The 56,423-nt window shown below is 65.6% G+C and carries 55 protein-coding genes (1 of these 55 only partly in view); 14 read left to right on the forward strand and 41 right to left on the reverse strand.

The features are described 5' to 3' along the window. Position 1: 1 nt before the first annotated feature. From ACT17R_RS03335 to ACT17R_RS03415, 17 genes are all read right to left on the reverse strand, one after another. Positions 2–940: a cell division protein FtsQ/DivIB gene (locus tag ACT17R_RS03335; protein WP_444808991.1), complete on the reverse strand. Its 939-nt coding sequence runs from the start codon at positions 938–940 to the stop codon at positions 2–4. 10 nt (positions 941–950) lie between these two features. Next, positions 951–1,877, reverse strand: a complete 927-nt coding sequence (locus ACT17R_RS03340) for a D-alanine--D-alanine ligase (RefSeq protein ID WP_062900558.1) — start codon at positions 1,875–1,877, stop codon at positions 951–953. Further along, complete coding sequence (gene murB / locus ACT17R_RS03345; protein ID WP_062900559.1) at positions 1,874–2,773, reverse strand: UDP-N-acetylmuramate dehydrogenase; 900 nt, start codon at positions 2,771–2,773, stop codon at positions 1,874–1,876. The genes ACT17R_RS03340 and murB overlap by 4 nt, the downstream gene beginning before the upstream one ends. Then, positions 2,770–4,200 (reverse strand): UDP-N-acetylmuramate--L-alanine ligase, encoded by a 1,431-nt coding sequence (gene murC / locus ACT17R_RS03350; protein ID WP_186402672.1) that lies wholly within the window; start codon positions 4,198–4,200, stop codon positions 2,770–2,772. Before murC ends, murB begins: the two co-directional genes overlap by 4 nt. Continuing rightward, positions 4,200–5,378 carry an undecaprenyldiphospho-muramoylpentapeptide beta-N-acetylglucosaminyltransferase gene (murG, locus tag ACT17R_RS03355; protein WP_186402671.1) on the reverse strand — a complete coding sequence of 393 codons (1,179 nt, stop codon included), beginning with the start codon at positions 5,376–5,378 and terminating at the stop codon, positions 4,200–4,202. The genes murC and murG overlap by 1 nt, the downstream gene beginning before the upstream one ends. 10 nt (positions 5,379–5,388) lie before the next feature. Next, a complete protein-coding gene (locus ACT17R_RS03360) occupies positions 5,389–6,639 on the reverse strand; it encodes an FtsW/RodA/SpoVE family cell cycle protein (protein WP_003040034.1) in 1,251 nt (416 codons plus the stop codon). Next, a complete protein-coding gene (gene murD, locus ACT17R_RS03365; RefSeq protein ID WP_186402670.1) occupies positions 6,632–7,939 on the reverse strand; it encodes a UDP-N-acetylmuramoyl-L-alanine--D-glutamate ligase in 1,308 nt (435 codons plus the stop codon). Before murD ends, ACT17R_RS03360 begins: the two co-directional genes overlap by 8 nt. Further along, positions 7,936–9,006: a phospho-N-acetylmuramoyl-pentapeptide-transferase gene (mraY, locus tag ACT17R_RS03370; protein WP_062900564.1), complete on the reverse strand. Its 1,071-nt coding sequence runs from the start codon at positions 9,004–9,006 to the stop codon at positions 7,936–7,938. The genes murD and mraY overlap by 4 nt, the downstream gene beginning before the upstream one ends. Next, positions 9,006–10,382, reverse strand: a complete 1,377-nt coding sequence (locus tag ACT17R_RS03375) for a UDP-N-acetylmuramoyl-tripeptide--D-alanyl-D-alanine ligase (RefSeq protein WP_444808992.1) — start codon at positions 10,380–10,382, stop codon at positions 9,006–9,008. The genes mraY and ACT17R_RS03375 overlap by 1 nt, the downstream gene beginning before the upstream one ends. Beyond that, a complete protein-coding gene (locus tag ACT17R_RS03380; protein ID WP_444808993.1) occupies positions 10,379–11,818 on the reverse strand; it encodes a UDP-N-acetylmuramoyl-L-alanyl-D-glutamate--2,6-diaminopimelate ligase in 1,440 nt (479 codons plus the stop codon). Before ACT17R_RS03380 ends, ACT17R_RS03375 begins: the two co-directional genes overlap by 4 nt. Beyond that, positions 11,818–13,512, reverse strand: a complete 1,695-nt coding sequence (locus ACT17R_RS03385) for a peptidoglycan D,D-transpeptidase FtsI family protein (protein ID WP_444808994.1) — start codon at positions 13,510–13,512, stop codon at positions 11,818–11,820. The genes ACT17R_RS03380 and ACT17R_RS03385 overlap by 1 nt, the downstream gene beginning before the upstream one ends. Next, entirely contained in the window at positions 13,509–14,105 is a 597-nt protein-coding gene (locus ACT17R_RS03390) for a hypothetical protein (RefSeq protein ID WP_217372603.1), read from the reverse strand. Before ACT17R_RS03390 ends, ACT17R_RS03385 begins: the two co-directional genes overlap by 4 nt. Next, complete coding sequence (gene rsmH, locus ACT17R_RS03395; RefSeq protein ID WP_082819788.1) at positions 14,099–15,091, reverse strand: 16S rRNA (cytosine(1402)-N(4))-methyltransferase RsmH; 993 nt, start codon at positions 15,089–15,091, stop codon at positions 14,099–14,101. Before rsmH ends, ACT17R_RS03390 begins: the two co-directional genes overlap by 7 nt. Continuing rightward, on the reverse strand, positions 15,088–15,588 hold the full coding sequence (locus tag ACT17R_RS03400) for a division/cell wall cluster transcriptional repressor MraZ (protein WP_062900568.1): 501 nt from the start codon (positions 15,586–15,588) through the stop codon (positions 15,088–15,090). Before ACT17R_RS03400 ends, rsmH begins: the two co-directional genes overlap by 4 nt. Positions 15,589–15,862: 274 nt before the next feature. Beyond that, entirely contained in the window at positions 15,863–17,017 is a 1,155-nt protein-coding gene (locus tag ACT17R_RS03405) for a Gldg family protein (protein WP_444808995.1), read from the reverse strand. Then, positions 17,014–17,400 (reverse strand): hypothetical protein, encoded by a 387-nt coding sequence (locus ACT17R_RS03410; protein WP_062768711.1) that lies wholly within the window; start codon positions 17,398–17,400, stop codon positions 17,014–17,016. The genes ACT17R_RS03405 and ACT17R_RS03410 overlap by 4 nt, the downstream gene beginning before the upstream one ends. Continuing rightward, positions 17,397–18,377 carry a cysteine synthase A gene (locus ACT17R_RS03415; protein ID WP_062900570.1) on the reverse strand — a complete coding sequence of 327 codons (981 nt, stop codon included), beginning with the start codon at positions 18,375–18,377 and terminating at the stop codon, positions 17,397–17,399. The genes ACT17R_RS03410 and ACT17R_RS03415 overlap by 4 nt, the downstream gene beginning before the upstream one ends. A 195-nt stretch (positions 18,378–18,572) precedes the next feature. Here ACT17R_RS03415 and ACT17R_RS03420 point away from each other — a divergent pair, with 195 nt between their 5' ends. Further along, positions 18,573–20,645 carry a TonB-dependent receptor gene (locus ACT17R_RS03420; protein WP_217372605.1) on the forward strand — a complete coding sequence of 691 codons (2,073 nt, stop codon included), beginning with the start codon at positions 18,573–18,575 and terminating at the stop codon, positions 20,643–20,645. Positions 20,646–20,710: 65 nt separating this feature from the next. Here ACT17R_RS03420 and ACT17R_RS03425 read toward each other — a convergent pair whose 3' ends face one another. From ACT17R_RS03425 to ACT17R_RS03440, 4 genes are all read right to left on the reverse strand, one after another. Beyond that, positions 20,711–21,250: a hypothetical protein gene (locus ACT17R_RS03425; RefSeq protein ID WP_186402663.1), complete on the reverse strand. Its 540-nt coding sequence runs from the start codon at positions 21,248–21,250 to the stop codon at positions 20,711–20,713. 29 nt (positions 21,251–21,279) lie between these two features. After that, positions 21,280–22,020, reverse strand: coding sequence for a 3-oxoacyl-[acyl-carrier-protein] reductase (fabG, locus tag ACT17R_RS03430; RefSeq protein WP_003040073.1), 741 nt, complete (start codon positions 22,018–22,020; stop codon positions 21,280–21,282). Positions 22,021–22,042: 22 nt separating this feature from the next. Then, positions 22,043–22,981 (reverse strand): ACP S-malonyltransferase, encoded by a 939-nt coding sequence (gene fabD, locus ACT17R_RS03435; RefSeq protein WP_062900573.1) that lies wholly within the window; start codon positions 22,979–22,981, stop codon positions 22,043–22,045. Positions 22,982–23,106: 125 nt separating this feature from the next. Further along, positions 23,107–23,934 (reverse strand): LD-carboxypeptidase, encoded by an 828-nt coding sequence (locus tag ACT17R_RS03440; protein WP_062900574.1) that lies wholly within the window; start codon positions 23,932–23,934, stop codon positions 23,107–23,109. Positions 23,935–24,036: 102 nt separating this feature from the next. Here ACT17R_RS03440 and ACT17R_RS03445 point away from each other — a divergent pair, with 102 nt between their 5' ends. From ACT17R_RS03445 to rplI, 4 genes are all read left to right on the forward strand, one after another. After that, positions 24,037–25,425, forward strand: a complete 1,389-nt coding sequence (locus ACT17R_RS03445; protein ID WP_062900575.1) for a Mur ligase family protein — start codon at positions 24,037–24,039, stop codon at positions 25,423–25,425. Between the two features lie 158 nt (positions 25,426–25,583). Next, the gene (gene rpsF, locus ACT17R_RS03450; RefSeq protein WP_003040085.1) at positions 25,584–25,949 is read left to right on the forward strand and encodes a 30S ribosomal protein S6; all 366 of its coding nucleotides are present in this window, start codon (positions 25,584–25,586) and stop codon (positions 25,947–25,949) included. Between the two features lie 11 nt (positions 25,950–25,960). After that, the gene (gene rpsR / locus ACT17R_RS03455) at positions 25,961–26,185 is read left to right on the forward strand and encodes a 30S ribosomal protein S18 (RefSeq protein ID WP_003040094.1); all 225 of its coding nucleotides are present in this window, start codon (positions 25,961–25,963) and stop codon (positions 26,183–26,185) included. A 13-nt stretch (positions 26,186–26,198) separates the two neighbouring features. Beyond that, on the forward strand, positions 26,199–26,828 hold the full coding sequence (gene rplI / locus ACT17R_RS03460) for a 50S ribosomal protein L9 (protein ID WP_058812625.1): 630 nt from the start codon (positions 26,199–26,201) through the stop codon (positions 26,826–26,828). 173 nt (positions 26,829–27,001) lie between these two features. Here the strand turns inward: rplI and trxB are convergent, their stop codons facing one another. After that, positions 27,002–27,967, reverse strand: a complete 966-nt coding sequence (trxB, locus tag ACT17R_RS03465; protein WP_444808996.1) for a thioredoxin-disulfide reductase — start codon at positions 27,965–27,967, stop codon at positions 27,002–27,004. A 101-nt stretch (positions 27,968–28,068) separates the two neighbouring features. Here trxB and ACT17R_RS03470 point away from each other — a divergent pair, with 101 nt between their 5' ends. From ACT17R_RS03470 to ACT17R_RS03485, 4 genes are all read left to right on the forward strand, one after another. Then, entirely contained in the window at positions 28,069–28,695 is a 627-nt protein-coding gene (locus ACT17R_RS03470; RefSeq protein WP_062900577.1) for a class I SAM-dependent methyltransferase, read from the forward strand. Positions 28,696–28,759: 64 nt separating this feature from the next. Then, complete coding sequence (locus tag ACT17R_RS03475) at positions 28,760–29,230, forward strand: hypothetical protein (RefSeq protein WP_062902960.1); 471 nt, start codon at positions 28,760–28,762, stop codon at positions 29,228–29,230. 184 nt (positions 29,231–29,414) lie between these two features. Further along, the gene (locus ACT17R_RS03480; protein ID WP_186402661.1) at positions 29,415–29,660 is read left to right on the forward strand and encodes a hypothetical protein; all 246 of its coding nucleotides are present in this window, start codon (positions 29,415–29,417) and stop codon (positions 29,658–29,660) included. Positions 29,661–29,718: 58 nt separating this feature from the next. Then, positions 29,719–30,480, forward strand: a complete 762-nt coding sequence (locus ACT17R_RS03485) for an alpha/beta fold hydrolase (RefSeq protein ID WP_444808997.1) — start codon at positions 29,719–29,721, stop codon at positions 30,478–30,480. Here the strand turns inward: ACT17R_RS03485 and ACT17R_RS03490 are convergent. Both ACT17R_RS03490 and ACT17R_RS03495 read right to left on the reverse strand, forming a co-directional pair. Further along, on the reverse strand, positions 30,425–31,468 hold the full coding sequence (locus ACT17R_RS03490; protein WP_444808998.1) for an alpha/beta fold hydrolase: 1,044 nt from the start codon (positions 31,466–31,468) through the stop codon (positions 30,425–30,427). The genes ACT17R_RS03485 and ACT17R_RS03490 overlap by 56 nt on opposite strands. 49 nt (positions 31,469–31,517) lie before the next feature. Then, positions 31,518–32,906, reverse strand: a complete 1,389-nt coding sequence (locus ACT17R_RS03495) for a DEAD/DEAH box helicase (RefSeq protein WP_062768744.1) — start codon at positions 32,904–32,906, stop codon at positions 31,518–31,520. A 333-nt stretch (positions 32,907–33,239) separates the two neighbouring features. Between ACT17R_RS03495 and ACT17R_RS03500 the strand changes: the two genes are divergently transcribed. Beyond that, positions 33,240–34,712, forward strand: a complete 1,473-nt coding sequence (locus ACT17R_RS03500; RefSeq protein ID WP_444808999.1) for a glycerol kinase — start codon at positions 33,240–33,242, stop codon at positions 34,710–34,712. A gap of 34 nt (positions 34,713–34,746) precedes the next feature. Here the strand turns inward: ACT17R_RS03500 and rpmE are convergent, their stop codons facing one another. The 12 genes from rpmE to rpsB all read right to left on the reverse strand — a co-directional run bounded on the left by rpmE (position 34,747) and on the right by rpsB (position 46,104). Continuing rightward, entirely contained in the window at positions 34,747–34,974 is a 228-nt protein-coding gene (rpmE, locus tag ACT17R_RS03505) for a 50S ribosomal protein L31 (RefSeq protein WP_003040127.1), read from the reverse strand. A gap of 139 nt (positions 34,975–35,113) precedes the next feature. Then, on the reverse strand, positions 35,114–35,587 hold the full coding sequence (gene fabZ / locus ACT17R_RS03510) for a 3-hydroxyacyl-ACP dehydratase FabZ (RefSeq protein WP_186402657.1): 474 nt from the start codon (positions 35,585–35,587) through the stop codon (positions 35,114–35,116). Positions 35,588–35,593: 6 nt separating this feature from the next. After that, the gene (locus ACT17R_RS03515; protein WP_062900582.1) at positions 35,594–36,277 is read right to left on the reverse strand and encodes an OmpH family outer membrane protein; all 684 of its coding nucleotides are present in this window, start codon (positions 36,275–36,277) and stop codon (positions 35,594–35,596) included. Then, the gene (gene bamA, locus ACT17R_RS03520) at positions 36,277–38,970 is read right to left on the reverse strand and encodes an outer membrane protein assembly factor BamA (RefSeq protein WP_062900583.1); all 2,694 of its coding nucleotides are present in this window, start codon (positions 38,968–38,970) and stop codon (positions 36,277–36,279) included. Before bamA ends, ACT17R_RS03515 begins: the two co-directional genes overlap by 1 nt. Positions 38,971–39,043: 73 nt before the next feature. Then, on the reverse strand, positions 39,044–40,177 hold the full coding sequence (gene rseP / locus ACT17R_RS03525) for an RIP metalloprotease RseP (RefSeq protein ID WP_062900584.1): 1,134 nt from the start codon (positions 40,175–40,177) through the stop codon (positions 39,044–39,046). Beyond that, positions 40,170–41,330, reverse strand: a complete 1,161-nt coding sequence (locus tag ACT17R_RS03530; RefSeq protein WP_444809000.1) for a 1-deoxy-D-xylulose-5-phosphate reductoisomerase — start codon at positions 41,328–41,330, stop codon at positions 40,170–40,172. The genes rseP and ACT17R_RS03530 overlap by 8 nt, the downstream gene beginning before the upstream one ends. A gap of 1 nt (position 41,331) precedes the next feature. Next, on the reverse strand, positions 41,332–42,009 hold the full coding sequence (locus ACT17R_RS03535) for a phosphatidate cytidylyltransferase (protein WP_444809001.1): 678 nt from the start codon (positions 42,007–42,009) through the stop codon (positions 41,332–41,334). A 3-nt stretch (positions 42,010–42,012) separates the two neighbouring features. Beyond that, the gene (gene uppS / locus ACT17R_RS03540) at positions 42,013–42,699 is read right to left on the reverse strand and encodes a polyprenyl diphosphate synthase (RefSeq protein WP_082819790.1); all 687 of its coding nucleotides are present in this window, start codon (positions 42,697–42,699) and stop codon (positions 42,013–42,015) included. A gap of 122 nt (positions 42,700–42,821) precedes the next feature. After that, positions 42,822–43,376, reverse strand: coding sequence for a ribosome recycling factor (gene frr / locus ACT17R_RS03545; RefSeq protein ID WP_003040152.1), 555 nt, complete (start codon positions 43,374–43,376; stop codon positions 42,822–42,824). A gap of 23 nt (positions 43,377–43,399) precedes the next feature. Beyond that, positions 43,400–44,122, reverse strand: a complete 723-nt coding sequence (gene pyrH / locus ACT17R_RS03550; protein ID WP_186402654.1) for a UMP kinase — start codon at positions 44,120–44,122, stop codon at positions 43,400–43,402. 115 nt (positions 44,123–44,237) lie between these two features. Next, the gene (gene tsf / locus ACT17R_RS03555) at positions 44,238–45,164 is read right to left on the reverse strand and encodes a translation elongation factor Ts (protein ID WP_062900587.1); all 927 of its coding nucleotides are present in this window, start codon (positions 45,162–45,164) and stop codon (positions 44,238–44,240) included. Between the two features lie 130 nt (positions 45,165–45,294). After that, positions 45,295–46,104 (reverse strand): 30S ribosomal protein S2, encoded by an 810-nt coding sequence (rpsB, locus tag ACT17R_RS03560; RefSeq protein ID WP_003040161.1) that lies wholly within the window; start codon positions 46,102–46,104, stop codon positions 45,295–45,297. Positions 46,105–46,426: 322 nt separating this feature from the next. On the opposite strand from rpsB, the gene ACT17R_RS03565 reads away from it, so the two are divergent. After that, a complete protein-coding gene (locus ACT17R_RS03565) occupies positions 46,427–46,675 on the forward strand; it encodes a hypothetical protein (protein WP_444809002.1) in 249 nt (82 codons plus the stop codon). Here ACT17R_RS03565 and ACT17R_RS03570 read toward each other — a convergent pair. Both ACT17R_RS03570 and ACT17R_RS03575 read right to left on the reverse strand, forming a co-directional pair. After that, a complete protein-coding gene (locus ACT17R_RS03570) occupies positions 46,659–47,432 on the reverse strand; it encodes a CDP-alcohol phosphatidyltransferase family protein (RefSeq protein ID WP_062900588.1) in 774 nt (257 codons plus the stop codon). The genes ACT17R_RS03565 and ACT17R_RS03570 overlap by 17 nt on opposite strands. Beyond that, positions 47,432–48,166, reverse strand: a complete 735-nt coding sequence (locus ACT17R_RS03575) for a phosphatidylserine decarboxylase (protein ID WP_003040171.1) — start codon at positions 48,164–48,166, stop codon at positions 47,432–47,434. The genes ACT17R_RS03570 and ACT17R_RS03575 overlap by 1 nt, the downstream gene beginning before the upstream one ends. Positions 48,167–48,312: 146 nt before the next feature. On the opposite strand from ACT17R_RS03575, the gene ACT17R_RS03580 reads away from it, so the two are divergent. Both ACT17R_RS03580 and ACT17R_RS03585 read left to right on the forward strand, forming a co-directional pair. Beyond that, a complete protein-coding gene (locus ACT17R_RS03580; RefSeq protein WP_062900589.1) occupies positions 48,313–49,527 on the forward strand; it encodes an NADP-dependent isocitrate dehydrogenase in 1,215 nt (404 codons plus the stop codon). A gap of 78 nt (positions 49,528–49,605) precedes the next feature. Then, positions 49,606–51,381, forward strand: coding sequence for a cation:proton antiporter domain-containing protein (locus ACT17R_RS03585; RefSeq protein WP_186402653.1), 1,776 nt, complete (start codon positions 49,606–49,608; stop codon positions 51,379–51,381). Here the strand turns inward: ACT17R_RS03585 and ACT17R_RS03590 are convergent, their stop codons facing one another. Continuing rightward, complete coding sequence (locus ACT17R_RS03590) at positions 51,382–54,324, reverse strand: M16 family metallopeptidase (RefSeq protein WP_186402652.1); 2,943 nt, start codon at positions 54,322–54,324, stop codon at positions 51,382–51,384. Between the two features lie 85 nt (positions 54,325–54,409). Between ACT17R_RS03590 and ACT17R_RS03595 the strand changes: the two genes are divergently transcribed. After that, positions 54,410–55,270, forward strand: a complete 861-nt coding sequence (locus ACT17R_RS03595; RefSeq protein ID WP_186402651.1) for a carbon-nitrogen hydrolase family protein — start codon at positions 54,410–54,412, stop codon at positions 55,268–55,270. A 125-nt stretch (positions 55,271–55,395) separates the two neighbouring features. On the opposite strand, the gene ACT17R_RS03600 is transcribed toward ACT17R_RS03595, so the two are convergent. Next, entirely contained in the window at positions 55,396–55,731 is a 336-nt protein-coding gene (locus tag ACT17R_RS03600; RefSeq protein ID WP_202988360.1) for a hypothetical protein, read from the reverse strand. 73 nt (positions 55,732–55,804) lie between these two features. Continuing rightward, on the reverse strand, positions 55,805–56,423 hold the 3' portion of the coding sequence (locus ACT17R_RS03605) for an NUDIX hydrolase (RefSeq protein WP_186402650.1). It continues 173 nt past the right edge of the window; 619 of the gene's 792 nt are visible here — the last part of the coding sequence; the start codon falls outside the window, past its right edge; it ends in the stop codon at positions 55,805–55,807.

Genomic DNA, 56,423 nt, shown 5'->3' on the forward strand with positions numbered 1-56,423 from the left:
TCTATCCCTCGTTCGCCTGACCCGCCGACACCTCGTCGGCGGCGGCACGCGCGTCGTCGATCTTCGACGGCGCCACCTGCCCTTCGTGCGGCATGCGTAGCACGAAACGGCTGGGGTCGCGCATGTCGAAACGCAGGATGCCGCGGCCAAGGAGGCGGTTCGCCCCGTCCATGTGCGCGAATTTCGCGAGCGCCGCCTTCGCTTCGGCATCGCCTTCGGGCAGCGACAGCGTTTCGCCGCTGCGGAAGCGCAGATCCCAGCGGCGGTTGCCGACCCAGGTCGCGCCCGCGAGCAGTTCCTTGAGCGAACTGGCCTCGGCGAGCAGCGCGTCGAGATCCTGCGCGCGCCGATTGGCATTGGGGCCGATGACGAGCGGCAGGTCGGGCATGGTCGCGACCGTCACGGGTTCCAGGACGACCCCGCTGTCGTCGATCAGCGACAGTCGGCCGTCATTCTGCCAGATCGCTGCCGGGGTGCGCTCGACGATATCGACGACCAGCGTATCGGGCAGGCGGCGCGACACGCGCGCATCCTTGATCCAGCCATACTGCATCAGGTCGCGGCGCACATCGTCAAGCTCGACCGCGGCCATCGAGCGGTCCTTCTGCGCCAGCGCGATATCATAAACCTTCAGCCGGTCGATGCGATCGGCACCGACCACTTCGACCTTCTTTACCTGAAATCCGGCGCGCCCGACCGCCTGCGCCCACTCTTCGTGGATTTTCGCGGTCACACCCGTCACCTCGGCACCGAGCACCAGCACGCCCGCCAGGCCGATACCGATCGTCCAGTTGGCGACGCGCTGAAGCTGCGCCGGGCTGATCGGCAAGGCGTTGATGACCATGTTGAGGCGCGACTGCTTGACCGACCGGCGCCTTTTGGGCGCGCGCGACGGACGGCGCGGCGGCGCCTTCGCGCGTTTGATCCTGGTGCTGCTCATACTCCGCTGCTCATGCCAATGCTTCCCCCACGATGCGTTCGACGAGTTCGGCATAGTCCATGCCGATGGCGCGCGCCTGTTCCGGCACGAGGCTGAGCGGTGTCATCCCCGGCTGCGTATTGACCTCGAGCAGGAAAATGCCCGCAAGTCCATGCTCGTCGTCCCAGCGAAAATCGGAACGCGACGCGCCCTTGCAGCCGAGCAGGCGATGCGCTTCGACCGCCAGATGCTTCATCCGCTGCGCAACGTCGGCGGGGACATCGGCAGGACAGACATGTTCGGTCAGACCGTCGGTATATTTGGCGTCATAGTCGTAGAATCCCGACTTCACGCGCAGTTCGGTGACACCGAGCGCCTCATCGCCGAGTACCGCGACGGTCAGTTCGCGCCCCTTGATGAAAGGCTCGGCGAGCAGCCGATCGAACTCCTGCCACGGCCCCACAGCTTCGCGCGCAATCGGGTTGCCGTAGTTGCTGTCGTCCTTGACAATCGCGACGCCGACCGACGATCCTTCGTTGACGGGTTTCAGGACATAGGGGCGCGGCAAGGGATCGGCTGAAAACAGGCTTTCGCTGTCGACCATCGTCCCCGTCGGCATGGGAATACCATGCGGCACCAGCGCCTGTTTCGTCAATTCCTTGTCGATCGCGATCACCGACGTGACGAGCCCGCTGTGGGTGTATTTGAGGCCCATCAGGTCGAGCATGCCCTGCACGGTGCCGTCTTCGCCCGGAACGCCGTGGAGGGCGTTGAAGACGACATCGGGCCGCGCTTCGGCAAGCCGCTGCGCCACATCGCGGCCCATGTCGATGCGCGTGACCTTGTGCCCGCGGCTTTCGAGCGCGTCGGCAACGCCCTTGCCGCTCATCAGCGACACTTCGCGCTCGGCGGACCAGCCGCCCATCAGCACGGCGACATGCCACGGACCCCGGCTCACTTCGCCACTCCCACGCGCTGAATCTCCCATTGCAATTCGATGCCGCTCTTCGCCTTCACCCGGCGGCGGACTTCCTCGCCGAGCGCTTCGATGTCGGCGCTCGTCGCCGCACCGGTATTGATCAGGAAATTGGTATGCTTCTCGCTCACCTGCGCGCCACCGATGGCGAAACCGCGGCAACCGGCCTCATCGATAAGCTGCCACGCCTTGCGACCGTCGGGGTTCTTGAAGGTCGAGCCGCCGGTCTTCGAGCGCAGCGGCTGCGACGCCTCGCGGCTCGCCGAGATGCGGTCCATTTCGGCCTGGATGGCTTCGGGTTCACCCGGACGCCCGCGGAACGTCGCGCCCACGACGACCGCACCTTCGGGCAATTCGCTGTGGCGATAAGTGTAGCCCAGATCGGCAAGCGGCAAGGTCCGGCGCTCGCCCGAGCGCAAGACGATGTCGGCCTCGACCAATATGTCCTTGACCTCGCTGCCATAAGCGCCGCCGTTCATCCGCACGAAGCCGCCAACGGTGCCGGGGATCGACCGCAGGAACTCCATCCCCGCGATCCCTGCGTCGCGCGCGGTCGACGAGACGAGGATGCCCGAGGCACCGCCTCCGCAGCGCAAGCTGGTCGCGTCGACGGCTTCGACCTTAGCAAAGGCCTTGCCGAGCCGGACGACGACGCCCGGAAAGCCGCCGTCGCGAACGATGAGGTTCGAGCCAAGGCCGAGTGCCATCACCGGAATCGCGGGATCGAGGTCGCGCAGGAAACCGGCAAGATCATCGGCGTCCTTCGGCTCGAACAGCCAGTCGGCAGGACCGCCCGACTTGAACCAGACGAGCGGCGCCAGCGGCGCCTTTGCGGTTAGCTTGCCGCGGACCGCCGGAAGCGTATCGGCGGTGCTCATACCGCCTCCACCGCGCTCGCCAGCCCCGCCGCCATCTTGGTGATGTCGCCTGCGCCGAGGCAGATGATCATGTCACCCGCGCCGAGCGTTTCGGTGCGGATCGCGTCGGCGATCGTTGCAGCGAGCGCGCCGGCGTCGGCAACGGTCGATGCATGGCGATGACCGCGGTCGCGCAGCCCCTGCGCCAGCGCATCCGACGACACGCCCTCGATCGGGCTTTCGCCCGCTGCATAAACGGGCAGTGCGAGCACCATGTCCGCGTCGTTAAAGGCCTGCTGGAAATCGTCCATATGATCGCGCAGGCGGGTAAAGCGATGCGGCTGGACGACGGCAACGACGCGTCCCGCCCCGGCACCTTCGCGCGCTGCCGACAGCACGGCCCGGATCTCGACCGGATGATGGGCATAATCGTCGATCACCGTCACGATGCCGTCCCCGGCTGCAATCTCGCCGACCTTGGTGAAGCGGCGCTTGACCCCGGCAAAGCCGTTGAAGCCCGACGCGATATTTTCGTCCGACACGCCCATGTGCAGCGCGACCGCAATCGCCGCGAGCGCGTTCTGGACATTGTGGCGCCCCGACATCGGCAGGTGGATACCCTCGATCGTACGGCTATTGCCGTCGCGGTCGCGCACGACGACGTCGAAGCGATTGCCGTCGGGCCCCGGTGTCACATTGGTGCCGCGCACGTCGGCCTGCGCCGAAAAGCCATAGGTGACGATGCGGCGGTCGCGGATGCGCGGGATGATCGCCTGCACTTCGGGATGGTCGAGGCAGAGCATCGCCGCGCCATAGAAGGGCACATTTTCGATAAACTCGACGAACGCGTCCTTGATCGCGTCGAAGCTGCCATAATGATCGAGATGTTCGGGATCGATGTTGGTGACGACCGCGATCGTCCCGTCGAGGCGCAGAAAGCTGCCGTCGCTTTCATCGGCTTCGACCACCATCCAGTCCGACGCACCGAGCCGCGCGTTCGAGCCGTAATTGTTGATGATGCCGCCGTTGATGACGGTCGGGTCGATGCCGCCCGCATCGAGCAAGGCGGCGACCAGGCTGGTCGTCGTCGTCTTGCCGTGCGTGCCCGCAATCGCGACGGTGGATTTGAGGCGCATCAGCTCGGCGAGCATTTCGGCGCGGCGGACGATCGGGATGCGATGCGCGAGCGCGGCCTCGACCTCGGGGTTGCCGCGCTTCACCGCCGTCGAGGTCACAACCACGGCGACGCCATCGACGTTCGCGGCTTCGTGCCCGATCGCGACTTTGATGCCGCGTTGGCGCAGGCCCTCGACAACATAGCTGTCGGCAATGTCGCTGCCCTGCACCTGATAGCCAAGGTTGTGCATCACCTCCGCGATGCCCGACATGCCGATGCCGCCGATCCCGATGAAGTGGATGATGCCGATATCGGTCGCAACGCCGCGCATCAGTTCGCCTCCCGCCGCGCGGCGGCGACACCCGAAGCGGCGCGCTGGGTGCCGGCACCGACGCGGATGACATCCATCATCGGCGGCGCGGCAAAGCTTTCGACAAGGTCGGCAAGGTCACGGGTCGCATCGGGCAGGCCGCAGCTCGCCGCCCGGTCGGCAGCTTCTTCGAGCGCGCCGGGTTCGAGCGCCATGCGCTGGATATGCTTGGCGAGCGCAGCGGGATTGAAATCGCTCTGCTGGATCGAGATCGCGCCACCCGCCGCGACGAGATCGCCGACATTATAGGTCTGGTGATCGTCCATCGCGTGCGGATAGGGCACGAAAACCGCCGGCCTGCCGGCGCAGGCCAGCTCGGCGACGGTCGACGCCCCCGCCCGCGCTATGACGAGGTGCGCCCAGCGCAGCCGCTCGGGAAAATCGGTGATATAGGGAGCACACTCGGCCGCGACGCCAAGGGCGGCATATTTGGCGCGCACCGTTTCGATGTCAGTCTCGCGGCATTGCTGGACCACCTGCAAGCGGTCGAGCAGCGCGCGCGGGAGCATGGCGACGGCAGCGGGAACGACGTCACTCAGCACCGTGGCGCCCAGGCTGCCGCCGACGACGAGCAGACGAACGATGCCGTCCTCGGGCAGCGGCGGATAGCCGTCCTCGCGGATCGCGATAATTTCCTCGCGCACCGGATTGCCGATCAGGTGGCGCTTGTCGGCACAGGCGGGCGGGAAACGGCGGATATGATGGTAGGCGACCGCAATCGCATCGACCCGTCCCGCCATCAGCCGGTTGGTCCGGCCCAGCACGGCATTTTGTTCGTGGATGACGCTGGGCGTCTTGGTCGCGCGCGCCGCGAGCAGGCTGGGCAGCGAAGGATAGCCGCCGAAGCCGACGACCACCGCCGGGTCGAAATCGCGGATCAGGTCGATCGCCATCGCGCGCCCCTTGCGGATCGCCAGCGCCGCCTTCACCCAGCCGACGGGACCGCCCTGAACGCGGCCGGCGGGCAGAACATGCGTTTCCAGCTCGGCCGGCGCGCCCGGAATCCTGAGGCCGCGGTCGTCGCTGACCAGCGCGACGCGGTGCCCGCGCGCGATCAGTTCACCCGCCAGCGCATAAGCGGGCAGCATATGGCCGCCGGTGCCTCCGGCGGCGAGTAGATAGTGGCGCGTCGCGGTCATGGCCGGGCCGTCATTTCCTGTTCCAGTTGCGGGTCATCGATACCCGCGCCGCATAGGGGTTTCGCCGGGTCAGCGACAAGAGCAAACCCATGCCGATCGACAAGGCGATGAACGACGAACCGCCATAGCTGATAAAGGGCAAGGTCATCCCCTTTGACGGAAAGAGCTGGGTATTCACTGCCATGTTGATCGTCGCTTGCCCGCCGAACTGCGCAATCAGACCCGCGACGGCGAGAATGAGAAAGCTGTCCTCTTCGTCGAGCAGCCGCACCAGAACGCGGACGATGATCGCCAGATAAAGGACGGCGATGGCGATGCAGGCGATGATCCCGAATTCCTCGCCGATGACCGAGAAGATATAGTCGGTGTGCGCCTCGGGAAGCTGGAACTTGGCAAGTCCCGCACCCGGCCCCGTGCCGATCAGCCCGCCGGCGGTCAGCGTCGCATGCGCCTTGTCGACCTGAAAGCTGTCGCCCTCGGCGAACAGCCAGATGTTGATGCGCTGCTGCGCCACCGGGTAGAAGAAATAGGCAAGGACCAGCCCCGCGAGTCCCGTGCCCGCGAGCCCCGCCATGATCCGCATCGACAGGCCGGCGACCATGACGAGAACGAACCATGTCCCCGCGAAGATGATCGTTTGCCCCAGATCGGGCTGGCTCATCAGCAGGATCGCGATGATCCCGGTAAAAACGAAGGACAGCGGCACGACCGGCAGATTCTGATCGTGCAGCCGCAGCGACAATATCCAGGCCAATGACACCGCGAAGAAGGGCTTGAGAAATTCCGACGGCTGGAGGCGGAAGATGCCGCTGCCAATCCAGCGCTGCGCGCCGTTCACCGTCGTGCCGATCAGCGGCACCATGAACAACAGGAAGACGAAGGTGATCGTGCCATAGATGGCAAAGCGCCGCGCCTGCGGTTTGGGCAGCATCGATACCGCGAGCATGACCGGCACGCCGACCATGACCCACATGAGCTGGCGATAGAAATAATAGAGCGGATCGAGGCTGGCGGTCGCGGTCGACAGCTTCTGCGCGGCGACCGGCGATGCCGCCGCCACGGCGACGAGGCCGATGGCGATCAGCATCGACACAAGCAACAGCAATACGCGGTCGATTTCCCAGAACCACAGGCCCAGCGGCGTGCGGTCGGCGCGGCTGAGGCGCGGGCCGCGGCGCTTCGTCGTCCGCGTCGTCGCGATGACGGGCCGCTCCGTGGTCGCATCCATATTGTCCGCCCCCCCGTTCATATCGTCATCCATTCCCCAACGCCTGCACCAGTTCGCGGAAGCGATCGCCGCGCTGTTCGTAATCCTTGAACTGATCGAACGAAGCGCAGGCGGGCGACAGCAACACGATGTCGCCGGGCGTCGCAGCGGCGGCGGCGGCTGCGACCGCGGCGGCCAGATCGCCCGACCGTTCGACGGGCAGCGCGTCGCCGATCTCGGCCGCGAAAGGCTCCATCGCCTCGCCGATCAGATAGGCGCGCTTGACATGGCCGAACCAAGGACGACAGGCGGTCAGCCCGTCGCCCTTGGCCTGCCCCCCGGCAATCCAGTGGACACGCTGGTCCGGCGCCGGCGGAAATGCCGCCAGCGCCGGTGCAGCGGAAGCCGCGTTGGTCGCCTTGCTGTCGTTGAACCAGCGGACGCCAGCGACTTCGCCGACCAATTCCATACGGTGCGGGAGCGCGCGATAGCTCGCGAGTCCGCGTTCGATCTGTTCGTCGTTCAGCCCCAGCACGCGGCATACCGCGATCGCGCACACGGCATTCTGCGCATTGTGCGGACCGTGCAGCGCGGGCCAGCGCGCCTGATCGGCGGGATCGATGTCCTTCGCCGAAACGCGGTGGAGCCGGTGATTGATGCGCCCCGCGATCATCCGCGACGGGTCATCGTCGACCGCGACGATCGCGACCTGATCGCGGTGCTGGAGCGCGAACAGCCGCTCCTTCGACGCGGCATAGCCAGCGAAACCGTCATAACGGTCGAGGTGATCGGGGCTGATGTTGGTCAGCACGGCGACATCGCACGCCAGGCTGTGCGCCAGGTCGATCTGGTAGCTCGACAGTTCGAGCACATAGACGCCGTTTTCGGGGAGCGGATCGCGGGCAAGGATCGGCAGCCCGATGTTGCCGCCCATCAGCGCCGGAACGCCCGCGCTTTCCAGCACATGGGTGACAAGCGCGGTCACCGTCGATTTGCCGTTGGTGCCGGTGATGCCGACGATGCGGTGCGGCGGCAGATCAGCCGCGGCTTCGGCAAACAATTCGATATCGCCGAGGATCGACACACCGGCTTCGCGGGCATGGTCGGCGATGGGATGGCGGTTGAGCGGCACGCCCGGCGACACGACGACGCCGGCAAAGCCGACAAGGTCGATCTCCAACGGATTGCCGATGTCGGCGCCGAGCGCCATCGCGGCATCGCGCGCCGCTTCGCGCTCGTCCCACGCGGTCACCCCCGCGCCGCTGGCGATCAGCGCCTCGCAGGTCGCCAGCCCCGAGCGCGCCAGTCCCAGCACCGCATAGCGGCGACCGGCAAAGGCGCGCGCGGTGATCACCGCAGCTTGAGCGTCGCGAGTCCGGCGAGCGCGAGGACGATCGAGACGATCCAGAAACGGACGACGACGGTGGATTCGGGCCAGCCCAATTGTTCGAAATGATGGTGGATCGGCGCCATGCGGAAGATGCGTTTGCCGGTCCGTTTGTACCAGAAGACCTGGATGATCACCGACAAAGCCTCGACGACGAACAGCCCGCCGACCAGCACCAGCACCAGTTCGTGCTGCGCCGTCACCGCAATCGTCGCTAGCGCGCCGCCGAGCGCGAGGCTGCCCGTATCGCCCATGAACACCGCCGCGGGCGGCGCATTGAACCACAGAAAGGCAAGGCAGGCCCCGATGATCGCGGCGGCGAAGATTGCAAGCTCACCTGCCCCCGGCACATGGGGAATGCCCAGATAGCCCGCGAATTTCACGTTACCCGACAGATAGACGATGACGAGGAAAGCAAGGCTGGCGATCATCACCGGAAAGGTCGCGAGCCCGTCGAGCCCGTCGGTCAGGTTCACCGCATTGCCGAAACCGACGATCAGCACCATCGCGAAGACATAATAGAGCGGCCCCAGGGGAATATAGACTTCGCTGAAAAAGGGCAGATAAAGGTCGGTGCCGGTCCGCGATACGATCAGCAGCACCGCGATGCCCGCAATCACGAATTCGACGAGCAGGCGCACGCGCCCCGGAATCCCGCGATGGCTCGACTTGGTCACCTTGTCGAGATCGTCGAGAAAGCCGACCAGCGCGAACCCGCCGGTGACGAAGATGCAGGCCCAGACGAAGCGGTTGGACAAATCCATCCACAGCAGCGCCGAAATCATTAGCGAGATCAGGATCATCAGCCCGCCCATCGTCGGCGTGCCCTTTTTCGCAAAATGGCTTTGCGGTCCGTCCTCGCGGATCGGCTGCCCCTTCCCCTGCCGCATCCGCAGCATGAGGATGAAGCGCGGCCCGATCCACAGACCGATGATCAGCGCCGTCGCAACCGCGGCGCCCGAGCGGAAGCTCAGATAGCGGATGAGGTTCAGAACCCCCGGAAAGCCAAGCCATTCCGCCAGCCAATATAGCATCAATAATCCCCATTGGTCAGCGCGGTCACGACATGCGACAGTCCCACGCTGTTCGATCCCTTGACCAGCACCGTATCGCCGGGCCGGATCAAGGCCCCCAGCCGCCCTACCGCAGCCGAGTGGTCGGCCACATGCTCGAAATCGATCCGCCCCTCAAGCGCTTTGGCGAGCGGCGCCATCTCTTCGCCGACAAGCAGGGCGAACTGCACACCAGCTGCGACGAGCGGAGCGGCCAGACCGGCATGATAGGCCTCGCCGCCGTCGCCAAGCTCCTTCATCGCGCCCAGAATCGCGACCCTGCGCGCACCGGATTCGCTGCCGAGCTGGCCGATGGTTGCGGCCATCGATGCGGGATTGGCGTTATAGCTTTCGTCGATGACGAGGATCGAACCGCCCGGCACCTCGACGCGGGTGCGCGCGCCGCGACCCGCAAGACCGCCCATCTCGGCGAAGGCCAAGCCCGCGGCGGGCAGGTCACCGCCAACCGCCTTGACCGCAGCAAGCACCGCCATCGCATTGGCCACCCAATGCGCGCCGCCTTGCGCGATGGTGAAGCAGAGCAGCGCGTCCTGAACCTGTGCCGTAACGAGCGATCCCCCCTGCCCGTCGGGCAACCAGTCGACCGCGCGCACATCGGCCCCTTCGCCCAGCCCGAAGCTGACGACATGCGCCGCATGCTGTTCGGCCTTGGCGCGCAGCCGCGCGTAATGCGGGCTGTCAAAGGGAATGATTGCGGTGCCGCCCGGCTCCAGCCCCTCGAATATCTCGCCCTTCGCGTCGGCGATCGCTTCCTCGCTGTCGAAAAATTCCATGTGCGCAGGCGCGATGGTGGTCACGATGGCGACATGAGGGCGTACCATCCGCGTCAGCGCCGCCAGCTCGCCCGCATGGTTCATCCCCATTTCGAAGATGCCGAAATCGGCGGTCGAGGGCATGCGCGCCAGGCTCAAGGGCACGCCGACATGGTTGTTGTAGCTTTTGACCGAACGGTGCGCTTTGCCCGGGCGAAAGCGGTCGAGCGCCGCGAACAGCGCCTCCTTGGTCCCCGTCTTGCCCGCCGAGCCGGTGACGCCGATGATCCGCCCATGGCTGCGCGCGCGCGCCGCGGCGCCGAGCGCGTTCAACGCTGCGGCGCTGTCGGCGACGCGGATGTGCGGAAAGTCTATATCGTTTTCGCAGATGATACCCGCTGCGCCGGCGGCAATCGCCTTGTCGATGAAGTTATGGCCGTCGGTCGCCTCGCCCTTCATCGCGACGAACAGGTCGCCCTTCGTGACTTCGCGCGAATCAAAGGCAACACCTTGCACCGTGAAATCGGCGCTAGCGGTGCCGCCGCACGCCGCCGCGATCGCGCGCGCCGTCCACAGCGGGGTCATGCCGCCACCTCGCGCGCGACGCTCACATCGTCGAAGGGGATGACGCGCAGCGCGTCACCGCGTCCGACAATCTGCCCCTGTTCGTGCCCCTTGCCTGCGACGCAGATAATGTCGTCGGCGCGCGCCATCTCGATCGCGGCAGCAATCGCGGCGCGGCGGTCGCCGATCACCTGGGCACCCGGCGCGCCTTCGGCGATGGCGGCGCGGATCGACGCGGGATCTTCGCCACGCGGATTGTCGTCGGTGATGATCGCGATATCGGCCTTGGCGGCGGCGATGCGGCCCATTTCCGGGCGCTTCGCCTGATCGCGGTCGCCGCCCGCACCGAACACCAGGATCAACCGCCCCGTGGCGTGCGGCCGCAACGCATCGAGCGCCGCCTCCAGCCCGTCGGGGGTGTGGGCATAGTCGACATAGACGGGGGCGCCCGCGCGCGTGATCGCCGCACGCTCGAGCCGTCCGCGTACCGGCTGGAGCCGCGCCAGATTGGCGAGCGTCTGCGCACCATCGCCGCCGGTCGCGATGACCAGCCCGGCCGCGACCAATGCGTTGGCGGCCTGATAGGCGCCGATAAGCGGCAGGTCGACTTTCTGCGTCAGAGCACCTGCCGCAACGGTCAGCGTCTGCCCGAGCTGCGTCGGCGTCCGCCCGACAAGGCGCAGTTCCTCACCCTTCGTTCCCACGGTAAGCAGACGCAGTCCGCGCGCGCGCGCCGACTCTACCACTTTGGACGAATGGGCATCGTCGGCCCAGACCACCGCGGCTCCGCCGGGTTCGACAACCTCGGTGAATAGCCGCAACTTGGCGCCCAGATAGGCTTCCATCGTGCCATGATAATCGAGATGATCGTGGCTGAGATTGGTGAAGGCCGCCGCCTTTACCGGCAGGCCTTCGGTGCGATATTGATCGAGCCCGTGGCTCGACGCCTCGAAGGCCGCATGGGTCACGCCCTCGGCCGCCAGGCCCGCCATGTTCGACAGAAAGGTCACGATGTCTGGCGTCGTCAGTCCGGTGACGACCCGGTCGGCGCCGGTGGTCACGCCAAGCGTTCCGATCGATGCTGCGTGAAGGCCCGCCATTCGCCAGAGCTGACGCGTCATCTCGACCGTCGAAGTCTTGCCATTGGTGCCCGTGACCGCGACGCAGGTTGCGGGAAAACGGTGAAAGAAGCGCGCCGCAAGCCGCGCGAAGGCGCGCCGCGGATTGGCATCGGCGATATGCACCGCGCCCTCGACCACGGCTTCGGGCCGCGCGACGACGGCGACGGCGCCCGCCGCCACCGCGGCGGCAATAAAGTCCTCACCGTTGAATTTTTCGCCGACGAAGGCGCCGAAGACATTGCCCGGCGCAACCTTGCGATGATCGATGGCAAGCCCGGTCACCACCGGACCGTCCCCATCGACATGATCGCCGCCGGTCAGCGCCGCGAGCCGCATTATTCGCTTTCCCCGTTCTTCCACAGCAGCGGCGTCAGTTCCGACACGTCGACGTCGCGGCTTTCGTCGGGGAACACGCCGAGCATCGGTCCCGCACGCATCACTACTTTCTTGACCACCGGCGCGGCGGTGTAGCCAGCGGTGCGCTGCCCCGAGCTGAAGGCGTTGCCCTTGGGTTCGTCGATCATCACCAGCACCACGTAACGCGGATTGTCCATCGGGAAGACGGCGGAGAAGGTCGACACGAGCGAATGGCGACGATAGCCGCCGGCGCCCGGCTTTTCGGCGCTGCCGGTCTTGCCGCCGACGCGAAAGCCCGGGGCGTCGGCCTGGCGGCCCGTGCCGTCGGACACGATCAGGCGCAGGAGCTGGCGCATCCGCGCACTCGTCGATGCCTTGAACACGCGGCGTCCCTGCGGCGGCGCCTTGTCGCCCAGCTTCAGGATCGTCGCCGGACGCCAGATGCCGCCGTTGACCAGCGCGGCATAGGCGCTGGCAAGGTGCAGCGGAGTGACCGCAATGCCGTGGCCATAGCTGGTCGTCATCGTCGACAGCCGGCCCCATTCGCGCGGCCACAGCGGGAAGGCACGCTCCTTGAGTTCGATTTCGGGGCGTTTGTTGAATTCGAGGCTACGGAATATCGCCTCCATCTTTTCCTTGCCGAGCTGGTCGGCGATCTGCGCGGTGACGATGTTCGAGCTGTGGATGAGCGTTTCGGGGACGTTGAGCCAGCGGTTCATCATGTGCGAATCGCGGATGCGGAAACCGGCGATCGCCAGCGGCTGCGTTGCATCATAGCGCTTCGCCATGCTCGTCACGACGCCATTGTCGATCGCGGCGCCGATCGAGAGCGGTTTGACGACCGATCCAAGCTCGTAGAGATTATAGGTCACGGCGTTGCGCCGCGTCGTCGGATCGCTACCCGCCAGCTTGTTCGGATTATAGGTGGGCAGCGACGTCATCGCCATCACTTCGCCCGTGTGGACGTCGAGGATGATGCCCGCCCCGCCGATCGCCTCCAGATTGGTGACAGCGTTCGACAACTCGCTTTCGAGCACGCCCTGCACGCGCGCGTCGATCGACAGCGTCAGCGGATCGCCGCGCGTCGCCTTGTCGATCAGCCGCTGGTCAAACGCGCCCTCGACGCCAGTGACGCCATGGCCTTCGGCGTTGGTGAAGCCCAGCACATGCGCCGCGAGCGACATCTGCGGATAGAGGCGCTCCTTTTCGCGCGGAAAATCGAACCCTACATCGCCGATGGCATTCACCGCCGCCACCTGATCGGGCAGCGCCCGTCGCCGGATATAGGTCGGGCGCGGGCCCGTCAGCTTGGCGAGCAGGTCCTCGCGCGTCATGTCGGGAAAGATCTTGTGCAGTTCGTCGGCGAGATACTGGCGATCGTTGAGCAGTTTCGACGGCATCACACGGATCGAATAGCCGTCGATCGTCCGAGCGAGCGGCACGCCATTGCGATCGACGATATCGGCGCGCGCGGGCACGAAGGCCGTGCTGTTGCCGCCGCGGCCGGCATCGCTATCGAACAGCGCAAAATAGAGCAGCCGCACCGAAACGAGGAAAAATGCCGCCATGAACAGCAGCATGAGCATCATCAGCCGCTGTTGCGCGGTCAGCAATATCTGCTGCCGCACCCCAGCGGTTCGAACCCGGGTCGGACGGACGACCAGCGTGTTCATTGGCCCGATTTGCCCTCCTTCGCTTCACGCGCCGCGGCACGCTTGAGGTCGGCGAGCGTCGATTCCGCGAGGAGCTGATCCTCGATCATCTTGAGCTGTTCGCGGCGACGCGTCGGCGCCAGACGCGGCGCGCTGTCGCTGCGCACCGGCGTTTCGGCCTGCGCCAGCACGACGGGCTTTTCGGCGGCCGGCTTCGCCTCGGCCTTCACCGGCGTCACGGCGGGTTCGGGTGTTCCGACGGGGCTGACCATTGCCATCAGCACCGGCGCGACTTCATTGGCGCCGCGAGCGCGCGGCAGACCATCGAGCGAGGCAAGCTGGCGCTCGCTCGACAGATATTGCGAGGCATCCGGCGCCGAGTAGCCGAAGCTGTCGGCGTTCCACTGTTCGAGCTGGCGCATCGAAGCGCGCACCGCGAGTTCGGATTCAAGGTAGCGGATATTGTCGCGCGTGCGCTCGATCTGATGATTGATGCGCGCGAGTTCGCTGCGTGTCGCAGCGACCTTCAACGAGACCGGATAGAGCATCATCGCGAAGATGAGCACGAGCAGCACCAGGCCGATCCCCTGAAGCTTGCGGGCCGCCATCAGCATGAGATTGCCTCCTTCGTCGTCAATTGGGTCGGCCAGGCCGGGGCTGCGGTGCGCACGGCGCTGCGCAGCGTCGCGGAGCGCGCGCGCGGGTTGCGCGCCTCTTCGGCCTTGCCGGGGCGCACCTTGCGCGCCGGCGGCTGAAAGGTGGCGGCCCGCGCCGCTCCGATCGGCGCGGGCCGGTGGCGCGAGCCGGCGGCGTCGCCGCCGCTACGCTCGCGCAGAAAGTTCTTCACGATCCGGTCTTCGGTGCTGTGGAAGCTGACCACGGCAAGCCGGCCGCCGGGGCGCAGGACGCGCTCCGCCGCGGCGAGCCCCTCCATCAGTTCGTCGAGCTCGCCGTTGATGTGGATGCGGATCGCCTGAAAGCTCTTCGTCGCCGGATCCTTGGGCGCGCCCGGCGGATGGCGCAGCGCCTTGCGGATCACCGTCGCCAGTTCGCCGGTGCGCGACAGCGGGCGCGCAGCGACGATTGCCCGCGCGACGCGGCGCGACTGACGTTCGTCGCCATAATGATACAGGACGTCGGCGATCTCGGCCTCGTCGGCGCGATTGAGCCATTCGGCGGCAGTCTCGCCCTCCTGCGCCATGCGCATGTCGAGCGGGCCGTCCTTCTGGAACGAGAAGCCGCGCGCATCGCGGTCGAGCTGCATCGACGAAACGCCGATGTCGAAAGTGATGCCGTCGACCGCGCCGATGCCCCGTTCGGCGAGCAGGCGGTCGATTTCGCCGAAGCGGCCGTGGATCAGCATCAGCTTGCCGTCGGCTTCGGCGACGAGCGCCTGCCCCTCGGCAATCGCATCGGGGTCGCGGTCGCACGCGATCACCTCGGCCCCCGCGGCGAGCATCGCACGCGTGTAGCCGCCGGCGCCGAAGGTCGCGTCGACATGCCGCTCGCCCGGAGCGATGGCAAGGGCGGCGATGACTTCTTCGCGGAGGACCGGATCATGGCGGGGATCCCGAGGCAGGTCGGGGGAAAGATCGGTCACTTGCGCCCCTTCCCCTTCGTCTCTTCCCAGGCCTTGGCAAGTCGCTGGAGCACCGGATCGGCATCGACGCAGTCAGCGAGCGTCGGCAGCCACCATACTTCGAACCGGCGGCCCGACCCGACAAAGGCGGTCGCGCCGGCATCGCCGACGCGGTCGCGCGCGGTAAAATTGGGAAGGAAGCGCCCGCTGTCGTCGAGCGTATAGGCCTCGGTATAGCTGAACCGCTTCTTGAACGCCTCGTCCTCGTCGAAATCGATATTACGGGCGAGCGCGGTGTCGCGGTCGCGCTCGATCTCGTCGGTCAGGCGATCATATTGATCCTGGCCATAGGCGACCAGACAAGGCAGCTTTTCATGGAAACCAACCCAAAGCACGCGCTGACCGTCCGCATTGAGGGGCACATTATTGCGGAACTGCGAAGGGACGGCGATGCGTCCCTTGCCATCGATCGCGGCGAAGTTGGTACCCGAGTACCGGCCGGGCGTCACAACTGCCATCGCTGAAGCCCCCCGTTTCGCGCCTCCGGGCAAAACTTCCCCGTCCGCGAGAATCGCAGGATTTCGCGCCAAAAGACTCGGGTGGAGATTGCCCCTCTCCGATTCCTGAGTATCAAGAGTCGATTAGGGTGAAAAGGGGTATTTTAGGGTGAAACAGGGTAATTGCGCCCCAAATGGGCAAAAATGTGCTCAGTTGATCAAGCAAAGCGGGCTCCGGCGCCGAAACGCCAGCCGCGGGAAGCCGAAATTCGGGTGGTAATGGGGCCGCGACCTCTCAGTCGGCGGCGGCGCCTATCCAGAGCGGGCGCAACCAGCCGCGCGCGTCGGCTCCGCGCAAGCGCGCATCCAGCCACTCCATCGTGTCGGCATGGCGCAGATGCGCCGCCCAGCGGGGCTGCGGCTGCCAGAGCGGGGCGAACAGCATATCGGCGTCACCGACCAGCCACGCTTCGCCCTGCCCGATCCGGCAATGGAGCAGATGACCGCCCGCGATCCGCACGCAGGCAGGCGGCACCTGCGTAAAGCGGCCGGCGCTGAACAGCCGCAGGCGGGCGCCGCCGACATCGACGGCGATCGGCCTTGTCTCGGCATTGGGCGCCGCGGCGAGCGTGATGCCCCAATGGTCGAGCAACGGGGTGAGCAGACTCGTCACCGGCGGATTGCGCGGATCGCCCAGCGGGTGGCGCGGCGGCCAGCCCGAAAGCGCATCGGCGAGGATCACCGCGCGCCCGCCGCCACGCGCAAAGGCGTCGATCGCGACAAGATCGCGCGGTGCAAGCGCGGGGGGATGCGCGAGCAACAGGGCATCGCCGCGCGCGAGCGGGTGGTCGGCAAGACTGTCGACGAGCCGCAGCGGCCCGCCGCGTGCAATCCGGTCGAGTGCGGGGTCGTCGCGGGCGCCCTCGGCAAGCATCGCGGCCAGATCGCCGCCCGACCAGCGCAGCGGCAGGCTTGTCATCATCGTCACCGGCACGGCGCGCGGCGCCGGAGCGCGATAGGCAAGCGCCAGCAGCCCGTGTGCGGCGGCAAACCAGCTAAGGATCGCGGCGGCAATCAGCAGCACGCGAAAAAGCCCGCGCGGCCGCGCGGCCTGGACCATACAGTCCGCACCAACTGCCACCACACTCCCGCAACCCGCGCTCAGCACGAGTTGCAGCCAGGGGAAGGCTCCCGCGAGCCAGGCCGCAAGCAGCGCCTGACCAATCAGCGTCAAAGCAATCGCGACGCCAAAGGCGGCGCGGCGTTCAGTTCGGGAAGCGCGGCGCGCCGTCCACGCCAGCGCCGCCAGCGGCAACGGCCATAGAGGCAGCAGCAGCGCGGGATCGATCCGGCCGAGCATCGCCTGTCCGCCGACGAACCAGCCCAGCGCCAGCACCGCGGCCGCCGCCAGTGCGCCACGCAGCAGAGCGCCGGGAGGCGGCAATGTCACTGTTTCGACTGGCGAACGCGCTCGAGTTCAGGATCGGGTTCGAGGTCGGGGACGGCGGGCGCGGTCGGCACCTTCGCCGCGGGGTCGTCGTTCTGCTCCTTCGAAACCGGCTGCACGCCCAGCTCCTCGAGCGGCGCGCTCGCGGGCTTCTGGTCGGCGCCCGGCACCTTGACCTCCGCCGCAGTGTCGGGGTCGGCGGCGGCGCGTTCGCGCGCCCGGTCGCCGATCAGCCCCGCCATCCCGACGAGCAGCAGGACGGTCAACACCCCGGCAATGCCGATCTGGAGCCGCCGCATCGCATCGTGCGGCGGCGGCGGTGGCGCTTCAGCGGGCGCCGCGGGGTTCGGCGCGATCGCTGGCTTGATCTCGGGCTTGCTGCTCATGCTGCCGCCTCGGCGAGGCCTTTGCTCGCCAGCCATTCGGGATTGTAGAGCGTCGACAGATAGCGAAAGCCGCTGTCGCACAGGATCGTCACGATGCGCTTGCCGGGACCAAGTTCGCGCGCGAGCGCCATCGCGCCCGCGACATTGATCCCCGACGACAGGCCGACGCACAACCCCTCGTCGTCGAGCAGGCTGCGACAGACCGCGAGGCCTTCGGCATCCGAAATGCGGAATTGCGTGTCGATCGGCGCGCCGTCCAGATTGCCGGTGATGCGGTTCTGCCCGATGCCTTCGGCGACGCTCGACCCTTCGGGTTTCAGCTCGCCGCACTTGTAGTAATTATAGAGGCCGGCGCCGTGCGGATCGGTCAGCGCAATGGTGATCCGCTCGTCCTTGGCCTTGAGGCCCAGGCCGGTTCCCGCGATCGTGCCGCCGGTCCCCGCCGCGCAGGTGAAGCCGTCGACGCGCCCCTCCATCTGCTGCCAGATCTCCTCGGCGGTGCCGCAGATATGCGCCTTGCGGTTTGCGATATTGTCGAACTGGTTGGCCCAGATCGCATTGTCGGTTTCTTCGGCGATGCGGCGCGAGGTGTGGACGAAATGGCCGGGGTTTGCGAAGGGCGCCGGCGGGACCAGCACCAGCTCGGCACCAAGCGCGCGGATCGTCGCCATCTTCTCGGCACTCTGATTGTCGGGCATGACAATGATCGTCCGGTAGCCGAGCGCGTTGCCGACGAGCGCCAGCCCGATACCGGTGTTGCCCGCCGTACCCTCCACTATCGTCCCGCCCGGCCGCAGCAGGCCGTTCGCTTCGGCATCGCGGACGATGTAGAACGCGGCGCGATCCTTCACCGATCCGCCGGGGTTCGCATATTCGCACTTGGCCCAGATTTCGCAGCCCGTGGCTTCGCTGGCGCCCCGCAGCAACACGATCGGCGTGTTGCCGATCAGGTCGAGGCTGTTCTTCGCATTGATCATGTCCTTGATCTAGGCCCGCGCCCCTGCGCCTGCAAGACAGCTTCGCTTGCGGCTTGTATGGCCGCGCTTTGTCGACGAACGGGGCACCGGCGCCGACCAACGACGGGATCCGGTCCCAGCGCGGGGTTGCATCTGTAACAGTATATCATTACTGCGCCCGTCGAACTCGTCACGATATAACAGGAAATTGTCGCCATGCGCTTGCTCCCCGTCACCAGCCTGACCCTCGCCCTACTCCTCTCCACCCCCGCTTTCGCGCAGCAGGGCGCCGCCCAGTCGGGCAGCGACGATGATTTTCACACCGACCAGGGCATCGTCGTCACCGCGCCCTATGTCCGTAGCCTCGACATCCTGGGCAATGTGTCGGTGATGCAGGGCGAAAAGCTGGCACAGGATATTCGCGGCCAGATCGGCGACACGCTCGCATCGCAGCCCGGCGTATCGTCGAGCAGCTTCTCACCCGGCGCGTCGCGCCCCATCCTGCGCGGCTTCTCCGGCGAACGCGCCGCGGTCCTTGTCGATGGCCTCGGCGCGATCGATGCGTCTTCGACGTCGGCCGATCATGCCGTGTCGATCGATCCGCTGACCGCCGATCGTATCGAAATTCTGCGCGGCCCGTCGGTGCTGCTCTTCTCGAGCCAGGCCGTCGGCGGGGCGGTGAACGTCTTCGACCGCCGTATCCCGCGCGCCATCCCCGAAAGCCCCGCCCACATCGATGCGCTCGCCAGCTATGGCACCGCGGCGCAGGACAAGAGCATCGGCGCCTCGATCGACGTGCCGCTCGGCCAGCGCTTCGTCGTCCATGCTGACGGCAATTATCGCGATTCGAACGACGTGCGCGTCGGCGGGCTGATCTATGCGCCTGCACTGCGCGCGCATCTACTCGACCTCGCCGCCGATGCGAGCGCCGGCGGCGACGCCGAGGAAGCGGCGCGGCTGACTGACGCCGCGAACAGCCGCGGCCGCGTGCCGAACAGCCAGAGCACGAGCAAGAGCGCCGGCGTCGGAGCCGCCTTCGTCGACGACGGCGGGTCGCTCGGCATCAGCTTCGGCTACCTCGAGGACGAATATGGAATCCCACCGCGCGCCGACATCAACGAGCTGCCGACGATCAAGGCGCGCCAGTATCGCGTTGATGTGCGCGGCGAGGTCAATCTGGGCGACGGCCTGTTCGACAAATTGCGTATCCGCGGCGCCTATGCCGACTATGCCCACACCGAATTCGACGATGGTCAGCCCGGCACGCGCTTCACCAATCGCGGCATCGAGGCGCGCGCCGAACTCGCCCAGAATGATCGTGGCGGCTGGCGCGGTGCGAGCGGGGTCCAGTACAGCTTCCGCGATTTCGCGGCGATCGGCGACGAAGCCTTTCTTCCCGCCAACGAAACGACGCGCCTCGCCGCCTTCACGCTGCAGGAGCTCGAACGCGGCCCGGTGACGCTCGAAGGCGCGCTGCGTTTCGAAAATTCCAAAGTAGCGGCGAACAGCATCGGCTTCGACCGCTCGTTCGACAGCCTGTCGGGCGCGGCCGGCCTGTCGTATCAGCTCGCCGACGGCCTTAAGGCCAGCGTGTCGGTTTCGCGTAGCGAACGCGCGCCCTCGGCCGAAGAGCTGCTCTCGGACGGGCCGCATGCCGCAACGCTGACCTATGAACGCGGCAACCCCGATTTCGCCAAGGAAACGAGCTGGGGCGGCGAGGCATCGCTCAAGTTCACCCGCGACGGCTGGTCGATGGGGCTGACCGGCTATGCAAGCTGGTTCGACAATTTCATCTATGAAACCGACACCGGCCTGATCGCCGACGACTTGCCGCTGTTTGAATTCCGCCAGAACAAGGCGCGGGTATGGGGATTTGAATTTCAGGGCACCGCCCCGCTGGCGCAGGCGGGGGGCTTCAACTTCGTTGCCGACGCGACCGCCGACATGACGCGCGCCAAGATCGTCGACGGTCCCTATGTCCCGCGCATCCCGCCGCTGCGCATCCGGGGCGGGCTCGAAGCGCAGAGCGACCGCGTCGATGCACGCGCCGAGGTCGAATGGACCGACGACCAGACCCGCATCGCGCCGTTCGAGACCGCGACCAAGGGCTTTACGCTGGTCAACGCCTCGCTGACCTGGCGCCCGCTTCCCGACACGAAGAATCTGTCGCTGACGCTGGCAGCCGACAATATCTTCGACGTCGATGCCCGCCGCCATGCGAGCTTCACCAAGGATTATGTGCCGCTTGCCGGCCGCGACATCCGCATTACCGCGCGCGCCAGCTTCTGACCGCGTGCCGAAAAAGGGGCCGGGTTTCCGTGCGAAACCCGGCCCTCTTTTTTGCCCCTTGGCTTCTAGTGGCTCAGAAACTGCTGGCGGCGGTTCCAGTAAATTGAACTGGCCGCGGCATAGGCGCCGACTTTTTCCCATACCGATTGATCGACGCTTTCGACATCGACGCCGGCGGCGGTATAGGCATTAATGATCGTGTTGATCTGATCCTCGGTCATCTCGCTGCTGAGATCCGGGTTGGCCCCCTTCGGCCCGAAGTCGAGCGAGCGATCGACCGGGTCGACCGACAGGCCGGCCTTCCTGATCTGACCTGCGAACCATTCGCGCGACACGCGGGCAAGATTATAGTCGAAATAGACATCCTTGCGATCGGCCGCGATCCCGTTCTTCGTCATACAGTCGGTCGAGAGCGCACCGAACTGTTCGAACAGCGGCCGCGCGGCGTCGCTGTCACTACCCGCCATCGCCGCGCCGATCTGCGCGCGCAGGTCGGGCGAAACCGTCTTGGCGACGCAATCGAGCGCGGCTCCGTCCTGCGCCAGCGCGGCGCCGGGCACGCCCGCGAACCCGAGTGCAACCGCCGCTATCCAAATCCTTGTCATTTCTGCTTTTACCCCCTGAAACGCGCCCCTCAGGACAGCATGGCCATGCCGCCGTTCACGTGCAAGGTCTGTCCGGTGACATAGCCCGCTTCTCTCGACGCGAGATAGACAACGGCGGCGGCGATATCGCTCCCCTCGCCCATGCGGCCCGCGGGGATGCGCTGGTTGAGCGCTTCCTTCTGCGCATCGGGCAAATCGTCGGTCATCGCAGTTGCGATGAAACCGGGAGCGACGCAATTGGCAGTGACGCCCCGGCTCGCCAGTTCCTGCGCCAAGGCCTTGGTCATGCCGGTCACGCCCGCCTTCGACGCGGCATAGTTCGCCTGCCCCGGATTGCCGGTGGCTCCGACGACGCTGGTGATCGAGATGATGCGGCCGAAGCGCGCCTTCATCATCGGCTTGGCGGCAGCGCGCGCGAGGCGGAAATTGGCCTCGAGATTGATGCGGATGACGTCCATCCACTCTTCGTCCTTCATCCGCATGATCAGATTGTCGCGCGTCACGCCCGCGTTATTGACGAGGATATCGAGCTGACCAAGCGCCTCGACCGCGGAGGGCACGAGTGCGTCGACCGCCGCGGCATCGCCCAGGTTGCACGGGAGCGCGACATGATCGCCGCCCAGACTATCGCGAAAGGCATTCAGCTTGTCGGCATTGGACCCCGACACCGCAAGCCGCGCGCCCTGCGCCGCAAGCGCCTGCGCGATTGCGGACCCGATGCCGCCACTGGCGCCGGTAACAAGCGCGGTCATACCGGTGAGATCGAACATATTATTCTCCTGGAATCCGTTTTCAGAGCGTCTTGAGCAATGCCTCGATGTCGTCCATCGATATCACGCTCACCGTCTCCACATCACCCGATGCGCTGCGCTTGACCATCGGGCCGAGCACCTTGCCGCCGAATTCGACGAACTGTGTCACCCCGATTGCTTCCATGGCGCCGACGCTTTCGCGCCAGCGGACACGGCCCGTCACCTGTTCGACGAGCAGGTTGCTGATGGTATCGGCATCACTCACCGGACTGGCGGTGACGTTCGCGATCACCGGCACCAGCGGCGCCGTCGGCGGGTTGGCTCCTAGCGCCTCGGCCATCGCATCCGCGGCGGGCTGCATCAACGGGCAGTGGAAGGGTGCGGACACCGGCAGCAATACGCCGCGCTTGATGCCATAATCCTTTACCATCGCCACGGCGCGCTCGACTGCGCCCTTGTGGCCCGAGATGACGACCTGCGACGGATCATTGTCGTTGGCGACGGTGCAGACCTCGCCCTCGGCCGCGGCGTCGGCGAGCTTCTGCGCAGTGTCGATGTCGGCGCCGAGCAGCGCCGCCATTGCGCCGACCCCGACGGGGACCGCCGCCTGCATAGCCTGCCCGCGCGTTTTCAGAAGCCGCGCAGTCGTCGCCAGGTCAAAGGCACCGGCAGCGCACAGCGCGCTATATTCGCCGAGGCTGTGGCCCGCGACATAAGCGGCCTTGCCCGACAGCGTCACGCCGCCGTCCCGTTCGAGCACGCGCAGCGTGGCGATCGCGTTCGCCATGATCGCGGGCTGGGCGTTTTCGGTCAGCGTAAGCTGATCTTCCGGCCCTTCGCTCATCAGCTTGAAAAGATGCTGGCCGAGCGCCTCGTCGACCTCCTGAAACACCTCGCGCGCATGCGCCGACGCCTCGGCGAGCGTCTTGCCCATGCCCACGGCCTGGCTGCCCTGACCCGGAAAGATGAATGCGCGCATGACCTAGCCCCTTCTCGTCGGCCCCGCGAAGGCGGGGGCCGCTGTCGTTTTACACCTTGCCGTCGACCAGGCCGACGACGCCCCCCGCCTTCGCGGGGGCGACGGAAAGTGCCGCGCCTATTCGCTCACCCCGCGCGATGCAAGCCGAAGGGCACGACCTTGTTGGCCACGTCATGGCCGATGTCGGCGCGGCCAAGCCAGGTGATGCCGGTCCGCGCGCACCAGTCCTGCGCGATTTCCTCGGCCTCCATTCCGAACGGCCGGTCGTTTTCGGGAATGTCGCTGACGCGTCCCAGCCGGATGCCCGCCAGACCGCGCGGCGCCAGACAGGTCGCGACATGGAAAAAGGCGCGGTCGAAGGCGTAGAGATATTCGCTCACTTCTTCGACGATCAGCAGATGCCCCGACAGATCGGGCTCGAGCGGCGTGCCGAGAAGCATCGACAGCGTCATCAGGTTGAACGCGGCATGGCGCGCGCCGTGCCGCAGGCCGGGCTCGCAGGCCGCCGGATCGCGCGCGACGAGCCAGTCGAGCGCCCGCGTCACCGCCGCTTCACCGCCTTCGCGCCGGATGTCGGCGACCATCGGGCCGTGCGCGACATGATCGAAGCCCTCGCGGTACAGGCAGCCGAGCAGATTGCCCTGATCCGAATAGCCGAGATAGGCCTTGTGGCGCGCCGCCTCGCCCATGGCGGCGACGGCATCCTCGGCGATGCGGCAGGCACCATAGCCGCCGCGCGCGAACCAAATCGCGTCGATGTCGGGGCGGTTGGCCATCGCCACCAGCGCTTCGCGCCGCACCGCATCGGCGCCCGCAAAATGCCCGTGAACGACAAAGCATTGCGGATCGAACACCAGTTCGACCTCGGGATAGCCCAGCGCCGCAATGGCCCGCACCGCTTCCGCATCGTCGGGAAGAATGGGGGTGGAGGGGGCAATGATGCCTATGCGCATGACTTGAAATAACCCAACGATCCGTTCGCATCGAGCGAAGTCGAGATGCCCCTCGGCCTTGCGCCAGTTGCAAACCCTTCGCCAACGCCATATCGCGCCGGCATGGCCGAAAACAAATCCTATTTCTTCTGCGGCATCGGCGGATCGGGGATGCTGCCGCTCGCGATGATTGTCGCGGCGCGCGGCGCGGCGGTCGCGGGGTCCGATCGCAGCCGCGATCAGGGTCGCAGCGCCGACAAGTTTCACTGGATCGAAAGCCGCGGCATTGCGCTGTTCCCGCAGGATGGCAGCGGCGTTGCCGCCGGGCAGACGCTCGTCGCTTCGGCGGCGGTCGAGGACAGCGTGCCCGACGTCGCAGCGGCAAACCGGCTCGGCCTGCCGCGCCTGACGCGCGCCGAACTCAACGCGGCCCTGTTCAACGAAGCGGGCCGCGCGGTCGGCGTCGGCGGGACAAGCGGCAAGTCGACCGTCACCGGCATGATCGGCTGGATCCTCGATCGCGCGGGCGCCAATCCCACCGTGATGAACGGCGCGGTAATGCGCAATTTCGCCGACGATCAAACCCCCTTCGCTAGCGCACTCGTCGGCGATACCGCGACTTATGTCAGCGAAGTCGACGAAAGCGACGGGTCGATCGCCCTCTACCAGCCCGACGTTGCGGTCGTCACCAACATCAGTCTCGACCACAAGAGCCTTGCCGAACTGCACAGCCTGTTCGGCGATTTCGCGGCCAAGGCGCGCGTTGCCGTGGTCAATGCCGACGATCCCGAATCGGCGCCGCTGCTGGCGGGAGGAAACGTCCTGCGCTTTGGATTTTCGGAGAGCGCCGCGATGCGCGGCAGCGACTTCGAGGCGCTTCCCGACGGGTGCCGCTTCAAGGTCCATTTCGCCGGCGACACCCACGCGGCGGTGCTGCGGATGCCCGGCCGACACAATGCCGCCAATGCGCTCGCCGCAATCGCCGCCGCGCGCGCGCTCAACATTCCGGTCGTCCGCTCGGTCGAGGCGCTCGCCAACTTCGCCGGGCTCGCGCGCCGGTACGAGGTGCTCGGCCAGGCGAACGGCGTCACCGTGATCGACGATTTCGCGCATAATCCCGACAAGGTCGCCGCGACGCTCGCCGCAGTTGCCGAGCTTCCCGGCCGCGCTTTGCTCTTCTTCCAGCCGCACGGCTATGGCCCGCTCCGCCAGATGGGGCGCGAGCTTGCCGCCAGCTTTGCGCGCGGCATGCGTCCCGGCGACCGGCTCTTCGTCTGCGATCCCGTCTATTTCGGCGGCACCGTCGATCGCAGCATGGGGAGCGAAACGCTCGTCGCCGACATCGTCGCGGGCGGTGCCGACGCTGTCCATGTGCCGGTCCGCGCCGATTGCGGCGCTGCGATGGTGCAGGAGGCGGCGCCCGGCGACCGTATCCTGATCCTCGGCGCGCGCGACGACACACTCACCGATTTCGGGCGGGAATTGCTGGAAAAGCTTGCATCGCGCGCTTGATTAATCCCCGCGAATCTGTATAGGCGCGCTCATTCGGGGCGAGGCCACGTTGCCATCGCCCCGTTTGCTTTGCACCAATACGCAAAGCCGGACGACAGCCGGAGGGGTTTCGCGATTGGCGCGAAATCAGCGATCGGCCAAATCGAAGGACGCAAACCATGCCGTTTTACGAGCATGTTTTTATCGCGCGTCAGGATCTGAGCCAGGCTCAGGTCGATGCGCTCGCCGAAGGCATCACGAACATCGTGACCGAATTTAAGGGTCAGGTCCACAAGACCGAAACCTGGGGCCTGAAGCAGCTCGCCTACAAGATCGCGAAGAACCGCAAGGGTCATTACGCGATGCTGTCGGTCGAAGCGCCGGGCGAAGCCGTCGCCGAAATCGAACGCCAGGCGGCAATCAACGAAGACATCATCCGCTGGATGACCATCAAGGTCGACGAACTCGAAAAGGGTCCGTCGGTAATGATGCGCAAGCAGGAACGTCGGGGCGGCCGTGGCCGTGACCGCGACGGCGAAGAATAAGGAAAACGACCATGGCACGACCCTTTTTCCGTCGCCGCAAGACCTGCCCCTTCAGCGCGAAGGACGCACCGGTCATCGATTACAAGGACGTCCGCCTGCTCCAGGGTTACCTGTCGGAGCGCGGCAAGATCGTCCCGTCGCGGATCACCGCGGTGTCCACCAAGAAGCAGCGCGAGCTGGCGAAGGCGATCAAGCGCGCCCGTCACATCGGCCTGCTCCCCTACATTGTGAAGTAAGGAGCGCGGACCGATGGAAATCATCCTGCTCGAACGCATCGAGAAACTGGGCGGTATCGGCGACGTCGTCACCGTCAAGAACGGCTTTGCCCGCAACTATCTGCTGCCCAACAACAAGGCACTGCGCGCGAACGAAGCCAACAAGAAGCTCTTCGAAGCCAACCGCGCGAAGATCGAATCGGACAACGCCGACCGCCGCGCCGCGGCAGAAGGCCGCGCGAAGGACATCGACGGCAAGCAGGTCGTCCTGATCCGTCAGGCGTCGAACACTGGCCAGCTTTACGGTTCGGTTTCGGTGCGCGACATCCTCGACGCGCTGATCGAAGACGGTGCGACGAACCTGACCAAGGCGATGTTCGAACTCGAACGTCCGATCAAGTCGCTCGGCCTGTTCGACGTCAAGGTGAAGCTGCATCCCGAAGTCGCGGTCACCGTGGGCGTCAACGTCGCCCGCTCGCCGGACGAAGCCGAAATGCAGAAGCAGGGCATCGACGTCATTGCCGCCATGTTCGAAGAAGAACAGGCTGCGGCGGCTGCGGTTGCTCTCGAACCCGACAGCGAAGACGAATTCGACGACGCCACCCCGCCGTCGGACGCTCCGGCCGCGGAAGCGCCGGCCGCTGACGAGGACGAAGACGCTTAACGCATCTTCGGCTCGCACGAAACAAAAAGGCCCCGGAACCACATCGGTTCCGGGGCCTTTTTCGTGCGCGGGCTATTTCGGGAGACCGGCTTTGGGGTGGGAGCCTGCGCCGGGATGACGATGGAAGAAAAGTCGGCCAACCTCCACAATCGGTCGCTGTCCGCCCTCAGCGTTCAAGCATCAACCATCGCATGATACTCCGCTTCCGCAAGGAAGCGTTCGGCGTCGAGTGCGGCCATGCAGCCCATACCCGCCGCGGTGATCGCCTGGCGATACACCTTGTCGGTCACGTCACCCGCCGCGAAGACGCCCGGCACCGCTGTCAGCGACGTGCCCGGCGTCACCGCAAGATAGCCGTCGGCGTCGAGCGGCAGCTTGCCCTTGAACAATTCGGTCGAGGGGCTGTGGCCGATGGCGACGAAGCCGCCGTCGGTGCGCTCGTGGCTCGCCTCGCCCGTCATCGTGTCGATCAGGTCGACGCCGACCAGCCCCGCCGTCCCTTCGCCCGCGACGAAGCGATCGACCTTCTTGTTCCAGAGCACCTTGATCTTGGGATTGGCGTGCAACCGGTCCTGCAAGATCTTTTCGGCGCGCAGGCTGTCGCGGCGGTGGATCAGCGTCACGTCGTCGCTATGATTGGTCAGATACAGCGCCTCTTCGACCGCGGTGTTGCCGCCGCCGATCACCACCACCTTTTTGCCGCGATAGAAAAATCCGTCGCAGGTCGCACAGGCCGAAACGCCCTTGCCGCCCAGTTCCTGTTCGCCGGGAACGCCCAGCCATTTTGCCTGCGCCCCGGTCGCGATCACCAGCGTTTCGGCGACATAGACGTCGCCGCCGTCGCCGATCAGACGGAACGGCCGCTGCGACAGGTCCACGTCGACGATCGTGTCCCAGATCATGCTGGCGCCCACATGCGTCGCCTGCGCCGTCATCTGCTCCATCAGCCAAGGGCCCTGGATCACTTCGGCAAATCCGGGATAGTTTTCGACGTCGGTGGTGATCGTCAACTGCCCGCCCGGCTGCAGCCCCTGCACCACGATCGGCTGCATCCCGGCGCGCGCCGCGTAGATGGCGGCCGAAAGCCCTGCAGGGCCGGAACCGAGGATCAGCATCTTGGTGTGGTGCGTGGCGGGCATGACGGTCTTTCGTTGTTGGCGGCTATGAGCGAGGACGCCCAGATGGGTGTTGCCAATCGCGCTAGCAAGGGACAGGCTGCACGCCAAGGGGAGAGACGGGAATGGCGAGTTGGTGGGAACGTCATGGGGTGCCGCGGCTGATCAAATGCGCCTGCTCGCAGGGGCAGATCATGAAGGCGCGCAGCAAGGTGGTGCCGGCGGCATCGGGCGACGTGCTGGAGCTTGGCTGCGGCGGCGGCATCAATATGGAATTTTACGATTGGAACCGGGTGACGCGCTTCACCGGGCTCGATCCGTCGCCCGAACTACTCGCGATGAGCCGCGCGGCGGCGCAGGCGCGCGGCATCGCGGCGACGATCGAAGGTGGCATCGGTGAAGCGATGCCCTTCGAGAGCGGCCGATTCGACACCGTCGTCACTACCTTCACCCTCTGTTCGGTGCACGATCAGGCGGCGGTGCTGGCCGAGATCCGCCGCGTGCTCAAACCGGGCGGAACCGCCTTGTTTCTGGAACATGGCGGCGCCCCCGACGCGGGGGTTGCGCGCTGGCAACGGCGGATCGAGCCCGTCTGGAAACGCATCGGCGGCAATTGCCATCTGACGCGGCCGATCGCCGACGCCTATGCGGGCGCGGGCTTTGCGGTGGAACGGCAGGCGGCACATTATATGCCCAAAACCCCTCGCCCTTTCGGCTGGGTCGAATATGGAACCGCGCGCGCTCCTGCCTGATTACCGAGCGCAGCAATTCCTTAATATGGGCCGCCTAGACTTGGGGGCGAAGGATCGGATTCGCGTGCGTCATCAATACCCTCTTCCGCTGCATCACAGCTGGCCGCTTTTCGAGCGGGGACATCATTTCGATCTGGGCTGGGTCGACCGGCGATCGATCCGTCCGCCGGGCCGCACGCCAGCGATGGCCGACGACGCGGCCGCAGTCATGGAGCGCCACGGCGTCGGCAGTTGGACCTGCGACCTTGCCGACGATCATCTTGTCTGGTCCGACACAGTCTATGACATCTTCGGTCTGCCGCGCGGCGTCGAAGTCGCGCGCAGCGATGCCGTCGCGCTCTATCGCGAGGAATCGCGCGCCGCGATGGAAAAACTGCGCGCGCACGCGATCACCCATCGTCGCGGCTTCACCCTTGATGTCGCGATCGAAGCGTCGCGGCGCAAACCACGTTGGGTCCGGCTGATCGCCGCACCGGTTTGTGAAGACGACCGCGTGGTTGCGCTGAACGGCTTCAAATATCTGATCGGCGCTTAATTCGAACCCGATTCTCGTTCCGGCATGGCCACTCCCGGTTCCTATCCACGAAACCCGCTTCATAGACGGGCAATTACCGCCGCCCTTCCCTAACATGTCGGATTAACTTACAGTTTACCATAAGCCGGTGGCGGCGAATCCCTGATTTGCGCCACTGGCACATCCCTTGCTTCGGATGGTGGCGATGCTGAAGAAAATCGGACGGCTGTTTATCATCAAGACCAGGTTCGAGGCCTGCCTGATCATCTATGCATTGGCGGCGGGTGCCATGGCGCGCGGAACAGCCTATCTGCATGAATTTCCGGGGTACGGCGGCCAGTTGCTGCTCGTCGCGTGCAGCGGTTCGGTATTTCTTGCTGGCGCCAAAATCTTCGACTGCCTGCGCTACGAGCAGGCCGAAAGGCGAGCGGCCGAGCCACCCGCCGGCTAGGATCAGGTAACTGGTGAGGTGCTTCCGTCCACGGCCAAAACATGCCAAAGCCATGGGCATGAGCAGGATCAGCGGCCGCCCGGTCATCGGCACCGAACATCTTTATGGCCTCGCGCTTCGCACGGCGCGCTGGCGTAAAGGCAGCACCGGGGTGCCGTTGCTGTTCCTCAACGGGATCGGCGCCGACATCGCCGCCGCGGCACCGCTGCTCGCGCAGATACATGGGCGCGAGGTGTGGACGCTCGACATGCCTGGCGTCGGCGGGTCGCCCGACGCAATCCTTCCCTATACCGCGCCGACAATGGCCGCGATCGTGATGGAGATTGCCGAACGCTTCGGCCACCCGCAGCTCGACCTTGCCGGCTTCAGCTGGGGCGGTGCGTTGGCGCAGCAGATCGCGGTGCAATTTCCGGCACGTATCCGGCGCATGGTCCTGATGGCAACGACGCCGAGTGTAGGGGCACCGGGAATCGGGTGGGCCGCGCTGCTCGACGACGACATGCTGGCGAGCGGACTGAAGCTTCCCACCGCAACGCCGCTTGGCCTCACTTATCAGGCGATGGCAATGGCCGGCTGGACCAGTGCGCCTATGCTGCCGCAGCTCAAGAACACGCCGACGCTGATCCTGATGGGCCGGCGCGACGGCGTCGTGCCGGCGGCGCACGGCCAGGCGATCGCCGATCTGATCGACGGCGCGATACTGGAAGTCGTGCCGGGGTCGCACCTTTTCCCCTTCACCCACGCCGCGAACACGGCGGCGCGGATCAGCGCTTTTCTGGAGCAGCCGGCAGAGGCGACGGCGGAGCAAGCCGCCGCGTAAGGAAATCCGCGATCGTCATCGCGGTGGCGTCGGGCGCTTCCTCCATCGGCAGATGGCCGACATCGTCGAGCAGAACGACCTCCGATCCCGCAATCCGGTCGCGAAAGGTCAGCGCGGCGCTCGGGTTGATCAGCCGGTCCCGCTTGCCGAAAAGGATGAGCACCGGCACCTTTATCTCGCCGATCCGGTCGGCCATCGCGGGCTCGCGGTCGAGCGTGGCGCGCAGCGCCGTCGCCTCGCGATTGCCCGGAAAGCGGAGCAACTCCCAATAGCGGTCGACCATCGCATCATCGACGATGCCGGTTTTCGCGACCGATTGGCGGAGCGACTTTTCGACCAGCGAGCGCGGCGTGATCTGTCCGGCGAGCCAGCGTCCGACCGGATTTTTGAGAAGCCGGAAGCCGAGATTCGATTGGGGCGCCTTTTCGGCTTTTCGCAGCGGCATGCCCGCCGCATCGAGCAACAGGAGCGCATCGACGCGTCCCGGCTCGGCGAGCGCATAGCGCCACGCCACCCAGCCGCCCATCGAATTGCCGCCCAGGATGAAATGATCGAGGCCGAGCTTGGCCGCCACCACATCGACCGCGGCAATCATCCCCGCAGCGCTGTAATCCTTGTCGGGCGTGCCGCCGGTCAGGCCATGCCCCGGCAGATCGAGCGTCACGATCCGGTAATCGCCGCCGAGCCTTTTGACGAGCGGCTCCCACGTCTGAAGGCTGCTGTTCGACCCGTGGAGCAGCACGATGGTGCGGCCGTCGCGCCTGCCCTGATCGCGATAATGGATTCGCTGCCCTGCCGGCCCCGCCGCGAAGCTCGCGTCGGGGCCGGCATATTTGGCGATCATGGCATCGCGGTCGGTGTCGGGCGTGCGCAGCGCAAGGAAGATCGCTGCGATGACGAGCAACACCGCCAGCGGGATGAGCACCCGCTTGCGGCGGAAGAGCGGCCGCCGCGGCGGCAGCGGTTCATATTCGTCGTCGTCGATCATCGTCCGTCCCCTCGACCCGCGCGCAAACCTAGCGTGCCGGGGGCGGGCGTCAACCGACCCGCTTCACCGATCCCTTGTGCGCCCCGACCCCGCCGCGCGGACGAAAGCGACGCTTGCGCTGCGGCTGTGCGCCGTCGCCGGCCGCTGCCTCGCGGCGCGGGCCGCGATGGCCGCCGTCGCGCGAACCGCCCTCGCCATGCCCCTTGCGGCGCTGCGCATCGTCGCGCTGGCGCTGCGGGTCACGACCCTTGCTGCCGGTGTCGCGCGGCGGCTGTGCCGGCTTGGGCAGATTGCGAACCATCTCGCCGAAATTGTCGGGCAGCTTCGCCGGCTCGGCCTTGGTCCGCGTCACGCGTTCGATATCGCGCAGATAGGGGCGCTCGTCAGGCGCGACAAAGCTGATCGCAACACCCTCCGCCCCGGCGCGCGCGGTGCGGCCGATGCGGTGAACATATTGTTCGGGGACGTTCGGGATCTCGAAATTGATCACATGGCTCACCCCCGACACGTCGATGCCGCGCGCTGCAATGTCGGTCGCGACGAGCAATCGGACCTGACCCGAACGGAACGCCTGCAGCGCGGTCGTGCGCTGCGCCTGGCTCTTGTTACCGTGGATCGCAAAGGCTTCGATGCCCGCGCCCTTCAAATGGCGGACGACGCGGTCGGCGCCGTGCTTCGTGCGCGTAAAGATCAGGGCGCGGTCGATGTCCTCGCTACGCAGCACATGATGGAGCAGCGCCTGCTTTTCCTTCTGCTCGACGAAGGTCACGCGCTGGCGAATCTTTTCGGCAGTCGTCGCCTGCGGCGCGACCGACACGGTGACCGGATCGTTCAGGAACTGATCGGCAAGGCCCGCAATCTCCTTCGGCATCGTCGCCGAGAAGAAGAGATTCTGGCGCCGCGACGGCAGCAGCTTGGCAACGCGGCGCAGCGAATGGATGAAGCCCATGTCCATCATCTGGTCGGCTTCATCGAGAACGAAGATTTCGACATCGTCCATGCGCAGCGCACGCTGATCGATCAGGTCGAGCAGGCGGCCCGGGGTGGCGACGAGAATATCGACGCCCTGCGCGAGGTCACGGATCTGCTTGTTGATCGGCACGCCGCCAAACACGGTCGAAACGCGCAGCTTGGTGAAACGACCATAGTCGCGGCAGCTTTGCGCAATCTGCGCCGCGAGCTCGCGCGTCGGCGCCAGCACCAGCATGCGGCAGCCGCGCGGATTGGCGCGATGCGGATAGGTCAGCAGATGGTGGATCGACGGCAGCGAGAAACCGGCCGTCTTGCCGGTACCCGTCTGCGCGATGCCGCATAGATCGCGGCCCTTCATCAGCGGCGGGATCGCCTGCGTCTGGATCGGGGTCGGGGTTGTATAATCCTTGGCGGCAAGCGCGCGATTGATGTCGGCGTGCAGGCCAAAGTCGTTGAAACTCGTCATAACATACTCTCAATGGGCGACGCGCACAGCGCCCGTTCGCATCGAACGGACGGCGCACGGCCGCGGGTTCGAAACGACCCGCGTGAAAGGGTGCCTCAAGGGACAAAGCGCGGTGCCGGCTCGTCCCGCGCTGGCGGCCTTTACGGCGCCTCGGGCGGGAAAATCACGCTGCCGGTGGTTGCGGCGGTGAAGTCCGCCATGCTGCGCTGCACAAGCATATGGCGAATATTACGCGAAATTGCAAGATGATTACTCGGGCCGGGATTGCCCCCCTCGCCGGTTCGTGCTGATCTTGATCCTGCAAGACCGAATAAAGGGGAGAGCCGGAGCGCCATGCCGGAAAAGATTATCGTCATCGACGAAGGCACGACATCGACCCGCGCCATGCTTTTCGACGCGAGCGGCACGCCGCTCGGCAGCGCGCAGCGCGAGTTTCGCCAGCATTATCCGGGCCCCGGCCTCGTCGAACATGATGCCGAGGAAATATGGCAGGCGACCCTCGCGTGCACGCGCACGATGATCGACAAGGCGGGCGGCGCGGCCAATATTGCCGCGATCGGCATCACCAACCAACGCGAAACGATCGTGTTCTGGGACCGGACGACCGGCCGGCCGCTCGCCCCCACAATCGTGTGGCAGGATCGGCGGACCGCCGCCGATTGCGCGAAGCTCAAGGAGGCCGGTCACGAACCGGTGGTACAGGCCAAGTGCGGTTTGCTGCTCGATCCCTATTTTTCCGGCAGCAAGATCGGCTGGGCGCTGCGCAACTGGCCGCAGTTGGCCGAGGCGGGCGATCGGCTTGCCGTCGGGACGATCGAATCCTATCTCGTCTATCGCCTGACCGGCGGCGCGCATGTGACCGACGCGACCAATGCCTCACGCACGCTGTTGATGGCGATCGACGGCGATGAGGGCTGGGACGGCGGCCTGTGCGACCTGTTCGGCGTTCCCATGCGACTGCTGCCCGAAATCGTCGATTGCACTGCCACGGTCGGCACCACCGACCCGGAGCTGTTCGGCGGCGCGATCCCGATTGCGGGGATGGCGGGCGACCAACAGGCGGCAACGATCGGCCAGGCCTGTCTGGCTCCGGGCCAGACCAAGGCAACCTTCGGCACCGGCGCCTTCATCCTGTCGGCGAGCGGCACGGAACGGCCGCATTCGGCCAACCGGCTGCTCGCGACAATATTGGTTCAGGAAAACGGGCGCCGCAGCTATGCACTCGAAGGATCGGTATTCGTGGCGGGAAGCCTGATAAAGTGGCTCCGTGACGGCCTCGGCCTGCTCGCGAACGCAGGCGAGAGCGAGGCGCTGGCCCGCTCGGTTCCGGATAATGGCGGTGTTTATCTGGTCCCCGCGCTTGCAGGACTCGGTGCGCCGCACTGGCGACCCGATGCGCTCGCTGCAATATCGGGGCTGAGTTTCGCGAGTGGCAAGGCGCATGTCGCGCGCGCCGCGCTGGAAGCACAAGCCTATCAGGCGCATGATCTGAAAGCCGCCTTCGCGGCCGATGGCGTCGATTGGGCCGATCTGCGGATCGACGGCGGCATGGCGGCGAACGACTGGATGGCGCAGGATCTGGCCGACATGCTCGCCTTGATCGTCGAGCGACCCGAATTTGTCGAAAGTACCGCCCTCGGCGCCGCGATGCTGGCGGCCTGCGGCGCGGGACTCTACCCCGATCTCGCCACCGCCGCGGGGACGATGCGCGGGCGTGCGACGCGCTTCATCCCGGCGCTGACCGACGCGCGACGCAAAACGCGCCTTGCCGGCTGGCAAAGCGCGCTCGCGAAAATCTTGACCTGATCGTCGCCCCTGCGAAGGCGGGGGGTGACGTCGATCAGCGCTTGAGGGTAAGGCCGCCGAAGCGCTTGTTGAACTTGGCGACCTGGCCGCCCTGATCGAGCAGGCGCTGGTTGCCGCCGGTCCACGCCGGGTGCGCGGTGGGGTCGATTTCGAGCGTCATCACGTCACCTTCGCTGCCCCAGGTCGAGCGCGTCTGATATTCGGTGCCGTCGGTCATCTTGACCGTGATCATGTGATAGGCCGGATGGATGTCTTTTTTCATGTCTTAAGCTCCTGTGCCGCTGGTTTCCGACCAGCGGCGTGAGTCGGTACGATCCCCGCAGGGGGCCGCGAAGCGGCTGCCCCTAACGACGAACGGAAGGAATTGCAACCCGCCGTATTGCCGGGCGGGCGCGTGTCATTCAATCGCTGGGCGGGTCGGCGATCATCGCGGTGAACTGGCATTCGGTTGCCAGTTGATCGCCCAGCATCGCCCGGCCTTCGAACTTGCAGATGTTCCGCTTGGCCTGCAGGATCGTGACGTGCAGGTCGAGCAGATGGCCCGGCTCCACGGGTTTGCGGAACTTAACCCCGTCGATCCCCATGAAATAGACAAGCTTGCCCGACCCCGCGAGACCCAGCGATTCGATCGCGAGCACCCCGCCCGCCTGCGCCAGTGCCTCGATAATGAGGACACCGGGCATGATCGGCCGGCCGGGAAAATGACCCTGGAAAAAGGGCTCGTTGATCGTGACCGCCTTCACCGCATGGATGCTGGTGTCGCGGACCATCGATTCGACGCGGTCGACGAGCAGCATCGGGTAACGATGCGGAAGCAGACTCAGGATCCGGCGGATATCCGCCGGACCCATCGTCTTGTCGTCACTGTCGGTCATGCGCGCTTAGCGGGTGACCGGCGGCGTGCCGCCCGACGCGGCCGGCTGGGCAGCCGCGGCGGCGCGCGCCTGGTCCATCGCCTGCTGGTTCTTCTGCTGCACGAGCTGGCCGGGCTTGTAACCCGCCGGCGGCGTGATCGACACGTTCGGCAGAATGCGGTTAAGTTCGGTAACGACCGCATCGGTGATGTCGGTGCTCGGGTCACGCGCCAGCACGGCGTCGGGCTGCAGCAGCAGGTCGACCTTCTTGGCGGTCATCGCGGCGCGGATCGCCTCGTTCATGCGAACGCTGATCTGATCCTCGACATAGGCGATCGCGAGGTCGACGGGTTCGCCGATCTTGTTAAGCTCGGCGGAAGCCGCCTGGCGCTTGTCCTGCACGGCCTTGGCAGCGGCCTGGAGCGCAGCCTGATTCTGCGGCGTCTTCTTCGCTTCCTCATTATATTTGGCCACCAGCACGTTCAGTTCGGCCTGCAGCGTCTGACCGCGGGTTTCCTGCTGGTCGATCTGCGCCTTGTAGGTCGTCTGGATCTGCTGCGATGCGACGGTGAAGGCGTTCGAACGCGAGGCCGCGACGCGAACGTCGGCGAGCGCGACCGATTTTGCCTGTGCAACGGCCGGAGCCGACAGAAGCGGCGAAACCGAAAGCGCGGCAATGGCGAGCGCCGAGGCGGCAATAATTTTCTTCATCAGAATTGTGTTCCTACATTGAATGAGAAGCGTTTCGTATCGTCACCCTCTTCTTTGCGAAGGGCGTAAGCGAAGTCGATCCGGAAAGGACCAAACGGAGAGTTCCAGTTGACGCCGGCGCCAATCGCGACGCGCGGTTTCCAGCTGTCGCCCAGATAGCGTTCCTCGAATGGTGCCAGCGGCGTGAAGCCGTTGGTGGCGTCGCAAGTGGTATATTGCCCAGTCGGCGTCACCACACCGGTCGTTGTGTCGGTGACGACGGTCTGACTCGCAAATGTCGTCGCGCCGGTCGAGGCATTACGGCAAAGATATTTGGTGATACCATCGGCCGGGTCTCTGAAATCGGCCAGCGTTGTCAGCGTCGGGCGCTTAACGCCCCAGACCGACCCGAAGTCGAGGAATACCGACGGGCGAAGGCCGAGCTCCTTGGCGCCGCTGCCGAGCGGAATATCGACCTCGAACCGCCCCTTGTAATAGGCGCGTCCGCCCAGGGCGTCGTCGACGCGGGCATTGTCCGACGTGTCGAGGATCGGGTTCATGGGATCGGTCAGATCGACATTGCCGTAGCGCACGACGCGGGGGCCGACGCCGCGGATGTCGAAGCCGCGCAGTTGCGGTTCGCCAAGGAAAAAGCGGTCGGTCAAACGCACCTTGTCGCTGGTCGGCGACGGAGCATCGCCAAGGGGATAGATATAGCCGCCTTCGGCTGAGATGTTCAGGATGAACTTGCTGCCGAGGTTGAAATGCTTGCTCGCCGTCGCGGTCGTCCGGACATACCGAACACTGCCGCCGAGGCCGGCAAAATCCTGTCCGAGCGTGAAGGACTGACCGCGCGTCGGGCGCAGGCGGTTGTCGCGATCGTCATAGGCGATGGTGTATCCTACGAGCGACGTCGTGCGCTTGCCGATCGCGTCGCAAAGATAGCGGCCGGCGACCAGCGGGTCGCAATTGCCCCCGAAATAATAGAGATTCTTGTCGAGCGTCACATCGTCGAGATTGAGGCTGTAGCGGCCGAACACCGACATGAATTCGGTAAGCGGAACACCCATATTGACCTGGAAGCCCGTCGTAATCTGCTGGAAGGTCGTCTGGCGGTTGTTGTTGATGAAGTTGAACGAGTTGAGGTCGCGGCGATAGATGCTGCCGCCAAGCGAGATGTTGCGGTCGAACAAATAAGGCTCGGTGAAACCAAGTTCTACCGACTTCGAATAGCTCGAATAATTGACCGATGCCTGAAGCTGCTGGCCGAGACCGCGGAAGTTGCGCTGGCGGATCGACGCCTGGAGCAGAAAATTCTCGATCGACGAGAAACCAGCGGAAAGCGACAATTCGCCCGTTGGCTTTTCCTCAACATTCGTTTCGAGGATGATGCGATCTGGAGTCGAGCCTTCCTTGCGCTCGATCTCCAGCTTGTCCTGGAAATAGCCAAGGCTGTTCAGGCGGTTCTCGGTGCGCTTGACGCCGAAGCTGTTGAAGGCGTCGCCTTCGTTGAGGCGAAACTCGCGGCGCACCACCTTGTCATGCGTCAGCGTGTTGCCGTTGACGTCGATACGCTCGACATAGGTGCGCGGACTTTCGCCGACGTCGAAAGTGATCGCCATCGTCCGCGTTTCGGGATCGCGGCGGAATTCGGGATTGATGTCGGCGAAGGCATAGCCGAAGAGGCCGGCGGTTTCGCTCAGGCTTTCCACCGTATCTTCCACAAGCTTGGCGTCGTACCAGTCGCCCGTCTTCATCGGCAGCAGGCGCTTCAGCGTCTCCGGCTTGAAGTCGCGCAGCTGGCTCTTCACGTCGATGTCGCCGAATTTGTAGCGCTCGCCTTCTTCCACCACATAGGTGATGATGAAGTCCTGCTTGTTGCTGGTCAGCTCCGCCACCGCCGAAATCACGCGGAAGTCGGCATAGCCGTGCTGGAGATAGAAGAGGCGCAGCTTCTGCTGGTCATAGGCCAGACGATCGGGATCGTAGGTCGTGTTCGACGACAGGAGATTGCCGAGGCTGGCCTGCTTCGTCGCCATTTCGCCGCGCAGTTCGCCGTCGCTGAACTGTTCGTTGCCGATGATGTTGATCTGGCGGACCTTCGACTTCGGCCCTTCGTCGATCTCGAACACCACATCGACGCGGTTCTGGTCGAGCTGGACCATCTTGGGATCGACGGTCGCGGCGAAGCGGCCCTGCCGCTTGTAGAGTTCGATGATGCGCGCGACATCGGCGCGGACCTTCGAGCGGGTGAAAATCTGCCGCGGCGCAAGCTTGATCTCGGGCCGGATCTTGTCTTCCTTCAGCCGCTTGTTGCCTTCGAGGATGACGCGGTTGATGACGGGGTTTTCCGTCACCTGGATCGTCAGCGCGCCATTGTCGTCGCTGATCTGATAATCCTTGAACAATTCGGTCGACGCCAGATCCTTGAGCGCCTGGTCGAGCACCGAACGGTCATAGGGCTGCCCCACGCGCAGGCGCAGATAGGAGAGGATCGTCTGCGCCTCGAGCCGCTGGTTGCCAACGACGGTGATCGTCTTGATCGTCGCCGCGGTCGGCGCCGCCTCGGTCGGCGGAACGGGCAGCGTCGATGTCACGGGCGGCGGGGTGACTTGCGCCAGCGCCGCAACCGGCCACGCCAGCATCGACCCGGTCATAAGCACCGCGGTCAGTCGCGTCCGTGCCGAAAATTTCTGTGAAGCCACACCGTTCATCCCGCAAAAATCCGTATCCCTGCGCCCAGGCCCCGCTCCGGCCCAAGTGCGCGCTCTCCCTGCCTTAGTCTGGCTATCCAATCAAGCGGGCGATCCTGTCCCAAACGCCAATTGAGCCCAAATCGTTGAAAGTCACGACCAGCATCAACGTCACGATCACCGCAAAACCGAATCTGAACGCCCACTCCTGCGCCTGCGGCGGTGCCGGCCGCCGCCGAATTGCTTCATAGCCGTAGAAAAGCAGATGGCCACCATCGAGCATGGGCAATGGCAACAGATTTATGAACCCCAGATTGATGGAAACGAAAGCGACGAAGAAGATCAGGCTGGAAAGCCCCAGCGTCGCCATCTCGCCCGATTGTTTCGCGATCTTGAGCGGGCCGCCCATTTCCTTGACCGACCGCTGCCCGGTGAGGAATTGCCCCAATATATCCCCGGTCAACCGCACGATACCCCAGGTCTGGGACGCGCCAGCCTGAACGGCCGCGAGCGGATTGACAGGTTCCAAGGCAATCTCGCCCGACCGGATGCCGATCACCGCGCGTTCGCCCTTGTTGCCGAAGCGATCGGTTTCGGTGATGACGCGCGGCCGCAGCAGCACATCGATGCGTTCGCCGCCGCGCTGGATCGCAAGCTCGGCGGGTTTGCCAAGGTCGAAGGCCACCGCCATCGGAATGTCGTCGAATTTCTCGATCGCGCCGCCGTTGATCGCCACGATCCGGTCGCCGACCCGCAGATCGGCGGCTTCGGCCGCGCTGCCCGGCTCCACCGCGCCGACGACGGGGGGCGTCGTCGGGACGCCATAGGCCATGTTGAAGGCGGCAAAGATCGCGATGGCGAACAGGAAGTTGGTCACCGGCCCCGCGAGCACGATGAGAGCGCGTTTCCAGACCGGCTGCGCGGGAAAGCTGTGCGAGCGTTCTTCGGCGGGCATGTTTTGCCAGTTGGCGTCGGGCTGGCTCACCGCATCACGGTCGCCCGCGAACTGGACATAGCCGCCGAGCGGCAGCCAGCCGATCTTCCATTCTGTGCCGCGCTTGTCGGTCCAGCCGAGGATCTTGCGCCCGAAACCGATCGAAAAGGTGTCGGCTTTCACGCCGCACCAGCGGCCGACGATGTAATGGCCATATTCGTGCACGAACACGAGCGGGCCGAGCACGACCAGAAACGCAAGAATGGTGAACAGGAAACCGGGCGACTCAAGCATGTTCGAGTTGGTCCACAAAATGCTGCGCGACCGCGCGGGATGTCGCGTCGACGCTGAATATGTCCTGAAGCGCGCCCGGCACGGCGGGCGCATCGGCATCGAGGACGCGCTTTACCGTGTTGATGATTGCCGGAAAGGATATCCGCCCTGCAAGGAAAGCGGCGACCGCCACCTCGTTGGCGGCGTTGAGCTGCGCGGGCCGCGCGCCGCCCTCGGCGATCGCGGCGCGGCAGAGCGCCGTTGCCGGGAAGCGTGCTTCGTCGGGCGCTTCGAAATCGAGCCGCGCGATGGCGGCAAGATCGAGCGGCGCGCACGGCGTCGCCATACGCTGCGGCCAGGCGAGCGCGCTCGCGATCGGAATGCGCATATCGGGCGATCCAAGCTGCGCCAGCGTCGAACAATCGACATATTCGACGAGGCTGTGGATCACCGATTGCGGGTGAACGAGGATTTCGATCCGGTCGAGGCCGACGGGAAAGAGATGATGCGCCTCGATCAGTTCGAGGCCCTTGTTCATCATCGTCGCCGAATCGACGCTGATCTTGGCGCCCATCGACCAATTGGGATGCGCGACCGCCTGCGCCGGGGTGACGCGCGCCATCGCCTCGGCCGACATGGTGCGGAACGGGCCGCCGCTCGCGGTCAGAATGATGCGTCGCACCTGATCAAGGCGCCCGCCCGCCAGGCACTGAAAAATCGCATTATGTTCGGAATCGACCGGCAGGATCGTCGCGCCGGACCGCTGCGCCGCCGCGATCATCAACTCGCCCGCCGACACCAGCGATTCCTTGTTCGCGAGCGCCACGTCGCACCCGGCTTCGATCGCCGCCATCGTAGGCGCGAGCCCGGCGGTACCGACAATCGCGGCGAGTACGAGATCGGCCGGCAACCGCGCAGCGTCGACCAATGCGTCGGCGCCCGCCGCCACGCCGATATGCGTGTCCGCCAGCGCCGTCTTGAGTTCGTCATGACGCGCGGGATCGCCGATCACGGCGACTTCGGGGGTGAACTCGCGCGCCAGACGCGCCAGTTCGGCAACGTCGCTGTTGGCGCTGAGCACGACGATCTGCCACGCGTCGCGGTCGCGGCGTACGAGGTCGAGGGCCGATTGCCCGACCGAACCCGTTGCGCCAAAGACCGAGAGACGGCGCATGTCAGCCGGCCGCCCGGACCGCGATCTGGCCCGCGACGGCGAGCGCACCGAGAATGAGCGCGACCGGCAGCAGGCCGTCGACGCGGTCGAAAATGCCGCCATGCCCCGGAATCAGCTTGCCCGAATCCTTGACCCCGACGCGGCGTTTCATCCAGCTTTCGCCAAGGTCGCCGAGCTGCGCGAGGAGGCCCATGAACAGGCCGATCCACAGCGGGACACCGATAATCTGGCCGCGGTCACCGATCGTCGCGCTGGCAATCAGCGCCGCGATCATGCCGCCGACGAGCCCCGACCAGGTTTTCGAAGGGCTGATCGTCGGCGCGAGCCGCGCGCCGCCAAAGGCGCGTCCGGCAAAATAGGCGCCGATGTCGGTCGCCCAGACCATGCCGAACACCCACAGCGCCGCCGTCATTCCCAGATTCTGCCGGATATACCAGAGCCCGCCGATCGCACCGATGACGAGCAGCAATCCGAGCGCCGAGAAGGCCGCCTTGCCGCCGCTGCCGAGCCCCATCGCGCGGACGAGCTGGAACCATTCGACCAGCAGCAGCGCGCCGCCGACGAGCAGCAGCAGGCCGAAGGCGATGCCGCCGAACCACAGCGCGGTGCCGGCGATCGCGAACAGGATGATCGCCGACCCGATGCGCACCCACAGATCCGACTTCGCTGCGCCCGCCATGCCTTATAATCCTCCGAAACGGCGCTCGCGCGCCGCAAAATGATCGAGCGCCGCCTTGAGGTCGGCGGGTTTGAAATCGGGCCATAGCCGATCGGTGAAATAGAGCTCGGCATAAGCCGCCTGCCACAGCAGGAAATTCGACAGCCGCACTTCGCCCGACGTGCGGATCAACAGGTCGAGCGGCGGCATGTCGGCGGTGTCGAGATGCGCCGCGATCGTCTCGGCGCTGATCTCGCCTTCCGCCGCGGCGGCCTTCGCTGCCCGCACCAGTTCGTCCTGCGCGCCATAATTGAGCGCGACCGCCAGCGTGGTGCGCCGGTTATGCGCGGTGCGCGCGATCGCATCCTCGATCAGTGCGACGACATCGGGCGCGAGCGCGCGCCAATCGCCGATGATCTTGAGCCGCACGTCATTGGCGGCAAATTCGTCGATATCGCTGACGATGAAGCGCTTGAGCAGGCCCATCAGATCGCTGACCTCGTCCTCCGGCCGCTTCCAGTTTTCGGACGAAAAGGCGTAGAGGGTCAGCGCTTCGATCCCCAGGTCGCCGGCCGCGCGCACAATCGTACGCACCGCCTCAACCCCCGCGCGATGACCGGCGATGCGCGGCAGGTGGCGCTTCTTGGCCCAGCGGCCGTTGCCATCCATGATGATGGCGACATGGCGGGCATCGTGATGCGTTTCGGACACCGGAAAAGCCTAAGACTCCGTTCGCCCTGAGCTTGTCGACGGGCCGTTCTTTCCTGGGCAAGAAAAGGACGGGGCTTCGACAGGCTCAGCCCAAACGGCCGAGAGGGCAGCGCGGAGGAGCACTAGCCCAGAATTTCCTTTTCCTTCGCCGCCGCCGCCGCATCGATTTCGGCGATCGTCGCGTCGGTCAGCTTCTGCACTTCGGTTTCGGCGCGCTTGCGCTCGTCCTCGCTGATTTCCTTCTTCGCCTCGTCCTGCTTCAGATTGTCCATGCCGTCGCGGCGGACATTGCGGGCGGCGACGCGCGCCTTTTCGGCATATTGCCCGGCAAGCTTCGACAATTCCTTGCGGCGTTCCTGCGTCATTTCGGGGATCGGCAGGCGGAGAAGCTGACCATCGACGATCGGGTTGAGGCCGAGCCCGGCCGAGCGGATCGCCTTGTCCACCGGGCCGACGTTCGACTTGTCCCACACCTGCACCGCCAGCATCCGCGGTTCGGGCGCGCTGACCGAGGCGACCTGGTTGAGCGGCATATGGCTGCCGTAGACCTCGACCGTCACCGGATCGAGCAGCGCCGAATTGGCGCGACCGGTGCGCAGCCCCGCAAGGTCGTGCTTCAGCGATTCGACCGCGCCGTGCATGCGGCGTTCCAGGTCGGCCTTGTCATATTTCGCCATCTGTCTTTCCTCTCTTGATCGTTTCAGGCCGCGCCGCCGACCACGGTGGCGACGCCCTCGCCGGCCAGCACCCGCGCCAGATTTCCGGCTTCGCGAATGTTGAACACGACGATCGGAATATTATTGTCGCGGCACAAGGCCACCGCGCTCGCGTCCATCACCTTCAGATTGTCGGCGAGGACACGGTCATAACTCAGGCTGTCGTAGCGCACCGCGCTCGGATCCTGTTTCGGATCGGCGTTATAGACGCCATCGACGCTGGTGCCTTTCAGCAGCGCATCGCATTTCATTTCCGCCGCGCGCAGCGCCGCGCCGCTGTCGGTCGTGAAATAGGGTGCACCGACGCCCGCGGCAAAGATGACGACGCGGCCCTTTTCGAGGTGGCGTTCGGCGCGGCGGCGGATCACCGGTTCGCACACCTTGTCCATCTCGATCGCCGACTGGACGCGGGTCTGGACGCCGAGCTGCTCGAGCGCATTCTGCATGGCAAGCGCGTTCATCACCGTCGCCAGCATGCCCATATAGTCGGCCTGCGCGCGGTCCATGCCCTTCGCCGCCCCCGCCATGCCGCGAAAGATATTGCCGCCGCCAATGACGAGGCAGAGTTCGAGGCCGCGATCCTTCGCTTCCTTGACCTCGGCCGCCATGCTCGCGACCGTTTCGGGATCGATCCCGAAGGGCGTCGGCCCCATCAGCGCCTCGCCCGACAATTTGAGCAGGATGCGTTTCATGCCGGGCAATGCCATGTCGGGGGGAACCTCTTGCAAACTCGTAATATGCGAATGGCGCGCACCCTAGAGAGAGTGCGCGCCATTGCCAAGCGGACTGCGGCGCCCCAGGCGCAGCAATCCGGTTCTGCTTTTAGACGCCCGCGGCGGCGGCAACTTCGGCGGCGAAGTCGCTCTCTTCCTTCTCGATGCCTTCACCGAGCTGGAAGCGGATGAAGCCGGTCAGCGTGATCGTCGCGCCGACGTCCTTGCCCGCAGCGGCGACGACTTCGGCGACCGGCGTCTTGCCGTCCATCACGAAGAGCTGCGACAGCAGCGCATTTTCCTTGCGGAACTTGGCGATCGAACCATCGACCATCTTCGCGACGATCTCGGCCGGTTTGCCCGACTGGGCCGCCTTTTCTTCCGCGATCGCCCGTTCACGCGCGACGAGATCGGCGTCGAGATCGTCGCCGTTCAGCGCCAGCGGGTTGGCGGCGGCGACATGCATCGCAAGCTGCTTGGCCAGCGGTTCGAGAACATCGGCGCCAGCGGTCGATTCGAGCGCGACGAGCACGCCGATCTTGCCCATGCCCGGCGCCGCGGCGTTGTGGACATATCCGGTCACGACGCCCGAGTTCACCGACAGGATCTCGGCGCGGCGCAGCGACTGATTCTCGCCGATCGTGGCGATATTGTTGGTGAGCTGTTCGGCGACCGTGCCGCCCGTCGGGTAGCCGGCAGCGGCGAGCGTTTCGATGTCGGTGATGCCTTCGGCGAGCGCGACCTGCGTCACGTCGCGAACGAACGCCTGGAACTGTTCGTTCTTGGCAACGAAATCGGTTTCGCTGTTGACTTCGACGACGGCGCCCTTGGTGCCGTCCGCGGCAACGCCGACCAGACCTTCGGCAGCGACGCGGCCGGCCTTCTTGGCCGCGGCGGCGAGGCCCTTGGTGCGCAGCCAGTCGATCGACGCTTCGATGTCGCCGTTGTTTTCGGCAAGCGCCTTCTTGCAGTCCATCATGCCTGCGCCGGTGCGGTCGCGCAGTTCCTTGACGAGAGCGGCCGTAATTTCAGCCATCGGATGTTCCTTTCAAAAGGGCGGGCGCAATTGGACCCGCGGGACGCCCGCGCGCATGGCGGGGCGATAAGTCAAAGGGATGACAGGGGCGACCGCCGGTCGGCGCGCCGCCCCGTCATGCCGCACGGGCTCAGGCGTCGGCCTGGCGCTCGGTTTCGGCAGCCGCTTCGGCCGGGACCTGTTCGTCCTCGGTCAGCACGGGCTCGGCAACGGGTTCGACCGCCGCACCCAGATCTTCGCCGCGATCGGCGCGGGCCTGCTGGCCGCCGCGGGTCGCCGCCTGGGCAACCGCTTCGCAGTAAAGACGGATCGCGCGCGCCGCATCGTCGTTCGCCGGAACGGGGAAAGCGATGCCATCGGGCGAGACGTTCGAATCGAGGATCGCGACGACCGGGATCCCAAGGACGTTGGCTTCCTTGATCGCCAGCTCTTCCTTGTTCGCGTCGATCACGAACATCACGTCGGGAATGCCACCCATGTCGCGGATGCCGCCGAGGCTGAGCTCGAGCTTGTCGCGTTCGCGGGTCTTGTTGAGCACTTCCTTCTTGGTCAGACCCGAGGTGTCGCCCGAAAGCTGTTCTTCGAGCGACTTGAGGCGCTTGATCGAGTTAGAGATCGTCTTCCAGTTGGTGAGCATGCCGCCCAACCAGCGGTGGTTGACGAAGTGCTGACCCGAAGCGCGGGCCGCATCGGCGATCGGGCCCTGCGCCTGGCGCTTGGTACCGACGAACAGCACCTTGCCGCCGGCGGCCGAGGTCGACGAGATGAAGTCGAGCGCACGCGCGAAGAGCGGCACGGTCTGCGACAGGTCGAGGATGTGGATGCCGTTGCGCGCGCCGAAGATATACGGCTTCATGCGCGGGTTCCAACGGTGGGTCTGGTGGCCGAAGTGGGCGCCAGCTTCGATAAGATTCTGCATCGTGACGACAGGAGCCGCCATAGTCTTTCTCCTTCCGGTTAGTCCTCTGAAAGGCAAGAACCGAGCGATCCGCTAGAGAATCATCCCGGCACCGGTATGTGCGCCTTCCATGTGGAATGGGCGGGCCGTTAGACGGCTTGCCCGCGAAAAGCAAGGCCCAAGCGTCGATTAGCCCCCCTATTGGCTCGGCGCGCCTTGCACCGCGCCCGACTCAACTCATCGACAAAACATAACGCTTCGCCGCATTAGCATTGAGAACAAATAGAGAACATGGAACGAAAAGGTCAGCAAAACCGTAGCTCCGGGCGAAGGTTTCGCACAGGGAAGCCGAAAGGACAAGAAAATGGTTCAGGTCGCCGCCGCTCTTCTCTTCGCAAGTGCCGTCGGACTGGGTGTGCTGGTGATTCTCGCCATGCTGCGCACCAATGGCGATGCGATCTTGTCGGCGCTTGCCGGCGAAGGCGCCTTCCCGCACGGCTCGTCCCCGCAGACCGGCCCGGCCGCGACCGTCGTGCCGCTGCGCCGCCGCGACATGCCGCGCGGCGTTCGCACCCCTGTTCGCGTTCAGCCGCTGATCAGCCGCGCCGCCTGACTTTCGCGTAGCTCGCAAGTCCGAAGGGCAGCAGAGCGACATAGAAGACGCAGATCGCAAGCAAGGTCGGCCACGGCGCGGTGACGAGCGCTGCGCCGAGCAGCCCCACCCCCGCCAGCGCGAACAGCCGCCACGACCGGCGCAGGCGGATCGACGACCAGCTGTATGTCGGGATTGCCGAGATCATCAGCATCGCGACGCCAAGCGCCCACGGCATGACGACATACCATTCGCGGAACATGTCGTTGCCGGTCGAAAGCCAGAGATAGACGGGAACAAAGGCAAGGCCAGCCCCCGCAGGCGCCGGAATGCCGGTGTTGAAGCCCGCCGACTTGTGCGGCTGGACATCGGCGTCCATCCGCGAATTGAACCGCGCCAGCCGCAGCGCGCAGCCGACCGCGAGCGCCAGCGCCGCAGTCCAGCCGAACTTGGGCGCGTCGTCCAGCGACCACAGAAACAGGATCATCGCCGGCGCAACGCCGAAGGCAATGACATCAGAGAGGGAATCGAGTTCGGCGCCGAATTTGCTCTGCGCGCGCAGCAGGCGCGCGATGCGCCCGTCCATCCCGTCGAGCACCCCGGCGAAGATCACCGCCGCCAGCGCCTTTTCCCATTCCTCGCCGATCGCGAAACGCACGCCCGTCAGGCCGAAGCACAGGGCGAGCGCGGTAATCGCGTTGGGCGCAAAGGCGCGCAGCGGGATGCCGCCGATGCGGCGCGGGTCGACACCCGTCCGGGGATCGCGATCGCCCGCCATTATTGCCCGATGCCGTCGATCGTGTCGCCCTTGCCGAGCCGGGCAACAATCGTTTCGCCGGCCAGCGTGCGCTGCCCCAGCAGCACCTGCGGCGCGGTACCCTGCGGCAGATAGACATCGACGCGGCTGCCGAAGCGGATCAGGCCGACGCGTTGGCCTGTCGCAAGCTCGGTTCCCATGCTCACGAAGGGCATGATGCGCCGCGCCACCAGCCCCGCAATCTGGGTGAAGCCGATGCGCACCCCGTCAGCGCGTTCGACGACGAAATGCTGGCGCTCGTTTTCCTCGCTCGCCTTGTCGAGATCGGCGTTCACGAACTTGCCGGGGATATAAACGAGCTTGCGCAGCGTCCCGGCAACCGGGGTACGATTGATATGGACGTCGAACACGCTCATGAAGATCGATACGCGCAGCATCGGCGCATCGCCCAGCCCGTCGGCCCCAGCGATTTCGGGCGGGGGCGGGACTTCGGCAATCTGGGTGACGAGCCCGTCGGCAGGCGCGATGACCAAGTCGGCACTGGTCGGCGTCACGCGCACCGGGTCACGGAAAAAGGCGCCGACCCACGCGGTAATTCCGGCCATCAGCCAGCCGGCGATTTCCCAGCCGAGCAGCCAGAAACAGACGGTGACGATCGCCGCAATCAACAGGAATTTGCGGCCCTCGGGGTGAATCGACGGCCAGCGCCACTTGATGCCGCCGCCGGGACGGTTGGAAGAGATGGTGGTGGACATGCCGATTGTTCTAGGGCGCGCATCGAGCACTGACAATCGCTTATCCCGCCCCGCCCGCTCGCGGGACGGCACCAGGGCGGTTGAACATTGCCCCGGCTTTGCCTAAGGCCCCCTGCAATTCGACTCCCCAAGGAAAAGGCAGCAGCATGGGCAAGATCAAGGTAGTCAACCCGGTCGTCGAACTCGACGGCGACGAAATGACGCGGATCATCTGGCAGTGGATTCGCGAACGGCTGATCCTGCCCTATCTCGACGTCGACCTGCATTATTACGACCTCGGCATCGAGGAACGCGATCGCACCGACGACAAGATCACCGTCGAAGCCGCCAACGCGATCAAGAAATATGGCGTCGGCGTGAAGTGCGCGACGATCACCCCCGACGAAGCGCGCGTCGAGGAATTCGGCCTGAAGAAGATGTGGAAGTCGCCCAACGGCACGATCCGCAACATCCTGGGCGGCGTCGTGTTCCGCGAACCGATCGTCATCAAGAATGTCCCGCGGCTTGTCCCCGGCTGGACCGACCCGATCGTTGTCGGCCGTCACGCCTTCGGCGATCAGTATCGCGCCACCGACTATCGCGTCCCCGGCCCCGGCAAGCTGCGCCTGGTGTTCGAAGGCGAGGACGGCACGATCATCGACGAGGAAGTGTTCCAGTTCCCCTCGTCGGGCGTCGCGATGGCGATGTACAATCTCGACGATTCGATCCGCGATTTCGCGCGCGCCAGCATGAATTATGGCCTAGCGCGCGGCTGGCCCGTCTATCTGTCGACCAAGAACACGATCCTGAAGGCCTATGACGGCCGCTTCAAGGATCTGTTCGAGGAAGTCTATCAGAACGAATTCAAGGCCAAATTCGAAGCAGCCGGCATCATTTACGAGCATCGCCTGATCGACGACATGGTCGCCTCGGCCCTCAAATGGTCGGGCAAGTTCGTCTGGGCCTGCAAGAATTACGACGGCGACGTCCAGTCGGACACGGTGGCACAGGGCTTCGGCTCGCTCGGCCTGATGACCAGCGTGCTGATGACGCCCGACGGCCAGACCGTGGAATCCGAAGCCGCGCACGGCACCGTCACCCGCCATTACCGCATGCACCAGCAGGGCAAGGCGACCTCGACGAACCCGATCGCGTCGATCTTTGCCTGGACCGGCGGGCTCAAGCATCGCGGCAAGCTCGACGGCACGCCCGAGGTGACGAAGTTTGCCGAAGACCTTGAGCGTGTGTGCATCGAAACCGTCGAAAGCGGCAAGATGACCAAGGATCTGGCGCTGCTGATCGGTCCCGATCAGAACTGGCTGACCACCGAGGGCTTCTTCGAAGCAATCGTCGAAAATCTCGAAAAGAAGATGGGCTCCTGAGCCAGCGGGCTTAAACAACCGAAAAGGTTGGGATAGGCATCTAGCCAATCGGGGCCGGCCTGCATAAGGTCGGCCCTTATGGTAAGTGAACAGGACACATCGGCTATCGGCAACGCGCTGGTGGTGCTGGGGGCGGCGGGAATCGTCATCCCGGCCTTTGCGCGCTTTCGCATCTCGCCGGTGATCGGGTTCATTCTCGTCGGGCTGCTCGTCGGGCCATCGGGGCTCGGGGCGCTCGCCGCCGATTATCCGTGGCTGCGGCACATCACCATCGCTTCGAGCGAAGACATCGCGCTGTTCGGCGAATTCGGCATCATCCTGCTGCTCTTTTCGATCGGGCTCGAACTGTCGTTCCGACGCCTGTGGCAGCTGCGCAAGCTGGTCTTCGGCATCGGGGCTGCCGAACTGTTGCTGGGCGGCGCGATACTGGGCACGGCGCTGTTCCTGCTGGGCGATCATTCGACCGCCGCGGCCTATGGCCTCGGCATCGCCCTCGCCCTCTCATCGACGGCGCTGGTGCTGCCGATCGCGGGCACCAAATCGGCCGTCGGCCGCGCTTCCTTTGCGATGTTGCTGTTCGAGGATCTGGCGATCGTCCCGATCATCTTCGTTCTCGGCGCGCTGTCCCCCATCGCGGCGAGCGACAATACCGAGCTTATGCTGACGACGCTGTGGCAGGGCGCGCTGGTCGTGGCGATCCTCGCGGTCGCGGGCTGGTTCCTGCTGCCGCGCATCTTCGCGCAGGCCGCGCGCGCAAAGGATCCCGAGCTGTTTCTGGCGGCGAGCCTGCTGGTCGTGATCGTCGCGGCGCTGGCGACCGCCGCGGTCGGCCTGTCGCCGATCGTCGGCGCGCTGCTGGCCGGCCTGATGATCGCCGAGACCGAATATCATAGCGAAGTCGAAGCAATCACGGCGCCGTTCAAAGGCCTCGCGCTCGGCGTGTTCCTGATCAGCGTCGGCATGGGGCTCAACCTCAAGACGATCGCGGCGCAATGGCCCGAGCTGATCGCCGCCGTAGTCGGCGTGGTCTTGATCAAATCGATCGTGACCGCGGCGCTGCTGCGCTTTTCGGGCGCCGCGCGGCGCGGCACGGCGGCCGAGGTCGGATTGCTGATGGCCAGCCCGTCGGAAACGACGCTGATCGTCCTTGCAACGGCGCTTCAGGCGCAGCTCATCAGCCGCACCACCGCCGAATTCTGGCAGCTCGTCACCGCAATCGGCCTGACGATCACGCCGCTCCTCGCCCGCGTGGGCCACGATGTCGCGCGCCGGATAGAGATGCGCAGCGGCGACGCGCAGGAAGAAGAAACGCCCGAAGGCCGTACCGTCGTCGTCGGCTTCGGCCGCGTCGGGCGCACCGTCGCCGAATTGCTGCGCGAACATCAGCGACCCTATGTCGCGGTCGACGCCGATATCGACACCGTCGCGGCTGCGAGGCGCGACGGTTTTTCGGTCCGTTTCGCCGATGTGGCGCGCCCGGGCAGCCTCGACCGGATGGGGATCGAAAATGCCGACGCGATCGTGCTGACGATGGACGATCCGGTGCAGCAATTGCGCATGACGCGCCAGCTTCGCCAGAAATATCCCGAGCTGCCGATCATCAGCCGCGCGCGCGACGCCGATCATGCCGCGGCGCTCTATCGGGCCGGCGCCACCGACGCAGTGCCCGAAACGCTCGAAAGCTCGCTGCAACTCGCCGAAGCGGTGCTGGTCGATCTGGGCGTTGCGATGGGCCCCGTCATCGCCTCGATCCACGATGTCCGGGCGCGCATGCGCCACGACATCATGACCAAGGGCGAGCTCGCCGACGAACCGCGCATCCGCAAGCTGCGCCGCCCCGAAGGCAGCGCCTGACTATTTGCCGCCGCCGATCGCCCCGCCATCGAGCGCCGCCGCCTGCGCCAGCGTCATTCCCTTCGGCAGCACCGCCAGCGACCATTTCCGCCCCGGCACCAGATATTGCCGCGCCAGACGCTGAATATCGGCGGCGCTGATATTGGTCACATCGTCCTCGATCGCCATCGCCGCCTTGATATAGCGCGGATCGCGCGTCGCGCCCTCGAGCAGATACATCCAGTAGAGATTGCCGGTCGTCGCGCGCGCGACCTGTTCGCGGATCGGCCCGGCATTGCGCGCGAGTTCGTCGGCGCTGACGGGCCGCGCGACGAGATCGGCGGCAATGTCGTCGGCGATGCTATAGAGCCGGTTAACGTCCTTCGGCGCCAGCAGGCTGCCGACCAGCAGATAGCCGCCGCTCTTTTCGAAACCCGTCGGCCAATGGCTGTCGACGACCGGGCCATAGCTTGCGCCCTGTTCGGCGCGCAGCCGGTCGAACAGGCGGTCGTTGAAGATCGCAGCGAGCACATCCATCGCCCGCGCATCGCGCATATTGTCGATCCCGCCGCTCGTCGGCCAGGCGATCATCGCCGCCGCCTGCCCCTTGTCGCCGGTATGATAGGCAACGAACGGCTTTGCATTATGCTGCGCGAAGGCGACGCTCTGCCCGCCCGCCGGTGCGAGCGGCTGGCGCGGCGCAAGCGCTCCGAAACTTTCGGCAAGCAACTGCTTGTAATCGACCGATTCGAGATCGCCGAATATCTGGACCTCGATCGGGCCGCTCTTGAGGCGCGGTTCCCAGAAAGCGCGGAAGGCGGCGGGCGTAAGCCCTTCGATCGCGGCGCGCGACGGCGGCGCCCAGCGCGTGTCGCCGCCCGCCAGCCAGCCGCGCAGATTGCGGTCGAGTACCGCATTGGGCGTCGCGTCATTGAGGTCGAAACCGGTCAGCAGGCCAACGCGCAGCCGCTCGATCGGCGAGGCATCCCAGCGCGGCGCCGCGAGCTTGGTCGCCATGAGGCGCAGCTGATCGCGCAGATCGGCGGGGTTGCTCTCTGCGGTCATCTCAAAGGCGTCGTCGTCGATATCGAAGCCCATCTGGATCTGGCGACCGTTGGTTGCCTGGTCGAGCTCGTTCTGGCCCCACGGACCGACACCGCTTGCCATCAACGCATAATCGCCGGTCCACAGCAGATTGGGTGCGTTCCCCGCGACGCTGCGATTGCCGCTGCCGAAGCGGACGTTGACGCGCACCTTGCCGGGTTCGACCTTGTTGTCGGCCACCAGCGCGGTCACGCCATTGGCGAATTCGAGACGCTGGACATGCAGGCCGGGGAGCGGCGTTTCGGATTCGATCGTGCCGGGATGCCCCAGCGCGGGAAGCTGGCTGAAATCGACCTTGGCCGCCGCGACGCGATCGTCGCGCGCGGTGACGGGCGCGGCAAGCGCGGCCAGCAACGCCTTGTCGCCGCCTTCGATCGGCGTCGGCGTCGTCAGCACGAGCCGCGTGACGGGCGCCGCGAAAATCGCCCGGCTGATGTCGAGCATCACCTGCGGCGTCGCCGACGCGCGGATCGCGGCGAACATATCGACCTGCCCCTTGGGGCTCGTCACCGTTTCGCCGATATCGACCGCGCGGACCATGTCGTCGGCGAGGCGCGATCCTGGCTCGTTGGGCGCATTTTCCAGTTCCTTGCGCAGAAAAGCCTCGATCTCGTTCGCTTCGCGGTCGATGTCGGCCTGCGACGGCGGGGTCTGGACGGCATCGGCGATAACCCCGCGCACGTCGGCAAGCGCGGCCTTCCAGTCGCCGAGCGGCACGATTTCGGCCGAGGTGACATCGGCACTGCGGCTGACATAATCCTGGCTGACGGTGGCAACCAGATAGCTGCCGCCGCTGCGCGCGCGATTTTCCAATCGGCGATTGACGAGCGCCTGCGCGAGATATTCGAGATAAAGCCGCCGCGTGTTTTCGACGGTGTCGATGCGCTTTTTCCACGGCCGGATCATCGCGAGCGTCAGCGCGAGCGGCTGGTTTGCCTCGACGATTTCCTTCGCGACCGGTTGCGACGGATCGGGCTTGCCAAAATCGGGCTGCGCCGGGTTCGGTCCGGACTCCTTCCAGTCCCCGAAATATTTGCCGATCAGCGCGGCGAACTGTGCGGGGTCGCCATCGCCGACCATCACGACGACGGCGCGGTCGGGACGATACCAGCGATCGTGAAACGCCTGAACGCTTTTCGCGCTGGCGGCACCGAGCGCCGCGGTCGTCCCGATCGGCGACCGTTCGCCGAGCAATTGCCCGGCGAACAGATGCCCGCTCGTCGCGTCGGCGATACGCTTTTGCGGCCCGTCCTGTTCGCGCAGTTCGGACAGCACGACGCCGCGCTCGGCCGTCACCGCGGCATCGGTGATCCGCGGTTCGCGCACCATGCCCGAGAGCAACTTCATGCTTTCGTCGAGCGTCGTCGGCGTGACGCTGGGCAGATCGAGCTGATAGACGGTCTGCGTCGGCGTCGTTTGCGCATTTGAATCGCTCCCGAAGGTGACACCGAAACGCTGCCAGATGCGCTTCGTCTCTCCGTCGGGAATATGCAACGAGCCGCGAAATGTCAGATGTTCGAGCAGATGCGCAAAGCCGCGTTCGCTGTTCGATTCGAACATCGACCCGACATCCATCCGCACCCGGATCGACACCTGACCCGGTGGCACGCCATTGTTGCGAACCGCGTAGCGCAAGCCATTGGGGAGAACCCCGAAGCGCCATCCCTCGTCGCGCGGAATATCGCTGCCTTCATAAAGCCAGTCGCTTGCTTGCCCCGCGAGCGTCGATGCGGCCGCCGGTGCCGGAGTCGTTTGCGCCGTAGCGAGCGGCGCGATCAGCAGCGCCAGCGCGCTGGCGCAGGCCGGAAGCAGGAAAAGGGAGAGCGATCGACGCGCAGTCGACGGGGGAGAGACGGACATCGCGGCTATTTATCGCTTTCGAACCTTGCTGGCCACTGAACTGTCACAGCTTGTCCTTCGCGAAGGAGGCGCCTAGCCAGAACCCATGCAACGCCCACCGCACGCCCCGGTTGCCGCCATCGTTCAAATGACCAGCGGAATCGATCCCGGCGCCAATCTGCAGGCGATCGACCGCGCGCTGGCTGACGCCGCAGCCCAAGGCGCAGCGATGGCCTTTTTCCCGGAGATGTCGCTGCTGCTCGACCGCGACCGGCAAAGATCGGCTGCGCATATGCAGCGCGAGGCCGACAGCCCGTGGCCCGCGACGCTCGCGGACATGGCGCGGCGCCACCATATCTGGCTCCACAGCGGATCGATGCCCCTGCTCGCCGACGGCAGCGAGCGCCGCGTCAACCGCAGCCATGTAATCGACGACAAGGGCGAGATCCGCGCACGCTACGACAAGATCCACATGTTCGACGTGACCCTTCCGACGGGCGAGAACTGGACCGAGTCGGCCGCCTATGCGGGCGGTGACGCGATTGTCCTCGTCGATACGCCGCTTGGCCGGCTGGGCCTTTCGATCTGTTATGATCTACGCTTTCCCGAGCTCTATCGCGCCCTTGTGGACGGTGGCGCCGAACTGATCGCGATCCCGGCCGCCTTTACCGTGCCGACCGGCGAAGCGCATTGGCACCCGCTGCTCCGCGCCCGGGCAATCGAAACCGCCTGCCACGTCATTGCGGCGGCGCAAGCGGGAACGCACGCCGACGGGCGCGCGACCTTTGGCCACAGCCTCGCCGTCGATCCCTGGGGGACGGTGCTGATGGACGTGAGCTTGCAAAAGGATGACGGCGCCGCGGGCTATGATATCGGCTTCGTGGCAATCGATGCGCAGGCGTGGAAACGGGCTCGCGACGCCATCCCCCTCGCCCGATCGCGCTCGGTGCGGAATATAGAGATTTAGGCCAGGGGCTCTAGGCCGGGGGCTCTAGGCCGGGCGCTGTCACCGCGCAGAAGACAGCCTGCAGAATCACAAAGGGCTCCGAGCAAAGCCCGGAGCCCTTTGGTATCGGTTTGACCCGGAGCCTGTTACGGGCTGGTCGGGCTGTCTTCGTTGTTATCCGAAGCGATGATGATACCGCCGATGATAGCCGCGAGAGCGACAACAGCGATGATCCAGCCGGAGCCTTCCAGCTTGCTTTCACCGTTGAGTTCCGAATTGGCGCGTGCCGAGTCGAACGACTGAGCCGAAGCGGCGATCGGCGCCGCAAGCATCGAGGTCGCCGCGAGGGAGATCGCAGCCTTCTTAAGCAGGTTCATCTTATTCTCCGTCCACTGGATATATCGTCTCGATCCACACCGCGAAATGGCTTCCCCGCCATGGACCTGCCCGATCGGTTTAAGCGTAATTGCCGTCGATTGCAATCACCATTTCCCTATTTCGGTACTAGTTAGGAAATTGCTAAATATTGCAAAAGTTGCGCAGCTGGTCGCGATTCTAACCCCGCCTGACTTGCTCGAACGCTTCGCTCGTCACGGGATAGCCCAGATGACCCGGAATGCACAGATGCGGGGTGCCGTCCCGCTCCTCTATCCACGGCGTTACCAGTTCGACCGGATAATTTTCCGCGTGGCGCGCGAAGCCCGCAAAATCGTCGGCCTGCGCGATTCGTTCGAGGTTGCGGCGCGTGGGAAAGATGACCGACACCTCGCCGCGATCGGCGAGCGTCAGCGTATCGCGGGCGCTGGACCAGAATATGTGGCTATGCTCGGCCTCCTCGACCGTCAGTTCGTGCCCGTGCGGCGGCGCCGCAACGGCATAGAAGCGTGTGTCGAAGGTTCGCGCTTCCTTGAAATTGGGGCACCAGCGCGCAAAGGGCACCAGCCCGCCGAGCTGGATCGGCGCCCCATGCGCGGCCAATATGTCCGACAGCAACGTGCCGCCCAGAAGCGCGCGGCGAACATCGGCAAGGTCGGGTTCGGCAAGGTTGGGCAGCCCGACGCCAAGCCCCGTTTCCTCAAGCGTTTCGCGCAACGCAGCGACCCGCGCCGCGCCTTCGGCCGGATCCTCGCCAAAGCCGTAACGCTCGGCGACCAGATGATCGTCGGGATCGACG

Origin of the sequence: Sphingopyxis sp. Q841, assembly GCF_052384365.1 — a bacterium.
Lineage (GTDB): Bacteria > Pseudomonadota > Alphaproteobacteria > Sphingomonadales > Sphingomonadaceae > Sphingopyxis > Sphingopyxis terrae_A.

Coding starts and splice junctions, on each gene's coding strand:
- ACT17R_RS03335 (WP_444808991.1), bottom strand. CDS start 940: ATGAGCAGCACCAGGATCAAACGCGCGAAGGCGCCGCCGCGCCGTCCG.
- murB (WP_062900559.1), bottom strand. CDS start 2,773: ATGAGCACCGCCGATACGCTTCCGGCGGTCCGCGGCAAGCTAACCGCA.
- murC (WP_186402672.1), bottom strand. CDS start 4,200: ATGCGCGGCGTTGCGACCGATATCGGCATCATCCACTTCATCGGGATC.
- murG (WP_186402671.1), bottom strand. CDS start 5,378: ATGACCGCGACGCGCCACTATCTACTCGCCGCCGGAGGCACCGGCGGC.
- ACT17R_RS03360 (WP_003040034.1), bottom strand. CDS start 6,639: ATGGATGACGATATGAACGGGGGGGCGGACAATATGGATGCGACCACG.
- mraY (WP_062900564.1), bottom strand. CDS start 9,006: ATGCTATATTGGCTGGCGGAATGGCTTGGCTTTCCGGGGGTTCTGAAC.
- ACT17R_RS03375 (WP_444808992.1), bottom strand. CDS start 10,382: ATGACCCCGCTGTGGACGGCGCGCGCGATCGCGGCGGCGTGCGGCGGC.
- ACT17R_RS03380 (WP_444808993.1), bottom strand. CDS start 11,818: ATGCGGCTCGCGGCGCTGACCGGCGGCGATCATGTCGATGGGGACGGT.
- ACT17R_RS03385 (WP_444808994.1), bottom strand. CDS start 13,512: ATGAACACGCTGGTCGTCCGTCCGACCCGGGTTCGAACCGCTGGGGTG.
- ACT17R_RS03390 (WP_217372603.1), bottom strand. CDS start 14,105: ATGCTGATGGCGGCCCGCAAGCTTCAGGGGATCGGCCTGGTGCTGCTC.
- ACT17R_RS03400 (WP_062900568.1), bottom strand. CDS start 15,588: ATGGCAGTTGTGACGCCCGGCCGGTACTCGGGTACCAACTTCGCCGCG.
- ACT17R_RS03410 (WP_062768711.1), bottom strand. CDS start 17,400: ATGAGCAGCAAGCCCGAGATCAAGCCAGCGATCGCGCCGAACCCCGCG.
- ACT17R_RS03415 (WP_062900570.1), bottom strand. CDS start 18,377: ATGATCAATGCGAAGAACAGCCTCGACCTGATCGGCAACACGCCGATC.
- ACT17R_RS03420 (WP_217372605.1), top strand. CDS start 18,573: ATGCGCTTGCTCCCCGTCACCAGCCTGACCCTCGCCCTACTCCTCTCC.
- ACT17R_RS03425 (WP_186402663.1), bottom strand. CDS start 21,250: ATGACAAGGATTTGGATAGCGGCGGTTGCACTCGGGTTCGCGGGCGTG.
- fabG (WP_003040073.1), bottom strand. CDS start 22,020: ATGTTCGATCTCACCGGTATGACCGCGCTTGTTACCGGCGCCAGTGGC.
- fabD (WP_062900573.1), bottom strand. CDS start 22,981: ATGCGCGCATTCATCTTTCCGGGTCAGGGCAGCCAGGCCGTGGGCATG.
- ACT17R_RS03440 (WP_062900574.1), bottom strand. CDS start 23,934: ATGCGCATAGGCATCATTGCCCCCTCCACCCCCATTCTTCCCGACGAT.
- ACT17R_RS03445 (WP_062900575.1), top strand. CDS start 24,037: ATGGCCGAAAACAAATCCTATTTCTTCTGCGGCATCGGCGGATCGGGG.
- rpsF (WP_003040085.1), top strand. CDS start 25,584: ATGCCGTTTTACGAGCATGTTTTTATCGCGCGTCAGGATCTGAGCCAG.
- rpsR (WP_003040094.1), top strand. CDS start 25,961: ATGGCACGACCCTTTTTCCGTCGCCGCAAGACCTGCCCCTTCAGCGCG.
- rplI (WP_058812625.1), top strand. CDS start 26,199: ATGGAAATCATCCTGCTCGAACGCATCGAGAAACTGGGCGGTATCGGC.
- trxB (WP_444808996.1), bottom strand. CDS start 27,967: ATGCCCGCCACGCACCACACCAAGATGCTGATCCTCGGTTCCGGCCCT.
- ACT17R_RS03470 (WP_062900577.1), top strand. CDS start 28,069: ATGGCGAGTTGGTGGGAACGTCATGGGGTGCCGCGGCTGATCAAATGC.
- ACT17R_RS03480 (WP_186402661.1), top strand. CDS start 29,415: ATGCTGAAGAAAATCGGACGGCTGTTTATCATCAAGACCAGGTTCGAG.
- ACT17R_RS03485 (WP_444808997.1), top strand. CDS start 29,719: ATGAGCAGGATCAGCGGCCGCCCGGTCATCGGCACCGAACATCTTTAT.
- ACT17R_RS03490 (WP_444808998.1), bottom strand. CDS start 31,468: ATGATCGACGACGACGAATATGAACCGCTGCCGCCGCGGCGGCCGCTC.
- ACT17R_RS03495 (WP_062768744.1), bottom strand. CDS start 32,906: ATGACGAGTTTCAACGACTTTGGCCTGCACGCCGACATCAATCGCGCG.
- ACT17R_RS03500 (WP_444808999.1), top strand. CDS start 33,240: ATGCCGGAAAAGATTATCGTCATCGACGAAGGCACGACATCGACCCGC.
- rpmE (WP_003040127.1), bottom strand. CDS start 34,974: ATGAAAAAAGACATCCATCCGGCCTATCACATGATCACGGTCAAGATG.
- fabZ (WP_186402657.1), bottom strand. CDS start 35,587: ATGACCGACAGTGACGACAAGACGATGGGTCCGGCGGATATCCGCCGG.
- ACT17R_RS03515 (WP_062900582.1), bottom strand. CDS start 36,277: ATGAAGAAAATTATTGCCGCCTCGGCGCTCGCCATTGCCGCGCTTTCG.
- bamA (WP_062900583.1), bottom strand. CDS start 38,970: ATGAACGGTGTGGCTTCACAGAAATTTTCGGCACGGACGCGACTGACC.
- rseP (WP_062900584.1), bottom strand. CDS start 40,177: ATGCTTGAGTCGCCCGGTTTCCTGTTCACCATTCTTGCGTTTCTGGTC.
- ACT17R_RS03530 (WP_444809000.1), bottom strand. CDS start 41,330: ATGCGCCGTCTCTCGGTCTTTGGCGCAACGGGTTCGGTCGGGCAATCG.
- ACT17R_RS03535 (WP_444809001.1), bottom strand. CDS start 42,009: ATGGCGGGCGCAGCGAAGTCGGATCTGTGGGTGCGCATCGGGTCGGCG.
- frr (WP_003040152.1), bottom strand. CDS start 43,376: ATGGCGAAATATGACAAGGCCGACCTGGAACGCCGCATGCACGGCGCG.
- pyrH (WP_186402654.1), bottom strand. CDS start 44,122: ATGGCATTGCCCGGCATGAAACGCATCCTGCTCAAATTGTCGGGCGAG.
- tsf (WP_062900587.1), bottom strand. CDS start 45,164: ATGGCTGAAATTACGGCCGCTCTCGTCAAGGAACTGCGCGACCGCACC.
- rpsB (WP_003040161.1), bottom strand. CDS start 46,104: ATGGCGGCTCCTGTCGTCACGATGCAGAATCTTATCGAAGCTGGCGCC.
- ACT17R_RS03565 (WP_444809002.1), top strand. CDS start 46,427: ATGGTTCAGGTCGCCGCCGCTCTTCTCTTCGCAAGTGCCGTCGGACTG.
- ACT17R_RS03570 (WP_062900588.1), bottom strand. CDS start 47,432: ATGGCGGGCGATCGCGATCCCCGGACGGGTGTCGACCCGCGCCGCATC.
- ACT17R_RS03575 (WP_003040171.1), bottom strand. CDS start 48,166: ATGTCCACCACCATCTCTTCCAACCGTCCCGGCGGCGGCATCAAGTGG.
- ACT17R_RS03580 (WP_062900589.1), top strand. CDS start 48,313: ATGGGCAAGATCAAGGTAGTCAACCCGGTCGTCGAACTCGACGGCGAC.
- ACT17R_RS03585 (WP_186402653.1), top strand. CDS start 49,606: ATGGTAAGTGAACAGGACACATCGGCTATCGGCAACGCGCTGGTGGTG.
- ACT17R_RS03590 (WP_186402652.1), bottom strand. CDS start 54,324: ATGTCCGTCTCTCCCCCGTCGACTGCGCGTCGATCGCTCTCCCTTTTC.
- ACT17R_RS03595 (WP_186402651.1), top strand. CDS start 54,410: ATGCAACGCCCACCGCACGCCCCGGTTGCCGCCATCGTTCAAATGACC.